The sequence below is a fragment of the Exiguobacterium sp. R-39 genome, assembly GCF_049942815.1.
Taxonomy (GTDB): Bacteria; Bacillota; Bacilli; order Exiguobacteriales; family Exiguobacteriaceae; genus Exiguobacterium_A.
In genome coordinates, this window is the sequence record NZ_CP187965.1 from 37,501 (window position 1) to 95,171 (window position 57,671).

Here is a 57,671-nt window from a genome sequence, read left to right on the forward strand (position 1 = left end):
TTGTAGGACACTCTATACGGAGTCAAAAAGGAAGACAGTAGGTGAACGACCTGGAAAGGCCGGCCGAAGAAGGTGACAGCCCTGTAGCTGAAACTGTTTTCCCTCCAGAGTGGATCCTGAGTACGGCGGGACACGTGAAACCCCGTCGGAATCCGGGAGGACCATCTCCCAAGGCTAAATACTCCCTAGTGACCGATAGTGAACCAGTACCGTGAGGGAAAGGTGAAAAGCACCCCGGAAGGGGAGTGAAATAGATCCTGAAACCGTATGCCTACAAGTAGTCAGAGCCCGTTAATGGGTGATGGCGTGCCTTTTGTAGAATGAACCGGCGAGTTACGATAGCGCGCGAGGTTAAGCTGATGAGGCGGAGCCGTAGCGAAAGCGAGTCTGAATAGGGCGCCATAGTGCGTTGTCGTAGACCCGAAACCAGGTGATCTACCCATGTCCAGGATGAAGGTCAGGTAACACTGACTGGAGGTCCGAACCCACGCACGTTGAAAAGTGCGGGGATGAGGTGTGGGTAGCGGTGAAATGCCAATCGAACCTGGAGATAGCTGGTTCTCCCCGAAATAGCTTTAGGGCTAGCCTCGAGGTTGAGAGTTCCGGAGGTAGAGCACTGATTGGACTAGGGGCCCCCACAGGGTTACCGAATTCAGTTAAACTCCGAATGCCGGCAACTTATACTCGGGAGTCAGACTGCGAGTGATAAGATCCGTAGTCAAGAGGGAAACAGCCCAGACCGCCAGCTAAGGTCCCAAAGTGTATGTTAAGTGGAAAAGGATGTGGCGCTGCCTAGACAGCTAGGATGTTGGCTTAGAAGCAGCCACCATTCAAAGAGTGCGTAATAGCTCACTAGTCGAGTGGCGCCGCGCCGAAAATGTAACGGGGCTAAACATACCACCGAAGCTGCGGATTCCGTAAGGAATGGTAGGGGAGCGTTCCAAACCGCTGTGAAGCTGTACCGGAAGGAGCAGTGGAGCGTTTGGAAGTGAGAATGCCGGTGTGAGTAGCGAAAAGAGGGGTGAGAATCCCCTCCGTCGAAAGCCCAAGGTTTCCTGAGGAAGGCTCGTCCGCTCAGGGTTAGTCTGGACCTAAGCCGAGGCCGAAAGGCGTAGGCGATGGATAACAGGTTGATATTCCTGTACCACCGATCCACCGTTTGAACAATGGGGGGACGCAGGAGGATAGTGACGCATGCGGATGGAAGTGCATGTGTAAGTTTCGAGACCGTCTGATTGGCAAATCCGTCAGGCACCAAAGTCGAGGAACGATGCGGAGTCCCGTAGGGACGAAGGTCACGATTTCACACTGCCAAGAAAAGCCTCTAGTGAGGTGGAAGGTGCCAGTACCGTAAACCGACACAGGTAGGCGGGATGAGAATTCTAAGACGCGCGGGATAACTCTCGTTAAGGAACTCGGCAAAATGGTCCCGTAACTTCGGGAGAAGGGACGCTCTACATGAGTAGAGCCGCAGTGAATAGGCCCAAACGACTGTTTAGCAAAAACACAGGTCTCTGCTAAATCGCAAGATGACGTATAGGGGCTGACGCCTGCCCGGTGCTGGAAGGTTAAGGGGATGGGTTAGCGCAAGCGAAGCTTTGAACCGAAGCCCCAGTAAACGGCGGCCGTAACTATAACGGTCCTAAGGTAGCGAAATTCCTTGTCGGGTAAGTTCCGACCCGCACGAAAGGCGTAACGATTTGGGCACTGTCTCAACGAGAGACCCGGTGAAATCATAGTACCTGTGAAGATGCAGGTTACCCGCGACAGGACGGAAAGACCCCATGGAGCTTTACTACAGCCTGATATTGAGGCTTTGTGCATGATGTACAGGATAGGCGGGAGACGTCGAGACCGGAGCGCCAGCTTCGGAGGAGTCACCCTTGGGATACCGCCCTTCATGCATAGAGTCTCTAACTCGCAGCCGTCATCCGGCTGGAGGACCGTGTCAGGCGGGTAGTTTGACTGGGGCGGTCGCCTCCTAAACAGTAACGGAGGCGCCCAAAGGTTCCCTCAGAATGGTTGGAAATCATTCGTAGAGCGCAAAGGCAGAAGGGAGCTTGACTGCGAGACCTACAAGTCGAGCAGGGACGAAAGTCGGGCTTAGTGATCCGGTGGTTCCGCATGGAAGGGCCATCGCTCAACGGATAAAAGCTACCCTGGGGATAACAGGCTGATCTCCCCCAAGAGTCCACATCGACGGGGAGGTTTGGCACCTCGATGTCGGCTCATCGCATCCTGGGGCTGGAGTAGGTCCCAAGGGTTGGGCTGTTCGCCCATTAAAGCGGTACGCGAGCTGGGTTCAGAACGTCGTGAGACAGTTCGGTCCCTATCCGTCGTGGGCGCAGGAAATTTGAGGAGAGCTGTCCTTAGTACGAGAGGACCGGGATGGACGCACCGCTGGTGTACCAGTTGTTCCGCCAGGAGCATCGCTGGGTAGCTACGTGCGGACGGGATAAATGCTGAAAGCATCTAAGCATGAAGCCCCCTCCAAGATGAGATTTCCCTTTGAGTAATCAAGAAAGACCCCTCAGAGACGATGAGGTAGATAGGTCACGGGTGGAAGCATGGCGACATGCGGAGCTGAGTGATACTAATCGGTCGAGGCCTTGTTCTAGCAGATGCATTGTTGATGACTTCAGTTTTGAGGGCGCGAGCCCGTCGTCTGGTGACGATAGCCAAGTGGTCACACCCGTTCCCATGCCGAACACGGAAGTTAAGCACTTGAACGCCGAAAGTAGTTGGGGGCTTCCCCCTGTGAGGATAGGACGTTGCCAGGCAAGTGAAGGACCGATCTGCATTTTGCAGGTCGGTCTTTTTGTAGTTTGGATTAAGAAAGGACTGGAAAATATGGAAGGTCGTATGCCAATTATTGAAGCACTTGGTGCTCATGTAGAGAGAAAAGCTACTTCCTGGCATGTTCCGGGGCATAAGAATGGAACATTAGTTGAGGGATTACCTTCTTTTTTTGAATGGGATAAAACGGAGTTGCGTGGTCTGGATGATTTTCATCATCCGGAAGAAGCCATTTATGAAGCCAAGCTTTTATTGCGCCGAATTTATGGGGCATCAGATAGTCATTTTTTGATCAACGGATCGACGGTCGGGAATTGGGCGATGTTGGCTGCTGTCTCACAAAGGGGAGACCGGATATATGTTCAGCGTAATTCACATAAATCGGTCTTTAATGCGATGGAATGGTTGGGCTTATCACCAATTTTACTCGAACCAGAAAGGGATCCGGTAACGGGTATCAGTGGGAATGTTTCACGTGAAACATTAAAGGAGTCCTTAACTGTTTTTCCTGGAGGTACAGCCGTATTTTTAACATCACCGACTTATTATGGTGAAACTGCTCGAATCGAAGAGTTGGTTCGGATCACAAAATCATCCAATATACCGTTACTGATTGATGAAGCCCATGGCGCTCATTTCGGTGAAGCGTTTGGTGTCCGTTCGGCATTTGAACTTGGTGCAACCGCCGTGGTTCAATCAGCACATAAGACATTACCTGCTCTGACAATGGGGGCGTGGATTCATGAACGATTTACGGAGGATGAACGAAGACGATTGATGCGGGCCCTTCAGGCATTTCAAACATCCAGTCCGTCTTATCTGTTGATGGCTTCACTGGACTTTGCCCGTGATTACCGCGAACGTTGGACGGTTTCCTACATGAAATCTGTTCGGACTAGTCACGAATTCCTTCATCAGCAAATCAACCAACGGACAGGTATGACGGCATTTACGTTTGATGATTGGTCACGGATGGTGCTTTCCTGTGAACCGTATTCCGGAAGTCAGTTGTTGGAGGCACTAGCAGATCAAGGACTTGATGCTGAATTTGCTCTGGGAGCAAACGTCGTGTGCATTTTACCGCTACGAATCATCGAACCATTTGAACGGGATGCCTGGATCCATCAGATCCAATTAACCGTCGAGTTCCTGAAAGCAGAAGGAATTCCAGATAAAAGGTATATGGAACAACCGATTATGGGTAAAATAAAGGTATCGTCCCTGGCTTATCCACTTGACCAATTGGAATACGCCCAGGCAGTCGAGCAGACTTTTGAAAAAGCAGTCGGATTGGTTTCACTTGAAACCATCATCCCCTATCCACCTGGTATACCTTTACTATTGCGGGGAGAACGGATTATAGCAGAACATATTAAAATGATTGAATACTATACAAACACATCGATTCATCTGCAAGGCGGTGAGTTTCTCCAACAGGGGAAATTGCGTGTGATACAGGAAGGAATTATAGAATGACAGGAACATTTATTACGGTCGAAGGACCAGATGGTGCCGGGAAAACGACCCAGTTGCAGTTACTTGCAGATCGTTTAACGGCTGAAGGATATGATATCGTGATAACACGTGAGCCCGGTGGTACACGAATCGGAAATGAGATTCGATCACTGATCTTAAATCCCGACTTTCAAGAGATGGATGAGATGACGGAAATTCTCCTGTATGCGGCGTCTCGGGCACAACATGTCAATGAACTGATTCGCCCCGCTCTTGCTGCCGGAAAAGTCGTTTTATGCGATCGATTCATCGATGCATCGATTGCGTATCAAGGATATGGACTCGGATATTCGATTGAACAGGTTCGTTCCATTAATCAACAGGCCACCAACCATCTCACACCGGATCGCACGTATCTGTTCAACTTGTCAGTCGCAGATTCAAAGCAACGGATGATGGACCGTGGGACACTGGATCGAATCGAACAACGTGATGACGCATTCCGCCAACGGGTGTATGGAGGGTTCCTGACGTTAGCGGAACAGGAACCAGAACGAATTCAGCTGGTTGATGCAACTCAATCGATTGAAGCATTACAAACGACATTATGTCAGGATGCTCTGGCGTATTTAAAAAAAAGGGAGAGATTATCATGAAAATGGTCATTACGATTGTTCAAGATAAAGATAGCCTACGTTTAGCAGAAGCATTGGTCGAACACGATTTTCGGGCAACGAAACTTGCGACGACAGGCGGTTTTCTCAAAGAAGGAAATACGACGTTCATGATTGGTGTCCAAAGCGAACGATTGGATGATTTAATGCGTTTGATTAAAAAGAATTGTTCGAGCCGGGAACAAATGGTCTCACCTATTTCACCGATGGGCGGTCATGCCGATTCATACATCCCATACCCAGTCGAAGTACAGGTAGGCGGGGCGACAGTATTCGTCTTACCAATCGAAGGGTTTTATCAATTCTAATGCAGACATTTCATGAACTAGAACAAACTCAATCGGTCATCGCGACGATTTTGCGTAACTCGTTACAGACGAATCGTATTAACCACGCTTATATCTTTACGGGGGACTATGAGCCGCTTCTTTTAGAGGCGGCTCAGTTGTTCGCCAAGAGCCTGTTTTGCGAACGGCGTAATCAAATTGAACCATGTCAAACTTGCCGGAGTTGCCGCCGTATGGATAGCGGCAACCTGGTCGACTACTATCAAATCGAACCGGACGGAGCCACCATTAAGAAAGAACAGATTCAGCAGTTGATGCATGATCTATCGTTACGGGGTCTTGAAGGCGACCGGCAAATCTATGTCGTGACACAGTCGCATAAAATGACACCCCAGGCAGCCAACAGTCTGTTGAAGTTCTTTGAAGAGCCGGGTGCCGGAAAAATAGCGATTTTAATTACGAATCAGCCGCAGTTATTGTTGCCGACGATTCGTTCACGGGGGCAATTATTAAGTTTTCGTCCGGCAGATCGTTTGTTAATCGGACAAGTCTTATCCGAAAAAACGGGACGGGATAACGAATTAACGCAACTGGCTGCCCGGGTCTATCCGAAAATAGAGGATGCGGAACAGGCATTAGTCGAAGACTGGTTTGTAAATGCGCGAGTGTCAGTGGTACAATTGATGGAGGAATTAGCGAATCGTCCGGCGGATTTACCGTTGTTTGTCCAGGAAAAATGGATGAGTCAATTTAAAAATCGGCAAGATGCACGAATTGGTCTGGAACTCGTGACCTGTTTCTTTGAAGATGTTCTTCATCTCAAATTGAATCCGTCATGGGAAACGATCACATATGCAAACAGCCGGCCATTACTGGAACAAATGGGTGGAAAAAGTCAGACGACGATCACGCGGTGGTTGCAGGCAGTACTCGCAGCCGTTAAGCGGATCGAAGCAAATGTTAATCCTCAATTAACAGTTGAGCGTCTCATGTTTGACTTACAGAAGGGGTAGAGCGATATGCTAGAAGTAGTAGGCGTTCGCTTTAAAGAAGCGGGCAAAATTTATTATTTTGCACCTGGACAAGAGTCATTATCACGAGGACAGTCCGTCATCGTTGAGACAGTACGGGGCATTGAATATGGCGAAGTGGTCATTGCCGATAAACAAATGGACGAAGAAGATGTGGTCTTGCCACTAAAATCCATTCTTCGGGTCGCAGATGATAAAGATGCGATGATCGTCCGTGAAAATAAAATGGCAGCGCTTGATGCGCATGCTGTTTGTGTGGAAAAAATTCGTGAGCACAAACTCGATATGAAATTAGTCGATGTCGAATATACATTTGATCGCAATAAAGTCATTTTCTACTTCACGGCAGAAGGTCGTGTCGATTTCCGGGAACTCGTCAAAGATTTGGCAGCTGTTTTCCGGACACGCATTGAGTTACGACAAATCGGTGTTCGTGATGAAGCGAAGTTACTCGGGGGAATCGGTCCGTGTGGTCGTGTTCTTTGTTGCTCTTCGTTTTTAGGTGAATTTGAACCGGTCTCAATCAAGATGGCGAAAGATCAAAATCTGTCCTTGAATCCGACGAAGATTTCTGGTGTCTGCGGTCGTTTGATGTGTTGTTTAAAATATGAAAATGACACATACGAAGAAATGCGACGGGATTTACCGGATTACGGAAAACGATTGACTGTTCCGGAAGGTGAAGGACGCGTGGTGGGTCTGAACATTCTCGATCAAATCGTCCAAATTGAGTTGAAAGACCGTTCGCGGGTTCTGACATACTCGATGGAGGAACTACTGTCTGTCGGTGCCGTAAAACAAAAACGACCAAAAGAATGACGGGGTGCATACGCGTGGAGAGAGTCGATAAAAAAGAAATCATTACGCGTGTTGATGCGATCGAGCAACAGATTCACTTGCTGACTGAGCATCTGAGCGTTTTGAAAGATCAGCTTGCTTACATGATGGAGGAGAATCAACATCTGTATCTTGAGAATCATCACCTCCGTGAGAAGGTAGAGCGCGATGAGCAACAACCGATTACAGAAGAAGCGCAGGCGGAAGCCGGTACAGGTGCTGGCTATGATAATCTAGGACGACTATATCAAGAAGGATTCCATATTTGTAACCTGCATTATGGTCAAGTCCGTAAAGACGGAGATTGTCTGTTCTGCTTGTCCATGTTAACGAAACATTGAGAGGCTGACTTCCTAGGAGTCAGTCTTTTTTTCAGAAAGGAAGAACGATATGCCTGAACTATTATCAGATGAGCGACTGGATCATCTGCTTGGAAAAGAAGGACGAATCATTCAAAGCCCCACCGTATTTTCCTACTCCTTGGATGCCACCTTACTGGCGCAGTTCGCCTGGGTACCGATCCAACAAGGGAAGTTGGTCGATTTATGTGCCGGTAATGGAGCGATTCCATTATTTTTGTCTTATCGGACGAAAGGGATGATCACAGGGCTTGAAATTCAACCCCGTCTTGTCGATATGGCCGAGCGCAGTATTCAACTGAATGAAAAACAGGACCAACTGCAGATGATCGAAGGTGACGTCAAGGAAGCCGGTAAACGACTGGGGTATGGTCTGTATGATGCCGTCACGTGTAATCCCCCTTACTTCCTGGCAAATGAGTCATCGAACCGGAACATAAGTGAACATTATACAATCGCCCGGCATGAAGTATTATGTACACTTGAAGATTGTATCCGGTCAGCGGCAGATCTTTTGAAACAAGGCGGAAAAACAGCATTCGTCCATCGACCGGAGCGTCTTCTCGATATCGTCACCTTGATGCGTCAGTACCGGCTTGAACCGAAGCGGATGCAACTCGTTTACCCAAAAGAAGGAAAAGAAGCCAACATGCTGTTGATTGAAGGGATCAAAGATGCCAAACCGGGTCTGAAAGTATTGCCTCCCTTCATCGTCTACGAACCGGACGATACGTACACATTGCAGATGCGGACTCAGTTTGATGTCTGAACATGCCATCTACATCGTCCGTTGCCGGGACGGCAGTCTCTACACAGGATATGCAGTTGATGTCGAAAAGCGGATTGCGATACACAACAATGGACAAGGTGCAAAGTATACCCGGGCCCGGTTGCCGGTCGTACTCGAATATACAGAAACATTTTCGACAAAGTCGGAAGCCTTAAAGCGTGAGTATGCCATTAAACAATTGACACGTCTTAAAAAAGAACGACTTATTCAAGGAGGGAGGTCATCTCATGAAAGCAACCAGTAGTTTTAAAGGACAAACAACCGGTTTGTACATCGTACCGACACCAATCGGTAATCTCGAAGACATGACTTATCGCGCGGTTCGTATCTTACAAGAGTCCGATCTCGTCGCGGCTGAGGATACACGGCAAACGATGAAATTATTTAATCATTTTAAAATCGACACGAAACTCGTCAGCTATCATGAACATAACAAACAGGTCAGCGGGGCACGGCTGTTGGGCGACCTGCATGCGGGAAAACAGGTTGCTCTGGTATCGGATGCCGGGATGCCGGGAATCTCAGATCCGGGCGGTGATTTGATTCGGGAAGCGATTGCCGAGGACATTCCGGTCGTCGTCTTACCGGGAGCTAATGCCGCGTTAACGGCACTCGTCGCCTCAGGTCTTGCGACAGAACGATTTTTATACTATGGTTTTTTACCGCGTAAGAAAAAAGAGCGTCGTGAGGCGCTTGAGACCGTCCGTTATGAAAAAGGCAGCCTCATCTTCTACGAAGCACCGCATCGCCTTAAAGAGATGTTAGGCGCCTTACGGGATGTACTTGGGGATCGTCAACTGACGTTAGCCCGCGAACTGACAAAACGGTATGAAGAGTATATACGGGGTTCTGTGACAGAAGCTCTTGAATGGGCCGGAGAAGAAGTCCGGGGAGAGTTCGTTGTCATCGTCGAAGGTTCGACGGAGGAGCGGCCGGCGGAAGAGGAACAGGAAGCGGATCCGTTGCAACAAATTGAGCGGTATATCGAACAAGGTGAAAAGCCGAATGCTGCCTTAAAACGTGTGGCGAAGGAACGGGGACTCGATCGTCAGGAATTGTATTTGCGTTATCATGAATCCTAAAAAAAGAAGCGACTCCATTTGGAATCGCTTCTTTTTACTTATTCGTTTCCAGCGTAATGACGGTCGAGGAAATCTTTTAACTCAACGAGGACACGTTGTGCGCCATCTGGAGAGAGAATCAATTTACCATCTGCTAATTTGAAGTTATCGTCTGATACTTCGCCTGTTACTTGGCAAGTCATGTTTGGTTTGTATTTTTTAAGGATGATTTGCTCGTTGTCGACATAAATCTCAAGAGCATCCTTCTCTGCAATTTGAAGAGTACGACGAAGTTCGATTGGAATAACGACCCGTCCGAGTTCATCTACTTTACGTACAATACCTGTTGATTTCATTTTGTTGTTCCTCCTCTGATGTCTAGGTTCTCTTTATTTTTGGAAAATCGTCAAAATTCGACATCACTTCTATAGAATGTAGAATACTAAACTTTCCAAAAGTAGTCAACCAATCTGAATAGCTTGAAATCAAAATGTCATTTTTTTCTCAAAAAAGCCACAAATGAAACGATTTACTAATAGATTTTCCCTTTTTAAAGGAAATCAAACTATTTAGTGTGTTTTTTTGGTATTCGATGTCTGATGTCAAAAAATGTTTGGATTCGACAAAAAACGAGTTTCGACACAGACGGCAGAACAGCGTATAATAATGAAATGAAATACAGAACGGAGGAATATCATGGCAAAAACATTTTATATCACTACACCGATTTACTATCCTAGCGCTAAGCTACATATCGGTCACGCCTATACGACAGTCGCAGGGGACGCGATGGCGCGTTACAAACGACTTCAGGGATTTGATGTCCGTTACTTAACCGGAACGGATGAGCACGGACAAAAAATTCAAGAAAAAGCGAAGGAAGCCGGCGTTTCCGAGCAGGAGTTCGTCGATGGTGTCGTTGAACAAATCAAAGTCTTATGGGACCGTCTTGATATTTCCTATGATGATTATATCCGGACGACAGAACCACGTCATAAAGAAGTCGTTGAACGCGTTTTCGAGACATTACTCGAAAAAGGTGATATTTATCTTGGAGAATACGAAGGCTGGTATTCTGTTCCGGATGAGACGTATTATACGGAATCACAGCTCGTCGACGGTAAAAGTCCGGACAGCGGTCATCCGGTCGAACTTGTCCGGGAAGAGTGTTACTTCTTCCGAATCAGTCAATATGCGGATCGTTTAGTAGAGTATTATGAAGCAAATCCATCGTTCATTTTACCGGAATCACGGAAACATGAGATGATTAATAACTTCATCAAACCGGGTTTACAAGATCTTGCTGTTTCCCGGACGACATTCGATTGGGGTGTCAAAGTCCCGTCCAATCCGAAACACGTCGTGTACGTATGGGTTGATGCGTTAACGAACTACATCTCGTCACTTGGATACGGAACAGACGACCAAGGAAACTTTGATAAGTACTGGCCGGCTGATGTCCACCTCGTCGGAAAAGAAATCGTTCGTTTCCACACAATCGTCTGGCCTGCTCTCTTGATGGCACTCGACTTACCACTTCCAAAACAAGTGTTTGCACATGGTTGGTTGTTGATGAAAGACGGCAAGATGTCGAAATCAAAAGGAAATGTCGTTGATCCGGTTCCGATGATTGATCGGTACGGACTCGATGCGTTACGTTATTACCTGCTTCGGGAAGTACCGTTCGGTTCAGACGGGATGTTCACACCGGAAGCATTCGTCGAACGGATGAACTTTGATTTAGCGAATGACCTGGGGAACTTACTCAACCGGACGATTGCGATGATCACGAAGTATTTCGACGGCGTCATTCCGACGTATGCCGGAAACGTGACACCGTTTGACGAAACGTTGTCGACACTGGCCAAAGAAACGGTCGAGAAGGTCGAAGCTTCGATGGAACACATGGAGTTCTCGGTTGCTTTATCGCACATTTGGCAATTGATCAGCCGTGCCAATAAATACATCGATGAGACACAACCGTGGGTACTCGCAAAAGATGAAACGAAAACAAAAGAACTCGCTTCATCGATGGTCCACCTGGTTGGTGCGTTGCGCCACGTCGCAATCATGTTACAACCGTTTATGACACGTTCGCCAAAAGAAATCTTCCGTCAACTCGGTCTTGAAGGACAACCGATGGACTGGACAGCACTTGAACAGTTCGCAACTGTTGAAGAGGGGACGAAGGTCGGTACGGCAGAACCAATCTTCCCGCGTCGCGATATGAAAGAAGAGGTCGAAGCCATCGTTGAGATGATGAAACAAGCTTCTGCTGCGCGCGTCGAAGAAGAGACGGAAGTCGAAGAGGCAGACACGGATGTTCGTCCGGAAACGACGATTGATGTGTTTGACCAAATCGAGTTACGCGTCGGAGAAGTCGTTACAGCTGAAAAAATCAAAAAAGCAAAAAAATTGCTGAAGCTGACGGTCGACATGGGGAAAGAAACACGACAAATCGTTTCAGGAATCGCTGAATGGTATGAGCCGGAAGATTTAGTCGGTCGGAAAGTCATCGTCGTCGCCAATTTAAAACCGGTCACATTACGGGGAGAATTGTCGCAAGGAATGGTGCTCGCTGCCGAGAAATCAGGTAAACTTGAATTAGCTACCGTACCATCAACGATGGCGAACGGGGCAAGCGTAAAATAATCCAGATGCCTGTGGACTCGATGTCACAGGCATTTTTTTGAAAGAAGGAGTCGAATAGTATGTTGATTGACACACACACACATTTAAACTCGGATCAGTTTGACGGAGATGTCGATGAGACGATTGAGCGGGCACGCGCAAACGGTGTATCTCCGATGATCGTCGTTGGTTTTGATCATAAGACGATTGACCGGGCAATGGAACTCGTTGAACAGTATGATGATCTCTACGCCGTCATCGGATGGCATCCGGTCGATTCGATTGATTTCGACGATGCTGCCTATGAAAAGGTGGAACGTTTAATGGACCATCCGAAAGTCGTTGCCCTTGGAGAAATCGGACTGGATTACCACTGGGATACTTCTCCGAAGGATATTCAGGACGCAACGTTTCGAAAGCAGATTCGCTTGGCGAAACAAAAAAATAAACCGATCGTCATCCATAACCGGGAGGCGACAGAAGATACGCTCCGCATCTTGGAAGAAGAAAACGCAAAAGAAGTCGGTGGCATTTTACACAGCTATAGCATGAGTGCAGAACTGTTACCACGTTGCCTGGCAATGAATTTCTACATTTCCCTCGGAGGACCGGTGACGTTCAAAAATGCGAAGATGCCTAAACGCGTCGCACAAGAAGTGCCGCTTGACCGGTTATTGGTCGAGACCGACTGTCCGTATCTGACACCAACGCCATATCGCGGAAAACGAAATGAACCGGCGTATGTCCGATTCGTTGCGGAAGAAATCGCACAGTTGCGCGGGATGATGTACGCTGATGTCGAACAGGCGACGACTGAGAACGCGAAACGCGTCTTCCGCCTTCCATGATTCGATCGATTACGTATATGACAATCGGCTGTACCCTATTGTTGGTTGCGAGCCTGCTTTATGTAATGATGGACCATCCGCGTGATGTCACGATCATGGTGGATGGTCGACAAACAAAAGTCGAGACGCTTGAGACATCCGTTTTCGGTGTCTTGCAGGAAGCCGGTATTTCAGTTCGACCACAAGATGTCATCGAACCGGCACTGAGTGCTGATCTTCCGAAAAACGATTTGATCGTCATTCAACCGGCCAAAGAAATTACACTAATCATGGGGTATGGTGAAGCGCGGACGATCCGGACGCAAGCCCGCCGCGTCGACGATCTGTTAAAAGAACAGGGAATCAGTCAAATGTTAGAGACAGATGACGTGTATCCTTCAAAAGAAGCCGTTTTGACAAGCGGAATGACCGTCCGGTACCGGGAGGCATTCCCGGTCGAGCTGATTGTCGAAGGAAAAGCCCGCGAAGTCTATACGTACCAAACGACGGTGCGGGAACTGCTGTCGATGCAGGGGGTTAAGCTCCAGACGGAAGATAAGGTCATGCCTGGTCTAGAGACAGTCGTCGCAAAGGATATGCTGGTCACGGTCAATACGACGCGTCGTGCCGTGCTGACGGAACAACAGCTGTTACCATTTGAAGTCGAGACCATCGAAGACGACACGTTGCCGGCGGGTGAACAGTTGGTGACGAAATCCGGCCGGCCGGGCATCCGGACACAAAAATATCAATTGACCCTCGCGGACGGTTTAAGCAAGGAAAAGAAACTGATTGCTAATGAAGTTACGAGTGAACCGGTCAAACAAGTCGTCAAGGTCGGAACAAAACCGGTCGAACCGGTTGAGGCCGTGACGACACCGACACCAACACCGGCGTTTGATACGGAAAAAGCGACGGTACCGTTAGCAGAAGTGCCTAAAGCGGCAGCCGATTTGGATTTTAGCAAAGCGAAAACGCTGATGGTCGAAGCAACAGCTTATACGAATAATCCCGCTTCCAATGGCAGCCAGCTGTATGACGGACGGGCTTTGACAGCAACCGGCTATGATGTAACGGATACGATCACGTATCAAGGACTGCCGATTATCGCCGTTGATCCGAAAGTCATTCCGCTCGGAACCAAGGTGTACGTCGAAGGGGTCGGACTGGCGATCGCCCTCGACACAGGCGGTGCCATCAAAGGCAATAAAATCGATGTACTCGTTGAAGGGGAGTCGACCGCCAAACAGTTTGGCCGGAAGACGATCCAAGTCTGGGTCATCCCGAACGATACGACGGAAGCGGGTACTTGACGCTTCCTTGTTTTTTTTGCGGAAACAGGTACAATTACGGAAGTGTTTGAAAAAGGTGGAGAAGATATGATGCGGAAACGCTTAAAAGAAGTCATCGTCGTTGAAGGACGCGATGATACGACACGCTTACAGGAAGTATTCGATGTCGATACAATTGAAACAAACGGTTCGGCCGTCAACGAACAGACATTACAACGCATTGCCAAAGCGCTTGAACGCCGTGGTGTCATCGTGTTTACCGATCCCGACTTCCCGGGTGACCGGATTCGGGCACGGATCAATGAACGGGTACCGGGATGTAAACAAGCCTACCTGCCACGGGCAGACGCAAAAGATAAACGCGGGAAAATCGGTGTCGAACATGCATCACCGGAAGCAATCGAACGGGCACTTGGTGCGGTATATGAGACAGAAGAGCAGCATGATGCCGAAGTGACACGGGATATGATTCTCGCCGCCGATCTGATCGGGGGACCGGCAGCCTCGAAACGTCGGAAACGGTTGGGGCAAGTGCTTGCCATTGGTGAACCGAATGCCAAACAACTCGTCAAACGTGTCGCGTCGATCCGAATCACGAAACAGGAATGGGAAGACGCTTTGAAACAGATAGAGGAGGAACAGGATTGAAAGACATCGCTACATTGCACCGGACGAAGGAAATCTTGGCCAAACACGGATTTTCATTTAAAAAGTCCTTGGGACAAAACTTTTTAATCGATTTAAATGTACTCGGAAACATCGTCGGTGCCGCTAATCTGACACCGGAAAGCGGTGTGCTTGAGATTGGTCCCGGTATCGGCTCATTAACGGAACAATCAGCAAAACAGGCGAAAAAAGTTGTGGCGCTCGAAATCGATCAACGGCTCTTACCGATTCTTGAAGACTCACTTGCTCCGTACCCCCACGTGAAAGTCATTCATGGGGATGCACTGGAACTGGATCTTGAAACGATCGTTGACGAAGAATTCACGCAACAAGGGATTACGGATCTCGCCGTCGTGGCGAACCTTCCTTACTACGTGACAACACCAATCATTATGCGTATTTTAGAAGCCCGTACTCCGTTCCGGACACTCATCATGATGATTCAAAAAGAAGTGGCGGAACGAATCGGGGCAAAACCGGGAACGAAGGCGTACGGTTCATTGTCGATCGCCATTCAGTATTATGCGGAGGCAGAAGTCTGTTTCACGGTACCGAAACACGTCTTCATTCCGGCACCGAACGTCGATTCAGCAGTCATCCGTTTAAATATTCGCAAGGAGCCGGCAGTCAAGACGCTGGATGAGAAACTCTTCTTCGAAGTGACACGTGCCAGTTTCGCCCAACGCCGGAAAACGATTTTGAATAACTTATCCAGCCATTTCGGTAAAGCGGAAAAAGAGGCGGTCGAAGCGGCCTTACATGAAGCGGGTATTGATCCACGCCGCCGTGGCGAGACGCTCAGCCTGCAGGAATTTGCACAGCTGGCCGATGCACTTTTGCCGATTAAAAAACGTTGACGGTAGACAAAAGAACGGATATAATATTTCCCCTTTCTAATATTTAGTTCATATGCTATAATAAATATTAGTGAGGTGAAGCGTATGCCAAAGACGTTGAACGAAATCAGACATGTATTTGAAACACATGTAGGTGAAAGACTGACGCTAAAAGCAAGCGGCGGTCGTAAAAAGGTCGTAACCCGAATCGGAACGCTCGTTGAGACGTATCCATCGGTGTTTGTAGTCAAGCTAGACGCAGAGCGCCATAATGTCGAGCGAGTTTCTTATAGCTACGCCGACGTGTTAACCGACTCCGTACAAATCGAATTCGCGAATTCGTAAACTTACCTTCCGAAGCGGACAGAAATGTTCGCTTCTTTTTTTGTGCAAAGGTTGATACAATTCGTACAGGAAACGTACTAGAGGAGGAACGGCAGGATGACGATTATTGTAAAAGCTCCAGCGAAAATCAATTTAGTATTGGATGCGACGGCGAAACGTCCGGATGGTTATCATGATGTACATATGGTAATGACGACGGTGGATTTGGCAGATCGTCTCGAGTTGACGGAACTAGCGTCCGGCGAGATTCGGATGAATGCCCAACATGCATATGTGCCGAATGATGAACGCAACTTAGCGTATAAAGCAGCAGCGGTTTTAAAGGAACGGTTCGACATCAAGAGCGGGGTTGAAATCTACTTAGAAAAACAAATCCCGGTCGCAGCAGGTCTTGCGGGCGGCTCGAGTGACGCGGCAGCCACGTTGCGCGGGCTGAACGAATTGTGGAAGCTCGATTTGACACTTGAACAGTTGGCGGAAATCGGAGCAGAAGTGGGATCGGATGTCCCGTTTTGTGTCATGGGCGGAACCGCGATTGCAACGGGACGCGGAGAGAAGCTCGAGAAACTAGTATCCCCTCCACCTTGTTGGGTCGTACTGGCGAAACCGACGATCGGTGTCTCAACAGCCGATGTTTACGGAGCACTGGATTTAGAAACAGCGGAACGTCCGGATGTCGAAGCGATGATTGATGCGGTCAAGAACCAAGATTTCACGGCAATTTGTGATGCCCTTGGCAATGTCCTTGAATCAGTGACGTTACCGATGCATCCGGAGGTCGAACAAATCAAGGCTTTCATGACGAGTTGCGGGGCGGAAGGTGTCCTGATGAGCGGTAGCGGTCCGACTGTATTTGCCTTGACGGAACATGAAAACCGGGCTCAACGTCTCTATAACGGATTACGAGGATTTTGTAATGAAGTCTACGTCGTTCGTCTTTTAGGGGAAAACCATTGATAGTTTCCGTATGAAAATGATATATTCACTATTGAATATTCGGAATTACGGAGAGGTGGAACGATTTAGATGAAAATTCGGAGAAGTGGTCGGTTGGTAGACATGACACGTTACCTGCTGGATCATCCGCATCATCTAGTCTCATTGACGATCTTCGCAGAACGGTACAGCTCTGCGAAATCTTCGATCAGTGAAGATTTAGATATTGTCAGCGAAATGTTGGAGCATGAAGGAACAGGACGACTCGTCACGGTTCCGGGAGCCGCGGGAGGCGTCATGTTCATCCCTACATGGAGCAGCGCAAAGGCGTTGCCGTTTATCGATGAGTTATGTGAACGTGTCGCACGACCGGATCGTCTGTTACCGGGAGGCTACTTGTATTTGACGGACTTGCTCGGAGATCCGCGGATGGTGAAACAGATGGGACAAGTGTTTGCTTCTGTCTTCAGCCAGAAAAAAGTCGACGTCGTCATGACGATTGCGACAAAAGGAATCCCGCTTGCTTATGCCGTCGCCGAACAGTTGGGTGTACCGTTCGTCATCGTCCGCTCGGACAGCCGGGTGACGGAAGGTTCGACCGTCAGCATCAACTATGTTTCCGGCTCATCGAAAGCAATCCGGACGATGGCTCTTGCGAGACGCAGTTTACCGCGCGGTGCGAACGTCCTGCTGATTGACGATTTCATGAAAGCCGGCGGAACGATCCGGGGGATGATGAGTCTGCTGAGTGAGTTTGAAGCGAACGTAGCAGGTGTCGGTGTGTTGATCGAAGCAGAGGGTGCCGAGAAGAAGATGGTCAGTGAGTACGTCAGTCTGATGAAGCTTTCGGATGTTGATGTGGATCTTGGACAGATTCAAGTGAAACGGGGAAACGTCGACCAGTATTTCACAGACGTAGAAAATACCTGAATTTGACACACGATTTTTTTGTAACTATACTGTAATTATCAAACTTTTGGAAATTATGCGTGAAATGATTGGCAAAAGCTAAACCTTTGAATGTTTTAAGCCGTAAGTAGAAGTAGACAACGAAGAGTTGTGACAACGGTTATAAAAAGGGGTGCGGACAAAATGAATGTCACCGACGTCAAGATTCGTCGCGTCGTAGCAGAGGGTCGAATGAAAGCACTGGCTTCGATTACGCTTGACCACGAATTTGTGGTACATGATTTACGCGTGATTGAAGGGAACAGCGGTCTTTTCGTCGCGATGCCAAGCAAGCGGACACAGGAAGGCATCTTTCGTGATGTCGCCCATCCAATCAATGCATTAATGCGAAAAAAAGTCGAAGATTCAGTACTAGAAGCATACGCGATTCGTGAAGAAAACGGTGAGGCGTCAGAATTTGAACTGACGGCGCTCGAAGCAACCGATCCTTCCTAACGCGATTGACAGGTCTCCATCAATGGGAGAACCTGTCTTTTTTTGCGTGTTTTGTTGATTTCCGGTCTGTCCTGTCATTGATTCGTTGCGCCATTTTCGTTATAGTGGGAACGAGTGGACTATTTCAGAACGAAATCAACACTAATTTACATGGAGGAGCGACAAGGATGAATCATTTCGCGGTAATTCTAGCAGCGGGTAAAGGCACTCGGATGAAATCAAAGCTATATAAAGTACTTCACCCAGTAGCTGGGAAACCTATGGTACAACATGTCGTTGATCAATTGACGACACTCGGTGTCACGCGTCAAGTCGTCATCGTCGGTCACGGTGCAGAGTCTGTTAAAGAAGTGCTCGGCACATCGGTGGAATATGCACTTCAAAGCGAGCAGCTTGGCACGGGTCATGCTGTTCAAATGGCAGAACCTGTCCTTGGACAGGAGAAAGGCTCGACACTCGTCGTCTGCGGAGACACTCCCCTTTTGACAAGTGAGACGTTACAATCTCTCTTGCAACATCATGCAGAAACAGGCGCGAAAGTAACTGTTTTAACAGCGCATGCGGATGATGCGACGGGGTATGGACGAATCGTTCGTGGGGAAGACGGCAACGTCTCGAAAATCGTCGAGCACAAAGATGCGAACGCAGAAGAACTTCTCATTAAAGAAATCAATACCGGAACGTACGTATTTGACAATGAGATGTTATTCGCGGCTTTAAAAGAAGTTAAGAATGATAATGTCCAAGGTGAGTACTACTTACCGGATGTCATCGAAATCGCAAAAGCAGACGGTGAAACGATTGCGGCCTATGCGGCAGCGACGTTTGAAGAAACGATTGGTGTCAATGACCGGGTTGCCCTGGCGCAGGCGGAAACGTCAATGCGGAAGCGGACGAATGAGCATTGGATGCGTCAAGGCGTTACGTTCATCGATCCGGCGTCTACGTATATCGGACCGGATGTCGTGATTGGTTCGGATACGGTCCTGTACCCGGGAACACAATTGCTTGGTAAAACGACGATTGGCTCAGAATGTATCATCGGACCAAATTCGGATATCCGTGACAGTGAAGTGGCTGATCAAGCCGTGGTGCGTCAATCAGTCGTAACCGACAGCCAAATTGGAGCAGCTGCACAAGTCGGTCCATTTGCGCACTTACGCCAACAGGCAGTTCTCGGAGCGAACACGCGCATCGGTAACTTCGTCGAAGTGAAGAAATCCACTTTTGGTGAAGGCAGCAAATCTGCTCACTTAAGTTACGTCGGTGATGCAACAATCGGCACGAACGTTAACTTAGGTTGCGGATCGATCACAGTGAATTATGATGGAACAAATAAATTCCAAACTGTCATTGAAGACGATGCGTTCATCGGTTGTAATGTCAATTTGATTGCACCGGTCACGGTCGGTAAAAATGCGCTTGTCGCAGCAGGATCAACCGTTACGGATGATGTTCCGGAAAACGGTCTTGCCATCGCACGGGAACGTCAAACAACTAAACCAGATTACCGTTAATTTTATTCGTTCATTATCTGTCGCTCTACTCGTCTAAACCCAAACAAATGGAGGCCACCTAACCATGTCTACTGTCTTAGAACATGAAATTCGTATTTTCGCACTTAACTCGAACAAACCACTGGCAGAGGAAATCGCTAAAGTCATCGGAATCCCTGTCAGCGAAAGTTCAGTCAAACACTTCAGTGACGGCGAAATTTCAATGAACATCGAAGAAAGCGTCCGTGGGGATGATATCTACATCATTCAATCGACAAGCCAACCGGTCAACGAAAACCTGATGGAGTTGCTCATCATGATCGATGCGTTAAAACGAGCTTCCGCACGGACGATCAACGTCGTTATTCCGTATTACGGCTATGCACGTCAAGACCGTAAAGCACGTTCACGTGAGCCGATCACAGCGAAGCTTGTTGCGAACTTGCTTGAAGTTGCCGGTGCGACACGCGTCGTGACGATGGATCTCCATGCAGCTCAAATCCAAGGTTTCTTCGATATTCCAGTAGATCAATTAATGGGTGTTCCCCTGCTTGCTTCTTACTTCGAGAAGAAGAACATCGACCCGAACGAACTTGTCATCGTTTCTCCAGACCATGGCGGTGTGACACGGGCACGTAAATTAGCGGAACAATTAAAAGCACCAATCGCGATCATCGATAAGCGTCGTCCAAAACCAAACGTGGCGGAAGTCATGAACATCGTTGGCCAAGTCGACGGAAAAATCGCGATCATCATCGATGACATCATCGATACAGCAGGAACGATCACACTCGCTGCCAACGCTTTGATTGAAAACGGGGCGAAGCAAGTGTATGCCTGCTGTACACACCCGGTTCTGTCGGGTCCTGCGATGGAACGGATCGAAAACTCGGCGATTGAAGAACTCGTCGTCTTGAACACAATTGATTTGACGAAACGTGAATGTGCAAGCAAAATCAAACAAATCTCTGTCGCACGTTTGCTTGCAGAAGCAATCATCCGTGTCCATGAGCAAAAATCAATCAGCCCGCTCTTCAGCTGATTTCAAACAGATATGAACGCCAAGGTCCGGTTTTTAGAAATCGGACCCTTGTGCGTTCCATTTTTCGTCAACGGGATATAAATCAAAAAAAGCAGATAAGTAGAGGAGGTGACGATATGAAATGTATCGTCGGTTTAGGAAATCCAGGCACGAAATATACGAATACGCGTCACAATATCGGTTTTTTAGCGATCGATGCCCTCGCCAAGGAACATGGCATAAAATTAGCGGAGTCGAAGTTTAAAGCCGTCTTCGGAACGGGAATGATTAAAGGGGAACGGGTCGTTCTCGTTAAGCCATTGACGTATATGAATTTATCGGGAGAAGCTGTCCGTCCGTTGCTCGATTTCTATAAAATTGCGGTCGAGGACGTCCTTGTCATTTATGATGACCTTGATTTGCCGCTTGAAAAGATGCGCCTGCGTTCAAAAGGAAGTGCCGGTGGTCACAACGGAGTCAAATCGTTGATTCAACATTTAGGTACACAAGACATCAAACGATTGAAACTTGGAGTCGGTCGTCCGCCAGCACCGATTCAAGTCATCGACTGGGTCTTGATGCCGTTCGCCAAGTCGGAACAGACGACGTTGCAACATGTGTTGTCTGATTCCGTCGAGATCGCAACTGATTTTATCGATACACCGTTTTTAGCTTTGATGAATCGTTATAACTGAACAAAACGCTTTGGGTGACCAAAGCGTTTTTGCTGTCGTCCTAGGAGGGAAAGAACGTATGAAACAACTACAAAATCTGTTACTCGGCATTCCGGAGATTAAAACCGTCCGGGAACGGTTCCGCGACGGAGTCAATGCCCAACTGATCACAGGGCTGATGAACAGCGGAAAAGCGTTATTCGTCGCCGGTATTTACCAAGAGACGAAAAAACGGTTCGTCATCGTGACCCACAACATGTTCCAGGCTCAAAAATTATATGATGATTTAATTGAACTTATACCCGAGCAGGACGTGATGTTGTATCCGGTCGATGAAACACTTGCGGCGGAGCTGTCATACGGTGCAAGTCCGGAATTGCGCGCGACGCGGATTGAAACCCGTCACCGTCTGCTGACGACGGATGACGGAATCCTCATCATTCCGCTTGTCGGACTGAGACGTTACGTCCCGACGGCGCCCGACTTTTTAGGACATACGAAACGAATCAAACCTGGCGATGTCCTGTCGATCCCAGACTTTATTCAGGAATTGGTCGACGCGGGATACGAACGGACGGCAACGGTGACGACGCCGGGCGAGTTCGCAGTCCGAGGAAGCATCATCGACTTATACCCGTTAACCGTCGAACGTCCGTATCGTCTTGATTTATTTGACGAAGAAGTCGATTCCATCTATACGTTTGATGCGGAAACCCAACGTTCGCTTGGTGTCATCGCGGAAGCTCTGGTACCTCCGGCAACGGAACATTTTGCATCACGTGACGGATTGAAATCAGCCGGTGAACAATTACGCCGTCTGTATGAAGCAACGAAGGAACGGGTCCAAAGTACGGAAGTATTGGCTGCCCTGGAAGAAGGAATTGCTTACGACGTCGAAGTCCTCGAAAGCGGTGATCGTCCGAAGCAACTTGCAAAATATGCACCGCTTCTATATGAAACGACGTTACTCGACGATATCAAAGATGCTGTTTTGATTGTCGACGAGGTGGCACGGATTGAAGAAGCCGCCGAGGTCCAGGATACCGAAGAAGCGGAATGGATGGCTTCGTTGATTGAACGGGGACAAAGCATCAGTGACTATACGTTATCGGTTCCGATGCTGCAGGTGTTCAAGCAACGCCAATTGCTGTATTTATCGTTGCTCCCGACACGCCGCAGCGGTGTGCCGGAAAGTGCGGCGATTCATTTCAGCATCAAGCCGATAGCACCTTTCCACGGACAGATGGAACGGTTGAAACAGGAAGTCGATCGTTACGGCCGGGCCGATATGTGGATGGTCTTCCTGGCAAGTAACCGGGAACGGGCAGAACGGATGCGACAGACGTTATCGGATTACGGAGTCGAAGCTTCCCTGCACACGACGGAAGACGAGATTCGCCGCGGTCATCCGTCGATTTTAATCGGTGGCATTCACGGCGGATTCGAGATGACCAATGCCCGTCTCGTCGTCATTACGGAAGAAGAAGTCTTTAAACAGCCGGCACGGCGCCGGAAGCAAACGACGAAACTGACGAACGCCGAACGGATCAAAAGTTACCAGGAATTGAAGACGGGCGATTACGTCGTCCACATTCATCACGGAATCGGTCGTTACCATGGTATTAAAACGATTGATGTTGCCGGCAATCACCAGGATTACCTGCATTTGATTTATGCCGGTGAGGATTCACTGTATGTCCCGGTCGACCAGATTGACTTGATTCAGAAGTATGTCGGGGCAGAAGGAAAAGAGCCGAAGATTTATAAACTGGGCGGCATGGAGTGGAAGAAGGTCAAGGCGAAGGTTCAAAAATCCGTTGAGGATATCGCGGATGAACTGATTAAGCTCTATGCGGCACGCGAAGCAGCAGTCGGCTTTGCCTTCCCGGAAGATGATGACAGTACACAGGCCTTTGAAGCGTCATTCCCTTATGAAGAAACCGTTGACCAACTCCGGTCGATCGAAGAAATCAAAAAAGACATGGAACGTCCGCGCCCGATGGATCGGCTGTTGTGCGGCGATGTCGGTTACGGGAAAACGGAAGTTGCCATCCGGGCAGCCTTTAAAGCTGTCATGGCAGGAAAACAGGTCGCTTTACTCGTTCCGACGACGGTGCTTGCACAACAGCATTATGAAACGATGCTCGAACGATTCAGTGAGTGGCCGATCAACGTCTCCGTCATGAGTCGTTTCCGCTCGGCAACAGAACTGAAAGCGACGAAAAAAGGATTGAAGGAAGGGACGATTGATGTCGTCGTCGGCACCCATCGTGTCCTGTCGAAAGATGTCCAGTTCGCGGACGTCGGCTTATTGATCATCGATGAAGAACAACGCTTTGGCGTCAAACATAAAGAACGACTGAAACAGCTGAAGACAAATGTCGATGTTCTGACATTGACGGCGACACCGATTCCCCGGACGTTGCATATGTCGATGATCGGAATTCGTGATTTATCCGTACTCGAGACACCACCGGAAAACCGTTATCCGGTTCAAACATATGTCATGGAGTATGACGGAATCGTCATGCGCGAAGCACTCGAACGTGAACTGGGACGGGGCGGACAAGCGTTCTTCCTGTATAACCGCGTCGAAGGGATTGAACGCAAGGCAGAGGAAATCCGGGCTCTTGTACCGGAAGCGCGTGTCGTCACTGCCCATGGTCGGATGACAGAAACAGAACTTGAGAGCCAATTAATCGCCTTCTTCGAAGGCGATGCGGACGTCCTGGTCAGTACGACGATCATTGAAACAGGCATCGATATTCCGAATGTCAATACGTTGATTGTCAACGATGCCGATCAGATGGGTCTTTCGCAGTTGTATCAATTACGCGGCCGTGTCGGCCGATCGAGCCGTGTCGCGTATTCCTACTTCACGTACCGTCCGCAAAAACGATTGACGGAAGTTGCGGAAAGCCGTCTGCAAGCGATCAAGGAATTTACGGAACTCGGGAGCGGTTTTAAGATTGCGATGCGTGATTTATCGATTCGCGGAGCCGGGAACTTGCTCGGATCGCAACAATCCGGTTTCATCGACTCTGTAGGATTCGATCTGTATTCACAAATGCTTTCGGAAGCAGTTGAAGAACGGAAGGAACGGATGAAAGGTAGAAAAAAAGTTCAGAAATTCGTTCCGGATTTCACGTTCAGTCTGGATGCCTATATTCCAAGTCACTACATGGCAGATTCGGAACTCAAAATCGAGTTCTACAAACGTATGAAGTATGTCGATACACCGGAAAGTCTCGAATCGCTGGAAACAGAGATGTTGGAACGTTTCGGAGAATTCCCGACCGAAGTCGCACGGTTGATCCAATTGACTCGGATGAGAATCTTTGCCGAACGGGCACGGGTCGAACGGGTCAAACAAACGGATCTGAAAATTGAAATCGTCTTGTCTGAACAGACGACACAAACGCTGGATGTAGCGGATTTTGTCAAATGGACGGTTCCGATTGGACGTGGTCTTGGTATGGGGCAGGAAGAAGGTAAACTTGTTCTGACGCTCAACCGCGGGAAACAAAACTTACAACAGATGACAGAGCAGGCTGAACGGTTACTGGCTGAGATTGACCGCCGGATCGTACAATGAGTCAACGAAGGACGATTGCGCAAGGGGCAGCTTTGCTTGCTATTTCGAGCTATGTGTCAAAACTGTTGAGTTTCTTTTACCGGATTCCATATCAAAATATGGCGGGAGACTTCGGGTTATATGTCTACCAAACTGTCTATCCGGTGTTTGCGATTGCAGCGGCGCTTGGTATTTACGCCTTACCGGTCGTCGTTGCGAAGTTAACATTGCATCATCCGCAAGAGAAACGTGAAGTACTGTGGTCGATTTTCTTTGTCCTACTTGCGATGTCGATTATATTAGGAACGATTGGTTGGTGGGTCGCTCCTGAAGTCGCATTCTTGTTCGGTGACGAACAGCTCGCCCAACCGCTTCGAGCCGTTACCTTTACCTTCTACCTGTTGCCGGTCATTGCTGTTTTGCGCGGGATGTTTCAGGCGGATCTTGAAATGCGTCCGACGGCTTTCTCACAAATCACGGAAAATGCCGTTCGGGTCTGTTTATTGTTGATTGTGACGTATTACGGGGTTCAGATAGGTGCGAATCCGTATCAAGTCGGAGCAAATGCGCACATGACGGCACTCGGTGGAAGCATCGCGTCGCTGATCTTGCTGTTACGCTTTGCGAAAGGAAGGATTGGTCGTCCCGTCATCTCGAAACGACACATTCGCCGTGTCGGACGGGTCTTGTTGACGAGTGGTCTGGCAGTCAGTATCGCGTCTTTGGCCTTGTTACTGATGCAATTGATTGATGGATTGACGTTCGTCAATTTACTCGGGAATTCGATGGAAACGAAAGTCGAAAAAGGAATTTTTGATCGAGGGTATCCGCTCTTACAGTTTGCGATCTTGTTCGCGACATCCATCAGTTTGGCCAGTGTTCCGACGTTGTTGATGGAATACCGGAAGCGGAATGATGCAGCAACAAAACTGCATCTTGAAACGCTCTTACGATCCGGGTTACTGATTGCGGCGGCAGCGACCGTCGGATTGGTTGGTGTCATGCGTCCGTTGAATATTGCCTTGTATCAGGACGATAACGGAACAGCAGCACTCAGCTGGTTGGCTGCGACGGCGTTCACCGCCTCCTTGTCAATGATCATCGTATCGTGTCTGCAATCCGTCGATGCGGAAAAATATGCGTTTGTCGGTGTAGTTGCAGGTCTGTTGATCAAGCTGGGTCTCAATATCTACTTAATTCCCTTATATGGCATGATCGGTGCCGGAATGGCGACTTTTGGTGGTTTTGCGGTCATGGCAGCAGCTCAGTTACTTTTACTCAATCGAAAGTTCGGTCGGGTGACGGCAGGACGTCCTTTTTATGTTCGTCTCTTGAAGGCGGTCATTCCGATGGCCCTGTTTTTATACATCGTCGAACAACTTTTCCGGCTGTCGGGCTGGGAAAACCGGGTTGGAGCGACACTTGAGGTTGCCCTACTCGTTCTGGGTGGAGCCGGTATATTTTGTCTCTTTGCCTTACGGATGGGGGTCTTGACGGAACGGGAATGGGCCGTATTGCCGTTCGGGGAAAAACTATATCGAATGCATCAGCATAGGAGGATTATATGACACATCAGATTACAGTCGTCGGCTTAGGAGTCGGAGAACTCGAACAATTGCCGTACGGCATCTATAAACGCCTAAAGGAAACGAAACAACCGATTTATCTGCGGACTGCGGATCATCCTGTCGTTTCGGAATTGATGGCAGAGGGAATGAAATTTACATCGTTTGATTCGATTTATGAAAAACATGATCAGTTTGAAGGCGTCTACCGTGAGATTGTTGCAACGCTGCTTGAACAGTCCGAGAAGGAGCCGATCATCTATGCTGTTCCGGGTCATCCGCTTGTCGCGGAGAGTACGGTCCAACAGTTGCTCGCTCAGACGGAGAACCTCGACATCATTGGTGGTCAAAGCTTCCTCGATCCGATGTTTGCCGCGGTCGGTGTTGATCCGATCGAAGGCTTTCAATTATTGGATGCGACAGCGTTTGATATCGATGAAGCGCAGATTCGTCAGCATTTGTTGATCGGACAAGTTTATGATCAACTGGTTGCAGGTGATTTAAAGGTCATGTTGATGGAGCGTTATCCTGACGAACATGACGTGACGCTTGTGACGGCGGCGGGAACGAGTCGCCAACATGTCAAGACGGTTCCGCTCTATGAACTGGATCACATCACGACACTCAGTAACTTGACGACGGTTTATGTACCGCCTGTCACGGATCAAACGATCTTGAATCGTGATTTCACGACACTCAAGCAAATCATCGCGCGCTTGCGTGGAGAAGGCGGTTGTCCGTGGGATCAAGAACAGACACATGAATCGCTCAAAAAACATTTAATCGAAGAATCCTACGAATTACTGGAAGCAATCGACCTTCAGGACGATAACTTAATGATAGAAGAATTAGGCGATGTGTTGTTGCAAGTCATGCTACATGCCCAAATCGGTCTGGATGAAGGGTATTTCGATGTCCGTGACGTCATCGGAAGTGTCAGCGACAAGATGATTCGCAGGCATCCGCATGTCTTTGGAGATGTAAAAGTCGACTCGGCCGCGGACGTCGTCACGAACTGGCAGGAAATTAAAGCGCAGGAAAAATCGGAACGGACGTATCTGTTGGACGGTGTCACTAAGGGAGCTCCTGCCTTGTTGCGTGCCGAACAGATTCAGAAGAAAGTCGCCCGAGTCGGATTCGAATGGGAGACGGTTGCCGGTGCCCTCGATAAAGTCCGGGAAGAGATTCAAGAATTAAAAGAGGCTCCGGCAGAAGAACGATTGGGTGAATTCGGTGATATCCTGTTTTCACTCGCACTTGTCGGCAAATACCTGGAGTTATCTGCAGAGGATGCTTTACAGCAAACCAATGACAAATTCATCCGTCGTTTTACACGCATGGAACAATTGACGGACCGCCCGTTGACAGACTTGTCGCTCGCCGAACAAGATGCATTATGGAATCAATCAAAGCAGGAGGAACAGTCATGAGACTCGATAAATTTTTAAAGGTATCTCGTTTAATCAAACGCCGGACACTGGCAAAAGAAGTTGCCGATCAAGGCCGGATCACCATCAACGGACTTGTCGCAAAAGCAAGCAGTACGGTTTCGGTGGGGGACGAGATGACAATCCGGTTCGGAAATAAGATTGTCACCGTTCAAATCGACAGTATTAAAGAGCATGCGAAAAAAGAAGAAGCATCAGACATGTATCAAATCATTCGTGAAGAAAAAGTGAATTCCGAAGAATCGATGTAATTTGGTTGAAAAAGGAAGTATACTAGAGAGTGTCAGAGATGACCACTCGGATAAGGAGGGATGATATGCCAGCACCGTTGGAATCAGGGCGTGATACACCGCCCAAGATCAAACCGCTTAATGACCGGAAAAAACAGTTGAGTCAAAATGCAATCGAAAACCGTTTACGTCTGAAGAGGCGCTTCTTAGTCTGTATGTCGATTTTTCTTATTGTCCTGTCCCTGATGGGGTGGTCATATATCGAAAAACAACAACTGATCGCTGAACAGAAGCAGTCGTTTCAGGTTGCGAACCAAGAACAGGCGAAAGCAGAAAAAGAAACAGTTCGTCTGAAAGAAGAGATTGAACGATTGAATGATAAGAAATATGTTGCGAACTTAGCGAGAAGTGAACTGCTGTACTCGAAAAAAGGCGAAACGATTTTCTATTTTTCACCGGAAGATTAAACGAAGGTTGTCGATTGATTGAAAAAATGTAGAATCACTCGTATAATAAGAAAGAATCAACTAAAAAGGAGCAATACAATTTATGTCGATTGAAGTAGGCAGCAAAGTACAAGGAAAAGTTACAGGCATCACCAATTTCGGCGCGTTCGTAGAATTACCGACGGGTAAGACAGGTCTTGTTCACATCAGTGAAGTAGCAGATTCTTACGTCAAAGATATCAATGATGTCTTGACAGTCGGACAAGAAATCACGGTTAAAGTGTTGAGTGTAGAGAACGACGGGAAGATTGGTCTTTCGATTAAGAAAGCAGTCGATCGTCCAGAAGGCGAACGTCCTCGTCCTCCAGCTCGTCAATTTGATCGCGGACCACGTCCGGCAGGTCAAGACCGTGGACCACGTCCGTTCGATAACAAAGGACCGCGTGGTGGAAGCGGCGGCGGTGGAAACCGTGGCGGCTTTAACAAAGGTGGCCGTGGCGCACCAGCTCCACGTAAAGAGCAAACGTTCGATACGTTGATGACTAGTTTCCTCAAAGATAGTGAAGATCGTCTTGCGACATTGAAACGACAAACCGATTCAAAACGTGGCGGACGCGGTGCTAAACGTCAATAACTTGCTGACCTGTTCTTTATAAGAATAGAGATGGAATGACGCTGTTCATTCCATCTTTTATTTTTTTGAAATTATTTTTATGAAAAGCGTTGACAATTATTTGACTCCACCGTATTATAGAAAATGTGCTTAAGACGCACGCGTTCAAAATATGGCGGTGTAGCTCAGCTGGCTAGAGCGTACGGTTCATACCCGTGAGGTCGTGGGTTCGACTCCCTCCGCCGCTACCATATTTTTTTGGCCCGTTGGTCAAGCGGTTAAGACACCGCCCTTTCACGGCGGTAACACGGGTTCGATTCCCGTACGGGTCATTCTGTAAAAAAGCTATCTCTATTATATAGAGGTAGCTTTTTTCGTTTAAGTCATTTATGGATCAAGGGGGACCAGGCATGGGATTCGAGATTAATCTTCCAAAGGAACCGTTGTTGGTTGCTGTTTCTGGCGGCTGTGATTCAATGGTACTGGCACATCTTTTGTATGAAGCGAATCATGATCTAATGATTGTTCATGTTCATCATGGTCTGCGCGAAGAATCGGACGAAGAAGCAGAAGCGGTCCGCGCTTGGGCGGATGCGAGACAAGTGGCTGTTCGGATGACACGACTCGCATGGGATGATCAAACACCGAGCCAGGCGGCTTGCCGGGCGAGGCGTTATGCCTTTTTTCAAGACGTCATGGCTGAGACCGGACGGCGGCATCTTGTGCTCGCACACCACCGGGACGATCAATTGGAGACGTTGTTGATCCAGTTGATCCGAGGGGAAGCAGGCGTCGACGGCATTCCCCGGATCCGTTCTTTTACGACGGGACAGATTCATCGTCCGTTGTTGACGTACTCCAAACAACAACTGTATGACTATGCAAGAACCCATTACGTGACATGGTATGAAGACGAGACGAATGCCGGAACGAAATATCTCCGGAATCAGATGCGGCACCGGATCCTGCCATTGCTTGCGGAACTTCGCCCGGGTTATGAAGAAGCAACGGTTCAGGCGGCGATATCTCGTCATGAACAAAAACGGGAACATTTCACGTACGTCACGTCCTTTGTCAAAGAACGGATGACGGACCGCGGGCTTCCTCTTGAAGCGATTCAAACACTCCCTTCAGACTTCAAGCGGCTTGTCCTGCGTGCCTTATTACCGGACCGTGACTTTACTTCCGAGGAATACAATCAATTTTTGGCATTGTTACGAGTAGATATGCCGTCCGGCGAAGTGTATTATGGAAACTGGAGGATACAGCGTACATATGGCTACGTGACATGTGTCCGTTGTCCGAGAAAGCACCTGCTCCCGGAAGCATTGGAAGTGGGAATTGATTTGGGCACTTATCATTATGGTGAACAAACGATTGTGTTCTCACGTTCGGCGACCGGTATTCCATTTTCAGCCATCCGTTTTCCACTGACGATTCGACAGCCCTTACCCGGTGACCGGATCCGGTTAGCGGTCGGTACGAAAAAAGTGAGCCGGATTCTTGTGGATGCGAAGGTTCCACGGGGGTTACGGACGGAAATTCCGGTTGTCGTCGATGCGACAGGGCAAGTTCTGGCGGTCATCGGACATCGAATTGCAATATTCGGGTCATTTGAACTCCTCGCAGAATCGTGTTTAATGATAGAATGGTAATGTAGTGTTTAAAATGGAGGAGGAATACCTAGTATGACCTTAATGAATGATATGGAAAAAGTACTGATTTCAGAAGAAGAGATCCAACATAAAGTCGGTGAACTCGCGGGTGAACTGACAGCGGATTACGGAGATCGTTTCCCGCTCCTCGTTTGTGTCCTGAAAGGCGCAATGCCGTTCATGTCAGATCTCGTCAAAAAGATGGACATGCATCTTGAAATGGACTTCATGGATGTCTCGACGTATCACGGCGGTACGACATCGACAGGTGAAGTGAAGATTGAGAAGGATTTAAACACATCCGTAGAAGGTCGTGACATCCTGATTGTCGAAGATATCATCGACAGCGGATTAACATTAGGCTACCTCGTGGACCTGTTTAAATACCGGAAAGCGAAGTCGGTAAAAATCGTAACATTGCTGGATAAGCCAAGTGGTCGTAAAAACGATTTACATGCGGATTACAGCGGTTTTGTCATTCCACATGAGTTCGTTGTTGGTTATGGTCTTGACTATGAAGAAAAATATCGTAACCTTCCTTATGTTGGTGTCTTGAAACCAGCAGTCTACGGCGGCTAATTATTTTTAATCTTGACTGTCACATGATAAGATAAAACCAATTACAAAGCGCGCTTTGCCGCGTTAGGATTCGTATCGATTGAAGAAAATCAATCAGTTGATGCGGAGAGGAGGCCTACGATGAACCGAGCAGTGAAGAATACCCTTGTGTTTGGGGTCATTTTTCTAGCTTTGATCTTGTTTCTGCAATACTTGCAGAGTCCAGTGAACAAAAGCAAAGAAATCAATTACACACAGTTTGTCGAGTCTGTTGAAAAAGGTGATGTGAAGACGGCGACGTTCCAGTATGAGGGACAGACGTACAATGTCACAGGTGAATTACGTGAAAAAGATACGACATATGAAACGGTCGTACCGGCTGTTGATACAGAACTGACGGATTTGTATACGCAATTGCGTAGCCAAAACGTCAAGATGGCCTTCAAAGCAGCAGAAACAAACGGTGGTTGGATTGCGCTGTTGACGACAATCGTGCCATTCATCATCATCTTCATCCTATTCTTCTTCCTGATTAATCAAGCACAAGGTGGCGGCGGCGGTGGCCGTGTCATGAACTTCGGTAAATCGAAGGCGCGCCTGTATGATACAGAAAAGAAAAAGATTACGTTTGACGACGTGGCAGGAGCGGATGAGGAGAAACAAGAACTCGTTGAGGTTGTTGAATTCTTGAAAGATCCACGCAAGTTTGCCCGTCTAGGTGCCCGTATTCCTAAAGGTGTCCTCCTTGTAGGTCCTCCAGGTACAGGTAAAACATTGCTTGCCCGTGCAGCAGCTGGCGAAGCCGGCGTCCCGTTCTTCTCGATTTCAGGTTCTGACTTCGTTGAGATGTTTGTCGGGGTCGGGGCATCACGTGTCCGTGACTTGTTTGAAAACGCGAAGAAAAATGCACCATGTATCATCTTCATCGATGAAATCGATGCCGTTGGTCGCCAACGTGGTGCCGGTCTTGGCGGCGGACATGATGAGCGCGAACAAACATTGAACCAACTTCTTGTTGAGATGGATGGATTCAGTGAAAACGAAGGCATCATCATGATCGCAGCTACTAACCGTGCGGACATTTTGGACCCCGCTTTACTCCGTCCAGGTCGTTTTGACCGTCAAATCACGGTTGAGCGTCCAGATGTCGTCGGACGTGAAGCAGTTCTTAAAGTACACGCACGCAACAAGCCACTCGATACGACAGTTGATTTGAAAGCCATCGCGCAACGTACACCAGGTTTCTCAGGTGCAGATCTTGAAAACCTGTTGAACGAAGCGGCGCTTATCGCAGCTCGTACAGACCGTGATAAGATTTCAATCGTTGATTTGGAAGAAGCGATCGACCGCGTCATCGCAGGTCCTGCGAAGAAGAGTCGGATCATTTCACCGAAAGAGAAAAAAATTGTGGCATGGCACGAAGCGGGTCATACCATCATCGGTGTTACACTCGATGATGCGGATGAAGTGCATAAGGTAACGATCGTTCCTCGTGGTAATGCAGGCGGTTACGTCATCATGCTTCCAAAAGAGGATCGTTACTTCATGACGAAACCGGAACTTGAAGACAAGATCACCGGATTACTTGGTGGTCGTGTCGCGGAAGATGTCGTCTTTGGTGAAGCTTCCACTGGCGCAAGCAATGACTTCCAACGTGCGACAGGACTTGCCCGTAAGATGGTCATGGAGTTTGGGATGAGTGAAAAACTCGGACCGCTTCAGTTTGGTTCCGGTCAAGGTGGAAATGTCTTCTTAGGACGTGACTTCCAAAACGAACAGAACTATTCAGATGCGATTGCCCATGAAATCGACATGGAAATTCAAGCGATCATCAACCGTTGTTACCAAAAGGCGAAGACGATCTTGACGGAGAAACGCGATCAGCTTGATTTGATTGCGACGACGTTACTTGAAGTCGAAACACTGGATCAAAAACAAATTCACCATCTCTTAGAGACAGGCGAATATAAAAAACATGAGCCTGCGGCCATTACAGAACCGAAAGCAGACGAGAAAACGCCGGAATCGACGACACCTGTCATCGATCAACCGACAGAATCTCCAACGCAACGCGGCTCTGTCATCGACGAAGGACAAAATGTCGATACGGAAAAACCAGATCAACCACGTCGGGATGATCAAATCTGATTTTCTATCTTCCCGGTCTAATCGACCGGGGTGACGATAGGAATAAGACGGATGATTCGTTCGAGCGAGAGGTCAGCATTCCCAACCGGGGGTGCTGACCTTTTTTTGTGGAAGTACCAAGCCGCAGTGCGCACTTCGATAGGTGATGCCTAAACTGCGTGGTATAATCACAACGTATAGAATCAGTTATCGTCAGAGAAAAGTGGGGAAGCAGATGATTTTAGTAATTGATGTGGGAAATACGAATATCGTACTTGGAGTATATGACGAACAAACACTTGTTGAGCATTGGCGGATTGCGACGGACCGGACGCGGACGACCGATGAATATGGGATGTTGGTGAAAGCCCTGTTTCGAGATGCAGAGTTAAACGTGGAAGATATTGAGGGAATCGTGTTATCATCTGTCGTACCCCCTGTCGTGTTTCCGCTTGAAAACATGTGCGTCCGTTATTTCAACCGGCGCCCATTCGTAATCGGGCCTGGAATCAAGACAGGACTTGACCTGAAAGTCGACAATCCAAGAGAAGTGGGAGCCGACCGGATCGTCAATGCCGTCGCAGCGACGGTCAAATATGATGGTCCTTTGATCATCGTTGATTTTGGAACGGCAACGACCTATTGTTATATCGATGCAAAAAAACGCTATTACGGGGGAATCATTTCACCGGGTGTCATGGTGTCGACAGAAGCACTTTATAATAAGGCGGCTAAATTACCGCGGATTGAAATTGCCAAACCGCAGTCAACGATTGGCCGCAATACCGTACATGCGATGCAGTCCGGAACGTATTTCGGCTACGTCGCGCAAGTCGATGGACTCGTCCATCGGATGAAAGAAGAAATGGGAGAGGCAACTGTCATTGCGACAGGTGGACTCGCCCGACTAATCAGTGAGGAATCTGCAACGATTAAAATCGTCGATCCATTTTTGACGCTTGACGGGTTGCGGATTATCTACGAACGAAATAAGTGAGGGAAAACGAATGAAACGTGAAAAATTATTAGCACAATTAAAAGATGATTATTTGGTAAGAGCATTAGGGTTTAACGGAGAAGTCCGTGCCTTTGCAATCCGTTCAACAAAAACGGTGTACGAAGCACAACTCCGTCATCAGACGACACCGGTCGTCACGGCAGCACTCGGTCGGACATTGACGATCGGTGCCATGATGGGAACGATGCAAAAAGGCGATACCCGTGTCACATTAAAAGTCGAAGGTGATGGTCCAATCGGAAAAATCATCGTCGATGCCGATGCAAAAGGACAAGTGCGGGGATATGTCAGCCACCCGCGTATCGAGATGGATACGTACGTCAACAGTGATGGTTTGACAAAATTAAAGGTTGGCGATGCGGTCGGCCGCGGAAATATTTCCGTCATCAAAGATTTAGGTCTACGTGATTTCGTCGGTGGTCAGTCTCCGATTCAGACAGGTGAAATCAGTGAGGACTTTACGTATTACTTCGCCGTGTCGGAGCAAAGTCCGTCTGTCGTTGGAGCAGGTGTTCTTGTTTATCCGGAAGATGAGTCGGTCATCGCAGCGGGCGGCTTGATTGTTCAATTGATGCCGGGTGCATCGGAAGAAACGATTGCGGCACTTGAACAACGTGTTGCGGCGTTAAAACCGATCTCGATTCTTGTCGGTGAAGAAAAAACACCGGAAGAGATGTTGAGTCTTGTACTGGGTGAAACGTTTGAAGTGCTGGATACGATTCCGGTTGCGTTCAACTGTACGTGCGAACGTGAAAAGTTAGCAACTGCAATCGTTGCACTAGGACCTGATGAGATTCAAGCGATGATTGACGAAGATGGTGGCGCGGAAGCCGTTTGCCACTTCTGTTCGGAACATTATCAATACGATGTCGAAGAATTACAATCACTTCGCGAAAAATCACTCGAAAGAGCATAAGAGGGTCTGAAAATGGGAACTGTAAACTCTAAGTACTTGTGGATGTTGATTTTCATTTTGTTGCTGACGAATTTTATGACGGGTGCGTATGCATTCATGGGTGAATTGCCGAAAGTCGATTCACCGAAGATTGTCCAGGACAGTATCGGCGGACCGCTTGAGGATGTCGTCGCGTCGGTCGGAGATGAAGAGATTACGCGTGCCGACCTGTATCAAGAGATGCGTAAGGGGCATGAAAAAGAAACCCTCGACCGTCTGATTCAGGAAGCAGTCGAAAAACAGTCGGAAAACGGATCGAAGCCGACAGTAAAGCGCTTTGATTGACAATTTTCATCCAGTCCGTGGATAATTGATCTATCGGATTACTTGGAATTAAAGCTTTTCATTATGAGGAGGAATGGTCATGCGCATTGCGAATTCAGTATTAGATTTAGTCGGCCGCACGCCGATTGTTAAATTAAATCATTTAACAGGACTGGAAGATGCGGACGTGTACCTGAAATTGGAATATATGAATCCGGGGTCAAGCGTCAAAGACCGGATCGCTCTAGCGATGATCGAATCAGCAGAGTCAGCGGGTCACTTAAAAGCAGGCGATACGATCATTGAACCGACAAGTGGCAACACGGGAATCGGACTGGCAATGGTCGCTGCTGCTAAAGGATACCGTTCGATTCTCGTCATGCCGGAAACGATGAGCATGGAACGTCGAACTCTTCTTCGTGCGTACGGTGCGGAGTTGATTTTAACACCTGGTCCAGAAGGAATGAAGGGTGCGATTGCTCGGGCAACGGCAGAGGCGGAAGAGCATGGTTATTTCATGCCGCAACAATTCAACAATGAATCGAATCCTGTTGTTCACGAGAAGACGACCGGACCGGAAATCGTTGAAGCGTTCGAAGGATTGACGCTCGATGCTTTCATCGCCGGAATCGGAACGGGCGGTACGATCACAGGAGCCGGGAAAGTTTTACGGCAGGCATTCCCGGGTATCGAAATCATTGCTGTCGAACCGACGGATTCTCCTGTTCTTTCAGGCGGAAAACCGGGTCCCCATAAATTGCAGGGAATCGGAGCCGGATTCGTTCCGTCGATTCTAGATACGCAGATTTATGACAGTGTCGAGCAGGTGACGACGGAAGAAGCGTTTGATCATGCCCGTCGTGCAGCGAAGTCGAACGGCGTTCTGGGTGGTATTTCTTCCGGTGCTGCGATTGCGGCTGCCTTAAAAACAGCGAAGCGTCTAGGCAAAGGGAAAACGGTTCTTGCCATCATCCCGTCGAACGGAGAACGTTACCTCAGCACACCACTGTATCAAGTGGAAGAAGAGGCGGACAGTTCAAAACTGTAATTTTTTTAACCGAGAGGTTCATTCCGATGTAAAGGAATGGACCTCTTTTTATTTGGGCGGGGCAAGCGACTTATGTTTGAGTCCTCCGCCTGTCCGATTTTTTGCGTATAATGAGAGCAGAATAGTTCGGAAGTGGGGGAACGCTCGTGCGACAGACAGTATACGAATCATTTACATGGACAAAGGAACAATTTTATAACCGGTATGTGGAATTGACGGCAGGACAGACAGGACATGTCTGGCTCGAAAGTGGCCGTATCGGATCTTATACGATGGCGGGAGTCCGACCTGTCGGACATATCCGTACGAAAAACGGAGTGACAACGATTCAAGAAGCCGGGGAGCAAAAGCAACGAACAGAGGCGCCGTTTATACTGTTGGAAGAAATACGCGCTCGTTACGCATCGGCTCGTCCGGCAGGAATGCCGCCGTTTTTCGGAGGATTGGCCGGATATGTCAGTTACGATGCCGTCCGCTATCTCGAACGGTTGCAGGAACAGGCGGAGGATGATTTGACAACAGCCGATCTCTCGCTTTACTGGTATGATGAGGTCGCCGTTTTCGATCATCAGGCGGAACGGTTATTTGTAGCCGTCACACGGGATACGGAAGCGGAAGCAACACTTGCTTTGGCAACGGAAGTCGTGTCATGGCGTCAGCCGTGTCCGGTCCCGGTGTTCGCGGCACCGTACGAAAATCAGCTAGACCGTGGACGTTCGTTTGAACGGTCCGCTTTTATAGAGGCGGCAGACCGGATCAAACGTTACATCGAAGCGGGCGATGTCTTTCAGGTGAACCTTGCTGTCCGTCAGCAGGAACCATTGCGGACGACAGCGGCGCATATCTATGATGTGTTACGAATGGTCAATCCGTCGCCCTACATGGGTTACTTTGCGGACGAAGAGTTGGTACTCGTTTCAGCGTCTCCGGAATTATTGGTCGAAAAGATCGGTTCATCGCTCGCGACCCGCCCGATTGCCGGAACACGGCCGCGCGGGAAAGACGAGGTAGAAGATTTTGCACTAGCCAAAACGTTACTCGACAACGAGAAGGAACGGGCGGAACACGTGATGCTCGTCGATCTCGAGCGGAATGATTTAGGGCGCGTCAGCGAGTACGGTTCCGTTCATGTTGATGAATTGATGGTCATCGAAAAATATTCCCACGTCCAGCATATCGTCTCAAACGTTCGGGGAGAGATTGCGGAAGGCGAAACCGGAAGCAGTGTCCTTGCTGCGATGTTTCCAGGGGGAACGATCACGGGAGCGCCTAAAATCCGGACGATGGAAATCATTGAAGAGCTTGAACCGGTCCGCCGGGGAATTTATACCGGCTCACTCGGTTTTATCAGCTGGGCGGATGATGCGATTTTCAACATCTTGATTCGGACGCTTGTCGCAAAAGACGGGATGGCGTATATTCAGGCGGGAGCCGGAATCGTGACAGATTCCGACTCGGAAAGCGAATATGAAGAATCACTCAGTAAGGCGAAGGCGCTTTGGGTCGCCAAAGAATTAGCGGAGGGAACGACATGATTGTACTGATCGATAATTATGATTCATTTACGTATAACTTAGTACAGTACTTTGGAGAGCTTGGACAAGAGATCCGTGTTTTTCGAAATGACGCAATTACGATTGAAGAAATTGAAGCACTCGCTCCGGATCATTTGGTTATTTCCCCAGGACCATGCACTCCGAACGAAGCCGGAATCAGTTTGGAAGCCATCCGTTACTTTGCCGGTCGTCTGCCGATCCTCGGTGTCTGCCTTGGGCATCAGGCAATCGGTCAAGTGTTTGGTGGAAAGGTGGTCCGGGCAAAGACATTGATGCACGGGAAAGTGTCTTTGCTTACCCATGACGGTTCCGGCATGTTTGCCGGAATTGAACAGGAGACACCGGTGACGCGCTATCATTCGCTTGTCGTCGAACGCGAAAGTTTCCCGGACGCCTTGACGATGACGGCAGAAGCAGACGGAGAAATCATGGCCCTTCGTCATAAGGAGTTGCCGATCGTCGGCGTCCAGTTCCATCCGGAAGCGATTTTGACACGTGACGGGAAACAGATGTTAAAAAACTTTTTGGAGTTGACACACTATGTATCTTTGGCATGATGGACAGATAAAACAAGAAGAAGACGTACGCATCTCGCCGCTCGATCATGGGTATTTGTACGGGATGGGGGTCTTCGAGACATTTCGGACGTACGCGGGTCACCCGTTTCTCTTTGATGATCACATCGAGCGTCTCCAGATGAGTTGCGCGGCAATCGGTATCAAATTACCTTACGGACGTGATGAACTATTGGCGGCTGTTGAAGCGTTGTGTCGTGTGCATGGAACGGGAGATCTGTACTTCCGCTTAAACGTCTCTGCCGGTGCCCGTGAAATCGGTCTTTCGATTGAACCGTATGAGCAGCCGACCGTTCTGTTGTATGCGAAATCGATCGGTTCCAGACAGATGGCGGAACGGGCGCTTGAAACCGTTCGTTTGCCCCGGAGTACACCGGAAACAAGTTATCGGTTGAAATCACATCACTACATGAACAATCTGGTCGCCAAACGTCAGTTGTTTAATCAAGAGGCGGAAGGCCTCTTTTTGACAAAAGACGGTTTCATCTGTGAAGGCATCACGTCCAATATCTTTTGGCGTTACGGAGAAAGATGGTATACGCCACCACTTGAGACAGGTGCCCTCAATGGTATCACCCGTCAATTCCTGATGGAAGAGTTGCCTGTCGAGGAACGACTGGCATTGTTGCCGCAATTGACGGAAGCGGATGAAATTCTTTATACGAACTCGGTTCAAGAATCGGTCGCGGTCTCTTCCTTGGATGGTCGAACATTCCCGGGTCTCGAAGGACACGGATATCAAGCAGTCCGGAGATTGTTTGATGATGCCGTCCAGTCGAAGTGGTCAAGGAGGGAAAAAGGATGACTAAAATCATGGGGATTCTCAACGTGACACCGGATTCCTTTTCTGATGGTGGAAACTATGTGGATATCGAACAAGCAGTCCGGCATGCGAAACAACTCGTCGCGGATGGAGCGGACGCGATTGATGTCGGCGGTGAATCGACGAGACCGGGCGCTTCATTTGTCTCGGCTGAAGACGAAATCGACCGTGTTGTCCCGGTTATTCGACGCTTGAAACGTGAACTGGATATATTGGTGTCGATTGATACGTATAAACCGGAAGTCGCCGAAGCCGCTGTTCGTGCCGGGGCAGACATCATCAACGACGTCTGGGGATCGAAGTGGGGGGACGGCTCGATGGTCGAGGTGGCAGCCCGGCATGACGTCCCGATTATTTTAATGCACAACCGCTTAGAACCTCATGGACCGGATATGCTGGCTGAAGTACGGGCCGATTTGGAAGATTCGATTCGATTGGCGAAACAAGCCGGAGTGTCAGAAAACCACATCTGGTTGGATCCCGGGATCGGCTTCATGAAGACGCATCAAGAAAACCTATTTTTAATGCGTCATCTGTCGATTACTACGGACTTTGGTTATCCGGTCCTGCTTGGGACATCCCGGAAGTCAATGATTGGTCTGACGCTTGGCTTGCCAGCGGATCAGCGTGTCGAAGGGACGATTGCGACAGTCTGCTACGGTATTCAACAAGGATGTGAATGGATGCGGGTGCATGATGTGCAGGCGGTCAAACGGGCAGCCGTTATGATGGATACGATGTTGGCTGCGGAATTACCGGGAGGAGAATGATGATGGATCGGATACAGGTGACCGGTATGCGTTTTTACGGATACCATGGTGTGTTTGCAGAAGAAACGAAGTTGGGTCAACGCTTTAACGTCGACCTGACGATTGGTCTTGATTTATCAATTGCCGGTAAGACGGATGATTTACGCGAAAGTGTCAATTATGCGGAGTTGTACGAAGTCACGAAGCAGGTCGTCGAGGGGAAGCCGTTGCAACTCGTCGAAGCGCTCGCAGACCGGATTGCAGAGCAGGTGCTGTTACTCGATTCCCGAATTCTTGAGACGACGATCAAGGTCATTAAACCGGATCCGCCGATTGCGGGACATTATGAACATGTTGCCGTTGAAATCCACCGGAAGCGGGGCGATTATGCATGAATCGTGCCTACGTCGCACTGGGATCGAATATCGGTGATAAAGCGGGACATTTGGCAGCTGCGATTGACGCTCTGCGTCATCTTCCGACGACACGGGCAATCCGTCCTTCATCCGTTTATGAGACGGCTCCTGTCGGCTATACTGATCAAGATCTGTTTTATAATATGGTGATTGAACTGGAGACAGATTTGCCGGCGGAACAACTGTTGGACGTTCTCCAACAGATTGAACAGCAGGAAGGAAGAAAACGTCTGTTTAAAAATGGGCCGCGGACACTAGATCTCGATATCCTTTTATATAACAGTGAGATGATTCATATGGATGGACTGACAGTACCGCATCCACGTATGCAGGATCGGGCATTCGTATTGGCTCCGCTGGACGAACTCGTATCCTCTTATATTGTTCCCGGTTTAAATCGGACGGTTGCTGAACTCTATCAGGATTTACCGGAAACAGAACGAACAGATGTCAGACGGATTGAGTCGGGATCGATTGAAGGAAGAAGGGAAAAAAAGAATGACAGGATTTAAAATTGGAGAAGTCGAATTGAATAACCGTGTCATTTTAGCACCGATGGCAGGTGTCTGTAATCCTGCGTTTCGTTTGATCGCAAAAGAATTCGGGGCAGGCCTCGTCTGTGCAGAAATGGTCAGTGATAAAGGAATCCTTTATGAAAATGAACGGACGATGCAGATGTTATACGTGGACGATCGGGAAAAACCGCTCAGTTTACAGATTTACGGCGGATCGAAGGAAACGTTGGTCCAAGCGGCTCAGTATGTCGATGCCAATACGAATGCGGACATCATTGACATCAACATGGGATGTCCTGTACCAAAAGTGACGAAGTGTGACGCTGGTGCCAAGTGGCTGCTTGATCCGGATAAAGTCTACGAGATGGTTCATGCCGTCTCCCAAGCGGTTGATAAACCTGTCACGGTTAAGATGCGGACGGGATGGGACAGCCATCATATTTATTGTGTCGACAATGTCCGGGCTGCGGAAGCCGGAGGGGCGAAAGCGGTCGCGATCCATGGCCGGACCCGTTCACAAAAATATGAAGGTGTCGCCGACTGGAATATCATCGGTGAAGCGAAGCGGGCAGTCAACATTCCGATTATCGGTAACGGAGATGTCCAGACGCCGCAAGACGCCCAACGGATGATTGATGAGATCGGAGTAGACGGTGTCATGATCGGTCGGGCTGCACTCGGGAATCCGTGGATGCTGTATCAGACGATCCAGTATCTTGAATCCGGAACGTTACCGGCGGAGCCGACACCACGTGAGAAGATTGATATTTGTCTGTTGCATGCCGCGCGTCTTGTCGCACTTAAAGGAGAGGCGCTTGCGGTGCGGGAAATGAGAACCCATGTCGCCTGGTACTTAAAAGGGTTAAGCGGCAACGGGCATGTTCGTAAAGCATTATTCGATACAGAGACCCATGCCGGACTGCAAAAGTTGCTGCATGCGTATGTCGAAACATTGGAAACGAATGCAGTACATGTGTAACAGGTAAAGTATAGTCGGGCTAACCCGTTTTATGGTACGCTAATGCCATTGAAGATGAGCGAATCGGTTTTGCTAAGAGCTGTCGGTCATACCGGCAGCTTTTTCATCGAAGAAGTAAAAACCATCGTGAACCATTATAAAAGGAGTGAAGACAGTGAGTCAGGACATGGAAATGAACGATCAAATGCAGGTGCGTCTCGGTAAGATGAACGCCATGCGTGAACAAGGACTCGATCCGTTTGGTGCCCGTTTTGAACGTACGACAGATACGACAAGTATTCGTGCCGCTTACGGCGAACACGAAAAAGAAGAATTGGCAGAACTGAAGCCGGACGTCTCGATCGCGGGTCGCGTCATGACGACACGCCGTAAAGGGAAAGTCGGTTTTACGAACGTCCAGGACGTAAACGGTCAAATCCAATTGTATGTACGTAAGGACGATGTTGGCGAAGAAGCGTACGAAATCTATAAAACATGTGATTTAGGTGACATCGTTGGAATCAGCGGATACGTGTTCAAAACGAATGTCGGCGAACTATCGGTTCACGTCACGTCGTTTACGTTACTGACAAAAGCACTACGTCCGCTTCCGGATAAATATCACGGACTAAAAGATGTTGAACAGCGTTATCGTCAGCGTTACCTCGATTTAATCACGAATACAGAATCGCGTGAGACGTTCATCGCACGCAGTAAAGTCATTCGCGGGATTCGTCAGTATCTCGACAGCCTCGGATACTTGGAAGTTGAAACACCGATGTTGCATACGATTGCGGGTGGTGCGTCAGCTCGTCCGTTCATTACGCATCACAATGCACTTGATATGACACTATACATGCGGATTGCGATTGAGTTGCATCTCAAGCGTTTGATTGTCGGCGGACTTGAAAAAGTCTATGAAATCGGTCGCGTCTTCCGGAATGAAGGAATCTCGACACGCCATAACCCTGAGTTTACGATGATTGAGTTATATGAAGCCTACGCGGATTACAACGACATCATGAATTTGACGGAAAACCTGATTGCCCATGTGGCACAGGAAGTCCTTGGAACAACACAAGTGACTTACGGTGAAGATGTAATCGACTTGTCTGTCGGATGGAAACGTGCCCATATGGCGGATCTTGTCAAAGAAGCCACAGGTGTTGATTTCTTTGAAGAGATTTCAAAAGAGCGTGCCCATGAACTCGCACACGAGCATGGTGTGGAAGTCCAAGCCCATATGACGACAGGACACATCCTTAATGAATTCTTCGAACAGAAAATTGAAGAATCATTGGTTCAGCCGACATTCGTCTACGGTCATCCGGTTGAAATTTCACCACTTGCGAAGAAAAATCCGGAAGACCCTCGTTTCACGGATCGTTTCGAATTGTTCATCGTTCGTCGGGAACATGCCAATGCCTTTACGGAATTGAATGATCCAATCGATCAACGTGAACGTTTTGAAGCACAGCTTGTTGAAAAAGAAGCCGGGAACGACGAAGCGCATGAAATGGATAATGACTTCATTGAAGCCCTTGAGTACGGTATGCCACCAACAGGAGGACTTGGTATCGGGATCGATCGACTCGTCATGTTGTTGACAAACGCTCCTTCGATTCGTGATGTCTTGCTCTTCCCGACAATGCGTCACCAACAAAACTAACCAAAATCGGACTCTCCGCTTCTTTATAGAAGAAAGTGGGGGGTTTTCTTATTTGTTAATACGGAACATTTCAAAGTAAAAGTAAGCATATTCTGATGTCGAAACGGGAATAATAATTTTTTGAATGTTTTTCTAATAAAACACTTGTACAAATAAAAACCCCATGGTATATTACTTCTTGTGCCGCAAATGGTTGTGACACACCGAAAAAAATATCAGAAAAGTTATTGACAATCGTGTCGATGACTTGGTAAGATAATAAAGTCGCTGAAAACGACACGACGAACTTTGAAAACTGAACGATGAGGCAAAAAACGTATCTTCGGATACAAACAATGAATGAAGCGCAAGCTTCGTCAACGTGACTTCGGTCACACAACGAGCAAGTCAAACACTTTATGGAGAGTTTGATCCTGGCTCAGGACGAACGCTGGCGGCGTGCCTAATACATGCAAGTCGAGCGCAGGAAGCTCACGGAACTCTTCGGAGGGAAGTGAAGGGAATGAGCGGCGGACGGGTGAGTAACACGTAAGGAACCTGCCCCAAGGATTGGGATAACTCCGAGAAATCGGAGCTAATACCGAATAGTTCTTCAGACCGCATGGTCTGATGATGAAAGGCGCTCCGGCGTCACCTTGGGATGGCCTTGCGGTGCATTAGCTAGTTGGTGGGGTAATGGCCCACCAAGGCGACGATGCATAGCCGACCTGAGAGGGTGATCGGCCACACTGGGACTGAGACACGGCCCAGACTCCTACGGGAGGCAGCAGTAGGGAATCTTCCACAATGGACGAAAGTCTGATGGAGCAACGCCGCGTGAGTGATGAAGGTTTTCGGATCGTAAAACTCTGTTGTAAGGGAAGAACAAGTACGAGAGGTAATGCTCGTACCTTGACGGTACCTTGCGAGAAAGCCACGGCTAACTACGTGCCAGCAGCCGCGGTAATACGTAGGTGGCAAGCGTTGTCCGGAATTATTGGGCGTAAAGCGCGCGCAGGCGGCCTTTTAAGTCTGATGTGAAAGCCCCCGGCTCAACCGGGGAGGGTCATTGGAAACTGGAAGGCTTGAGTACAGAAGAGAAGAGTGGAATTCCATGTGTAGCGGTGAAATGCGTAGAGATGTGGAGGAACACCAGTGGCGAAGGCGACTCTTTGGTCTGTAACTGACGCTGAGGCGCGAAAGCGTGGGGAGCAAACAGGATTAGATACCCTGGTAGTCCACGCCGTAAACGATGAGTGCTAGGTGTTGGGGGGTTTCCGCCCCTCAGTGCTGAAGCTAACGCATTAAGCACTCCGCCTGGGGAGTACGGCCGCAAGGCTGAAACTCAAAGGAATTGACGGGGACCCGCACAAGCGGTGGAGCATGTGGTTTAATTCGAAGCAACGCGAAGAACCTTACCAACTCTTGACATCCCCTTGACCGCTTGAGAGATCAAGTTTTCCCTTCGGGGACAAGGGTGACAGGTGGTGCATGGTTGTCGTCAGCTCGTGTCGTGAGATGTTGGGTTAAGTCCCGCAACGAGCGCAACCCCTATCCTTAGTTGCCAGCATTTAGTTGGGCACTCTAGGGAGACTGCCGGTGACAAACCGGAGGAAGGTGGGGATGACGTCAAATCATCATGCCCCTTATGAGTTGGGCTACACACGTGCTACAATGGACGGTACAAAGGGCAGCGAGACCGCGAGGTGGAGCCAATCCCAGAAAGCCGTTCCCAGTTCGGATTGCAGGCTGCAACTCGCCTGCATGAAGTCGGAATCGCTAGTAATCGCAGGTCAGCATACTGCGGTGAATACGTTCCCGGGTCTTGTACACACCGCCCGTCACACCACGAGAGTTTGCAACACCCGAAGCCGGTGAGGTAACCGCAAGGAGCCAGCCGTCGAAGGTGGGGTAGATGATTGGGGTGAAGTCGTAACAAGGTAGCCGTATCGGAAGGTGCGGCTGGATCACCTCCTTTCTAAGGAAAACGTCCCTTACGGGACATGCCCATCGTTCAGTTTTGAGAGCTCGTCTCTCCGTCTCGCAAGAGACACTCGCACCTTGAAAACTGAAGACATCAACAAGACATCAAATTTTTATAACCATGTCATTAGACGTGTGTTCTTAGAATACCAAAATGCTAGATCAAGGTATGAAGGGCGTACGGTGGATGCCTTGGCACTAGGAGCCGATGAAGGACGCGACGAACAGCGATATGCTTCGGGGAGCAGTAAGTATGCTTTGATCCGAGGATTTCCGAATGGGGGAACCCACCATCCGTAATGGGATGGGACATGTTACATGAATACATAGTGTAGCGTGAGGCAGACCCGGGGAACTGAAACATCTAAGTACCCGGAGGAAGAGAAAGCAAATGCGATTCCCTGAGTAGCGGCGAGCGAAACGGGAACAGCCCAAACCGGAGAGCATGCTCTCCGGGGTTGTAGGACACTCTATACGGAGTCAAAAAGGAAGACAGTAGGCGAACGACCTGGAAAGGCCGGCCGAAGAAGGTGACAGCCCTGTAGCTGAAACTGTTTTCCCTCCAGAGTGGATCCTGAGTACGGCGGGACACGTGAAACCCCGTCGGAATCCGGGAGGACCATCTCCCAAGGCTAAATACTCCCTAGTGACCGATAGTGAACCAGTACCGTGAGGGAAAGGTGAAAAGCACCCCGGAAGGGGAGTGAAATAGATCCTGAAACCGTATGCCTACAAGTAGTCAGAGCCCGTTAATGGGTGATGGCGTGCCTTTTGTAGAATGAACCGGCGAGTTACGATAGCGCGCGAGGTTAAGCTGATGAGGCGGAGCCGTAGCGAAAGCGAGTCTGAATAGGGCGCCATAGTGCGTTGTCGTAGACCCGAAACCAGGTGATCTACCCATGTCCAGGATGAAGGTCAGGTAACACTGACTGGAGGTCCGAACCCACGCACGTTGAAAAGTGCGGGGATGAGGTGTGGGTAGCGGTGAAATGCCAATCGAACCTGGAGATAGCTGGTTCTCCCCGAAATAGCTTTAGGGCTAGCCTCGAGGTTGAGAGTTCCGGAGGTAGAGCACTGATTGGACTAGGGGCCCCCACAGGGTTACCGAATTCAGTTAAACTCCGAATGCCGGCAACTTATACTCGGGAGTCAGACTGCGAGTGATAAGATCCGTAGTCAAGAGGGAAACAGCCCAGACCGCCAGCTAAGGTCCCAAAGTGTATGTTAAGTGGAAAAGGATGTGGCGCTGCCTAGACAGCTAGGATGTTGGCTTAGAAGCAGCCACCATTCAAAGAGTGCGTAATAGCTCACTAGTCGAGTGGCGCCGCGCCGAAAATGTAATGGGGCTAAACATACCACCGAAGCTGCGGATTCCGTAAGGAATGGTAGGGGAGCGTTCCAAACCGCTGTGAAGCTGTACCGTAAGGAGCAGTGGAGCGTTTGGAAGTGAGAATGCCGGTGTGAGTAGCGAAAAGAGGGGTGAGAATCCCCTCCGTCGAAAGCCCAAGGTTTCCTGAGGAAGGCTCGTCCGCTCAGGGTTAGTCTGGACCTAAGCCGAGGCCGAAAGGCGTAGGCGATGGATAACAGGTTGATATTCCTGTACCACCGATCCACCGTTTGAACAATGGGGGGACGCAGGAGGATAGTGACGCATGCGGATGGAAGTGCATGTGTAAGTTTCGAGACCGTCTGATTGGCAAATCCGTCAGGCACCAAAGTCGAGGAACGATGCGGAGTCCCGTAGGGACGAAGGTCACGATTTCACACTGCCAAGAAAAGCCTCTAGTGAGGTGGAAGGTGCCAGTACCGTAAACCGACACAGGTAGGCGGGATGAGAATTCTAAGACGCGCGGGATAACTCTCGTTAAGGAACTCGGCAAAATGGTCCCGTAACTTCGGGAGAAGGGACGCTCTACATGAGTAGAGCCGCAGTGAATAGGCCCAAACGACTGTTTAGCAAAAACACAGGTCTCTGCTAAATCGCAAGATGACGTATAGGGGCTGACGCCTGCCCGGTGCTGGAAGGTTAAGGGGATGGGTTAGCGCAAGCGAAGCTTTGAACCGAAGCCCCAGTAAACGGCGGCCGTAACTATAACGGTCCTAAGGTAGCGAAATTCCTTGTCGGGTAAGTTCCGACCCGCACGAAAGGCGTAACGATTTGGGCACTGTCTCAACGAGAGACCCGGTGAAATCATAGTACCTGTGAAGATGCAGGTTACCCGCGACAGGACGGAAAGACCCCATGGAGCTTTACTACAGCCTGATATTGAGGCTTTGTGCATGATGTACAGGATAGGCGGGAGACGTCGAGACCGGAGCGCCAGCTTCGGAGGAGTCACCCTTGGGATACCGCCCTTCATGCATAGAGTCTCTAACTCGCAGCCGTCATCCGGCTGGAGGACCGTGTCAGGCGGGTAGTTTGACTGGGGCGGTCGCCTCCTAAACAGTAACGGAGGCGCCCAAAGGTTCCCTCAGAATGGTTGGAAATCATTCGTAGAGCGCAAAGGCAGAAGGGAGCTTGACTGCGAGACCTACAAGTCGAGCAGGGACGAAAGTCGGGCTTAGTGATCCGGTGGTTCCGCATGGAAGGGCCATCGCTCAACGGATAAAAGCTACCCTGGGGATAACAGGCTGATCTCCCCCAAGAGTCCACATCGACGGGGAGGTTTGGCACCTCGATGTCGGCTCATCGCATCCTGGGGCTGGAGTAGGTCCCAAGGGTTGGGCTGTTCGCCCATTAAAGCGGTACGCGAGCTGGGTTCAGAACGTCGTGAGACAGTTCGGTCCCTATCCGTCGTGGGCGCAGGAAATTTGAGGAGAGCTGTCCTTAGTACGAGAGGACCGGGATGGACGCACCGCTGGTGTACCAGTTGTTCCGCCAGGAGCATCGCTGGGTAGCTACGTGCGGACGGGATAAATGCTGAAAGCATCTAAGCATGAAGCCCCCTCCAAGATGAGATTTCCCTTTGAGTAATCAAGAAAGACCCCTCAGAGACGATGAGGTAGATAGGTCACGGGTGGAAGCATGGCGACATGCGGAGCTGAGTGATACTAATCGGTCGAGGCCTTGTTCTAGCAGATGATTTGTTGATGACTTCAGTTTTGAGGGCACGAGCCTTTCAAAAAAGTGCTTGACGTTATGGAAACATAATGTTAAGATCATAGATGTCTGGTGGCGATAGCCAAGTGGTCACACCCGTTCCCATGCCGAACACGGAAGTTAAGCACTTGAACGCCGAAAGTAGTTGGGGGCTTCCCCCTGTGAGGATAGGACGCTGCCAGGCGATACATATGGAGGATTAGCTCAGCTGGGAGAGCATCTGCCTTACAAGCAGAGGGTCGGCGGTTCGATCCCGTCATCCTCCACCATTTTTTATTACACTTGCCGGTGTAGCTCAGCTGGTAGAGCAACTGACTTGTAATCAGTAGGTCGCGGGTTCGACTCCTGTTGCCGGCACCATTTTCACCTTAAATATCATCATCGACCTTGAAAAAGTGTAGATGCTACCTTTTAACACCCTGCCGGGGTGGCGGAACTGGTAGACGCACAGGACTTAAAATCCTGCGGGGGTTTCCCCGTGCCGGTTCGATTCCGGCCCTCGGTACCATTTAAATTTCACTGTTTGATTAATTACCCCGCACCCTTAGCTCAGCTGGATAGAGTACTTGACTACGAATCAAGGGGTCGGGAGTTCGAATCTCTCAGGGTGCACTTTTCGGGAAGTAGCTCAGCTTGGTAGAGCACTTGGTTTGGGACCAAGGGGTCGCAGGTTCGAATCCTGTCTTCCCGACCATCTTCAATTTAATCCCTTAATGGGGCCTTAGCTCAGCTGGGAGAGCGCCTGCCTTGCACGCAGGAGGTCAGCGGTTCGATCCCGCTAGGCTCCACCATTTTTATGACGAACTTTGAAAACTGAACGATGAGGCAAAAAACGTATCTTCGGATACAAACAATGAATGAAGCGCAAGCTTCGTCAACGTGACTTCGGTCACACAACGAGCAAGTCAAACACTTTATGGAGAGTTTGATCCTGGCTCAGGACGAACGCTGGCGGCGTGCCTAATACATGCAAGTCGAGCGCAGGAAGCTCACGGAACTCTTCGGAGGGAAGTGAAGGGAATGAGCGGCGGACGGGTGAGTAACACGTAAGGAACCTGCCCCAAGGATTGGGATAACTCCGAGAAATCGGAGCTAATACCGAATAGTTCTTCAGACCGCATGGTCTGATGATGAAAGGCGCTCCGGCGTCACCTTGGGATGGCCTTGCGGTGCATTAGCTAGTTGGTGGGGTAATGGCCCACCAAGGCGACGATGCATAGCCGACCTGAGAGGGTGATCGGCCACACTGGGACTGAGACACGGCCCAGACTCCTACGGGAGGCAGCAGTAGGGAATCTTCCACAATGGACGAAAGTCTGATGGAGCAACGCCGCGTGAGTGATGAAGGTTTTCGGATCGTAAAACTCTGTTGTAAGGGAAGAACAAGTACGAGAGGTAATGCTCGTACCTTGACGGTACCTTGCGAGAAAGCCACGGCTAACTACGTGCCAGCAGCCGCGGTAATACGTAGGTGGCAAGCGTTGTCCGGAATTATTGGGCGTAAAGCGCGCGCAGGCGGCCTTTTAAGTCTGATGTGAAAGCCCCCGGCTCAACCGGGGAGGGTCATTGGAAACTGGAAGGCTTGAGTACAGAAGAGAAGAGTGGAATTCCATGTGTAGCGGTGAAATGCGTAGAGATGTGGAGGAACACCAGTGGCGAAGGCGACTCTTTGGTCTGTAACTGACGCTGAGGCGCGAAAGCGTGGGGAGCAAACAGGATTAGATACCCTGGTAGTCCACGCCGTAAACGATGAGTGCTAGGTGTTGGGGGGTTTCCGCCCCTCAGTGCTGAAGCTAACGCATTAAGCACTCCGCCTGGGGAGTACGGCCGCAAGGCTGAAACTCAAAGGAATTGACGGGGACCCGCACAAGCGGTGGAGCATGTGGTTTAATTCGAAGCAACGCGAAGAACCTTACCAACTCTTGACATCCCCTTGACCGCTTGAGAGATCAAGTTTTCCCTTCGGGGACAAGGGTGACAGGTGGTGCATGGTTGTCGTCAGCTCGTGTCGTGAGATGTTGGGTTAAGTCCCGCAACGAGCGCAACCCCTATCCTTAGTTGCCAGCATTTAGTTGGGCACTCTAGGGAGACTGCCGGTGACAAACCGGAGGAAGGTGGGGATGACGTCAAATCATCATGCCCCTTATGAGTTGGGCTACACACGTGCTACAATGGACGGTACAAAGGGCAGCGAGACCGCGAGGTGGAGCCAATCCCAGAAAGCCGTTCCCAGTTCGGATTGCAGGCTGCAACTCGCCTGCATGAAGTCGGAATCGCTAGTAATCGCAGGTCAGCATACTGCGGTGAATACGTTCCCGGGTCTTGTACACACCGCCCGTCACACCACGAGAGTTTGCAACACCCGAAGCCGGTGAGGTAACCGCAAGGAGCCAGCCGTCGAAGGTGGGGTAGATGATTGGGGTGAAGTCGTAACAAGGTAGCCGTATCGGAAGGTGCGGCTGGATCACCTCCTTTCTAAGGAAAACGTCCCTTACGGGACATGCCCATCGTTCAGTTTTGAGAGCTCGTCTCTCCGTCTCGCAAGAGACACTCGCACCTTGAAAACTGAAGACATCAACAAGACATCAAATTTTTATAACCATGTCATTAGACGTGTGTTCTTAGAATACCAAAATGCTAGATCAAGGTATGAAGGGCGTACGGTGGATGCCTTGGCACTAGGAGCCGATGAAGGACGCGACGAACAGCGATATGCTTCGGGGAGCAGTAAGTATGCTTTGATCCGAGGATTTCCGAATGGGGGAACCCACCATCCGTAATGGGATGGGACATGTTACATGAATACATAGTGTAGCGTGAGGCAGACCCGGGGAACTGAAACATCTAAGTACCCGGAGGAAGAGAAAGCAAATGCGATTCCCTGAGTAGCGGCGAGCGAAACGGGAACAGCCCAAACCGGAGAGCATGCTCTCCGGGGTTGTAGGACACTCTATACGGAGTCAAAAAGGAAGACAGTAGGCGAACGACCTGGAAAGGCCGGCCGAAGAAGGTGACAGCCCTGTAGCTGAAACTGTTTTCCCTCCAGAGTGGATCCTGAGTACGGCGGGACACGTGAAACCCCGTCGGAATCCGGGAGGACCATCTCCCAAGGCTAAATACTCCCTAGTGACCGATAGTGAACCAGTACCGTGAGGGAAAGGTGAAAAGCACCCCGGAAGGGGAGTGAAATAGATCCTGAAACCGTATGCCTACAAGTAGTCAGAGCCCGTTAATGGGTGATGGCGTGCCTTTTGTAGAATGAACCGGCGAGTTACGATAGCGCGCGAGGTTAAGCTGATGAGGCGGAGCCGTAGCGAAAGCGAGTCTGAATAGGGCGCCATAGTGCGTTGTCGTAGACCCGAAACCAGGTGATCTACCCATGTCCAGGATGAAGGTCAGGTAACACTGACTGGAGGTCCGAACCCACGCACGTTGAAAAGTGCGGGGATGAGGTGTGGGTAGCGGTGAAATGCCAATCGAACCTGGAGATAGCTGGTTCTCCCCGAAATAGCTTTAGGGCTAGCCTCGAGGTTGAGAGTTCCGGAGGTAGAGCACTGATTGGACTAGGGGCCCCCACAGGGTTACCGAATTCAGTTAAACTCCGAATGCCGGCAACTTATACTCGGGAGTCAGACTGCGAGTGATAAGATCCGTAGTCAAGAGGGAAACAGCCCAGACCGCCAGCTAAGGTCCCAAAGTGTATGTTAAGTGGAAAAGGATGTGGCGCTGCCTAGACAGCTAGGATGTTGGCTTAGAAGCAGCCACCATTCAAAGAGTGCGTAATAGCTCACTAGTCGAGTGGCGCCGCGCCGAAAATGTAACGGGGCTAAACATACCACCGAAGCTGCGGATTCCGTAAGGAATGGTAGGGGAGCGTTCCAAACCGCTGTGAAGCTGTACCGTAAGGAGCAGTGGAGCGTTTGGAAGTGAGAATGCCGGTGTGAGTAGCGAAAAGAGGGGTGAGAATCCCCTCCGTCGAAAGCCCAAGGTTTCCTGAGGAAGGCTCGTCCGCTCAGGGTTAGTCTGGACCTAAGCCGAGGCCGAAAGGCGTAGGCGATGGATAACAGGTTGATATTCCTGTACCACCGATCCACCGTTTGAACAATGGGGGGACGCAGGAGGATAGTGACGCATGCGGATGGAAGTGCATGTGTAAGTTTCGAGACCGTCTGATTGGCAAATCCGTCAGGCACCAAAGTCGAGGAACGATGCGGAGTCCCGTAGGGACGAAGGTCACGATTTCACACTGCCAAGAAAAGCCTCTAGTGAGGTGGAAGGTGCCAGTACCGTAAACCGACACAGGTAGGCGGGATGAGAATTCTAAGACGCGCGGGATAACTCTCGTTAAGGAACTCGGCAAAATGGTCCCGTAACTTCGGGAGAAGGGACGCTCTACATGAGTAGAGCCGCAGTGAATAGGCCCAAACGACTGTTTAGCAAAAACACAGGTCTCTGCTAAATCGCAAGATGACGTATAGGGGCTGACGCCTGCCCGGTGCTGGAAGGTTAAGGGGATGGGTTAGCGCAAGCGAAGCTTTGAACCGAAGCCCCAGTAAACGGCGGCCGTAACTATAACGGTCCTAAGGTAGCGAAATTCCTTGTCGGGTAAGTTCCGACCCGCACGAAAGGCGTAACGATTTGGGCACTGTCTCAACGAGAGACCCGGTGAAATCATAGTACCTGTGAAGATGCAGGTTACCCGCGACAGGACGGAAAGACCCCATGGAGCTTTACTACAGCCTGATATTGAGGCTTTGTGCATGATGTACAGGATAGGCGGGAGACGTCGAGACCGGAGCGCCAGCTTCGGAGGAGTCACCCTTGGGATACCGCCCTTCATGCATAGAGTCTCTAACTCGCAGCCGTCATCCGGCTGGAGGACCGTGTCAGGCGGGTAGTTTGACTGGGGCGGTCGCCTCCTAAACAGTAACGGAGGCGCCCAAAGGTTCCCTCAGAATGGTTGGAAATCATTCGTAGAGCGCAAAGGCAGAAGGGAGCTTGACTGCGAGACCTACAAGTCGAGCAGGGACGAAAGTCGGGCTTAGTGATCCGGTGGTTCCGCATGGAAGGGCCATCGCTCAACGGATAAAAGCTACCCTGGGGATAACAGGCTGATCTCCCCCAAGAGTCCACATCGACGGGGAGGTTTGGCACCTCGATGTCGGCTCATCGCATCCTGGGGCTGGAGTAGGTCCCAAGGGTTGGGCTGTTCGCCCATTAAAGCGGTACGCGAGCTGGGTTCAGAACGTCGTGAGACAGTTCGGTCCCTATCCGTCGTGGGCGCAGGAAATTTGAGGAGAGCTGTCCTTAGTACGAGAGGACCGGGATGGACGCACCGCTGGTGTACCAGTTGTTCCGCCAGGAGCATCGCTGGGTAGCTACGTGCGGACGGGATAAATGCTGAAAGCATCTAAGCATGAAGCCCCCTCCAAGATGAGATTTCCCTTTGAGTAATCAAGAAAGACCCCTCAGAGACGATGAGGTAGATAGGTCACGGGTGGAAGCATGGCGACATGCGGAGCTGAGTGATACTAATCGGTCGAGGCCTTGTTCTAGCAGATGATTGTTGATGACTTCAGTTTTGAGGGCGCGAGCCCGTCGTCTGGTGACGATAGCCAAGTGGTCACACCCGTTCCCATGCCGAACACGGAAGTTAAGCACTTGAACGCCGAAAGTAGTTGGGGGCTTCCCCCTGTGAGGATAGGACGTTGCCAGGCAAGTGAAGGACCGATCTGCATTTTGCAGGTCGGTCTTTTTGTGTATGCCAAATGAAAAGCCTAAATGGTTGCATTTCACTTTTAAGATGATTACTATTAAATCAAACAATAGTCAAAGATGGTCAGAGAGGTGGTGCCCATGCAAAACATCACAGATATCATCGAAGCCTATTTAAAGCAGATTTTACATGATGAGAAAAAAATTGAAATCAAACGCCAGGAAATTGCAGAACGTTTTGATTGTGTACCCTCACAAATCAATTATGTCATCAACACCCGTTTTACGGTTGAAAAGGGTTATTTTGTTGAAAGTAAACGTGGTGGCGGTGGGTATATCCGCATTCAAAAGATTGTCATTTTAGATAGTCATGATCTGTTAGATGAAGTCAGCCAATGGGTTGGAAACGATTTAACCGAACAAGCTGCAGAAGATTATCTGATTCGTTTAGTAAACGAGCAGCTGTTGACACGGCGAGAAGCGATTTTGATTCAATCGTTGTTGCAAAAGGAAAGTCTACCAATGGCACTTGAGGATCAACGCCGGATGCGGGCTCATTTGATGCAGACCGTCCTGCAAACCATTAAGCGACTGTGACACGGGAGGAATGTGTATGCGTTGTCAGCGGTGTGGTGAACGAGAAGCTGTCGTCCGTGTCAAACTCCCACAAGATCAAGAGGGAACAGAACAAGTTCTTTGTTCAGTTTGTGTAAAAGAACTGGCAAAAGCCTATCAAGAAACCGCTTGTCCTTCATGTGGGATGACACGCCAACAACTTTTACATTTGCGAAAAGTTGGTTGTGCAACATGCTATTCGTTTTTCAAAGAAGAAGTAGATGGGATGATTCGTCAGTTTCAACACGGTCATACGAAACATTATGGTTCACGTCCTGAAGAAGAGTCGGTCGAAAAAAGATTGGCACAACAGTTGAGTCGACTCAAAGAACAGTTGAACCGTAAGATTTTATCGGAAGACTATGAAGAAGCAGAACTCATTAAACAGCAGATTGTAAATGTGGAGGAGGATTTGCGCCATGTTTGAAGAACTATTGACGCAACCTCTTAGTCAAAAGATGGATCAACAGGCACCTTACGATGATATCGTCGTTTCGACACGAATTCGCTTAGCGCGTAATGTAGCCCATTATCCTTTTTCGACAAGAATGACAGAAGAACAGGCAAATGCGTTAATCAACGAAACAGAACGTCAATTATCCGGACTAAAAGGATTTCAATTCGGGCGGGTCGATCAAGTTGATGCCTTAACGCGAACTGCTTTAGTAGAAAAACATTTGATCAGTCCTGCCCTTGCGACACACCCACGAACCGGACTTTTTATCAGTGAAGATGAACAGATCAGTGTCATGGTGAATGAAGAAGATCATTTTCGTATTCAAACCCTGTTACCGGGTTTGCAGTTAGAAGAAGCTTTTCGGGTGGCAAAGCAGGTCGATCGTTTAATCAGTGAACGCTTCAAGATAGCTTTTGATGATACGCTCGGTTATTTGACGACTTGTCCGAGTAACGTCGGCACAGGCCTACGGGCCTCGGTGATGTTGCATTTACCGGGACTCGTCCTGACCAATCAAATCCAAGGGTATATTAAACACCTGCGGCAGCTCGGTTTTGCGATTCGCGGGCGTTACGGCGAAGGAAGCGATGCTTCCGGTCGAATGTTCCAATTATCGAATCAACGGACACTTGGTGCGAGTGAGGATATGCTGATTACGGATTATCAATTTGCTGTTGAAGCATTAATTGAGGCAGAACAAGCGGCAAGAAAAGGATTATTGGAGACGTATCAAGAAGAACTAGAAGACCGGCTTTACCGGTCATCCGGAATTTTGCAATCGGCCCGATTAATTACGGCACGGGAAGCAACGGAGCGTTTATCCGATGTCCGGTTAGCCGATAGCCTCGGTTTGGCCGTGGAACTTCCGCCAAACTTATTCCATCATTTACTTGTATCGCTACAAACAGGTTTTCTACAAAAGCATTTCGGGAAACAATTAACATCAAGAGAACGGGACATCGAACGAGCGAGTATCATTCGTCAGATGTTAACCGAACAGACAAACAGGGATCACACACAAGGAGGTTTTGCGTAATGATGTTTGGACGATTCACAGAACGTGCTCAACGCGTACTCGCACTTGCTCAAGAAGAAGCGGTACGTCTTGGTCACCATAATATCGGGACAGAACACATTTTACTCGGACTTGTACGTGAAGGAGACGGGATTGCGGCGAAAGCCTTAACAGCACTCGGACTCAGTTCAGATAAGATTCAAATGGAAGTTGAAGCTTTAATCGGTCGCGGCCAAGACGGTGCGACGACGATTCACTATACACCACGCGCGAAAAAAGTCATCGAGCTGTCGATGGATGAGGCCCGTAAACTCGGTCATTCGTATGTCGGTACAGAGCATCTCTTACTCGGTCTGATCCGTGAAGGAGAAGGCGTCGCAGCACGTGTCTTAAACAACCTTGGCATCAGCCTCTCTAAAGCCCGTCAGCAGGTGCTTCAACTGCTTGGTAACAGTGAAACGACAGCCAATGCGTCGCAAGCAGGATCTGGTGTCGCAACACCGACGCTTGACGGTCTCGCACGCGACTTGACACAACAGGCACGGGAAACACGTCTTGATCCAGTGATCGGCCGTGCGAAAGAAATCCAACGTGTCATTGAAGTCTTAAGCCGTCGGACAAAAAACA

General features: G+C 49.3%; 47 protein-coding genes, 8 tRNA genes and 8 rRNA genes (2 of these 63 only partly in view). 62 read left to right on the forward strand and 1 reads right to left on the reverse strand.

Annotated features, from left to right (window positions below):
* From ACP26N_RS00225 to rsmI, 11 genes are all read left to right on the forward strand, one after another.
* A 23S ribosomal RNA gene (locus tag ACP26N_RS00225) occupies positions 1-2,617 on the forward strand (it extends 298 nt beyond the left edge of the window).
* A gap of 47 nt (positions 2,618-2,664) precedes the next feature.
* Positions 2,665-2,780: ribosomal RNA gene (rrf, locus tag ACP26N_RS00230) — 5S ribosomal RNA — on the forward strand.
* Between the two features lie 82 nt (positions 2,781-2,862).
* Complete coding sequence (locus tag ACP26N_RS00235; protein WP_426354393.1) at positions 2,863-4,272, forward strand: aminotransferase class I/II-fold pyridoxal phosphate-dependent enzyme; 1,410 nt, start codon at positions 2,863-2,865, stop codon at positions 4,270-4,272.
* The gene (gene tmk, locus ACP26N_RS00240) at positions 4,269-4,907 is read left to right on the forward strand and encodes a dTMP kinase (RefSeq protein ID WP_426354395.1); all 639 of its coding nucleotides are present in this window, start codon (positions 4,269-4,271) and stop codon (positions 4,905-4,907) included. Before ACP26N_RS00235 ends, tmk begins: the two co-directional genes overlap by 4 nt.
* Positions 4,904-5,233: a cyclic-di-AMP receptor gene (locus tag ACP26N_RS00245; protein WP_114597425.1), complete on the forward strand. Its 330-nt coding sequence runs from the start codon at positions 4,904-4,906 to the stop codon at positions 5,231-5,233. Before tmk ends, ACP26N_RS00245 begins: the two co-directional genes overlap by 4 nt.
* The gene (locus ACP26N_RS00250) at positions 5,233-6,225 is read left to right on the forward strand and encodes a DNA polymerase III subunit delta' (RefSeq protein ID WP_426354397.1); all 993 of its coding nucleotides are present in this window, start codon (positions 5,233-5,235) and stop codon (positions 6,223-6,225) included. Before ACP26N_RS00245 ends, ACP26N_RS00250 begins: the two co-directional genes overlap by 1 nt.
* A gap of 6 nt (positions 6,226-6,231) precedes the next feature.
* Positions 6,232-7,062 (forward strand): PSP1 domain-containing protein, encoded by an 831-nt coding sequence (locus ACP26N_RS00255; RefSeq protein WP_131504498.1) that lies wholly within the window; start codon positions 6,232-6,234, stop codon positions 7,060-7,062.
* The gene (yabA, locus tag ACP26N_RS00260; protein ID WP_026827008.1) at positions 7,059-7,421 is read left to right on the forward strand and encodes a DNA replication initiation control protein YabA; all 363 of its coding nucleotides are present in this window, start codon (positions 7,059-7,061) and stop codon (positions 7,419-7,421) included. The genes ACP26N_RS00255 and yabA overlap by 4 nt, the downstream gene beginning before the upstream one ends.
* Positions 7,422-7,470: 49 nt before the next feature.
* Positions 7,471-8,208 carry a tRNA1(Val) (adenine(37)-N6)-methyltransferase gene (locus ACP26N_RS00265; protein ID WP_426354400.1) on the forward strand — a complete coding sequence of 246 codons (738 nt, stop codon included), beginning with the start codon at positions 7,471-7,473 and terminating at the stop codon, positions 8,206-8,208.
* Positions 8,201-8,473 (forward strand): GIY-YIG nuclease family protein, encoded by a 273-nt coding sequence (locus ACP26N_RS00270; protein WP_131973698.1) that lies wholly within the window; start codon positions 8,201-8,203, stop codon positions 8,471-8,473. Before ACP26N_RS00265 ends, ACP26N_RS00270 begins: the two co-directional genes overlap by 8 nt.
* A complete protein-coding gene (gene rsmI / locus ACP26N_RS00275; RefSeq protein WP_131973697.1) occupies positions 8,457-9,311 on the forward strand; it encodes a 16S rRNA (cytidine(1402)-2'-O)-methyltransferase in 855 nt (284 codons plus the stop codon). Before ACP26N_RS00270 ends, rsmI begins: the two co-directional genes overlap by 17 nt.
* A gap of 38 nt (positions 9,312-9,349) precedes the next feature.
* On the opposite strand, the gene ACP26N_RS00280 is transcribed toward rsmI, so the two are convergent.
* Complete coding sequence (locus tag ACP26N_RS00280) at positions 9,350-9,646, reverse strand: AbrB/MazE/SpoVT family DNA-binding domain-containing protein (protein ID WP_014969089.1); 297 nt, start codon at positions 9,644-9,646, stop codon at positions 9,350-9,352.
* 340 nt (positions 9,647-9,986) lie between these two features.
* On the opposite strand from ACP26N_RS00280, the gene metG reads away from it, so the two are divergent.
* The 51 genes from metG to clpC all read left to right on the forward strand — a co-directional run.
* On the forward strand, positions 9,987-11,942 hold the full coding sequence (gene metG / locus ACP26N_RS00285) for a methionine--tRNA ligase (RefSeq protein WP_131504494.1): 1,956 nt from the start codon (positions 9,987-9,989) through the stop codon (positions 11,940-11,942).
* A gap of 59 nt (positions 11,943-12,001) precedes the next feature.
* Positions 12,002-12,769: a TatD family hydrolase gene (locus tag ACP26N_RS00290; protein ID WP_426354404.1), complete on the forward strand. Its 768-nt coding sequence runs from the start codon at positions 12,002-12,004 to the stop codon at positions 12,767-12,769.
* Entirely contained in the window at positions 12,766-14,061 is a 1,296-nt protein-coding gene (locus ACP26N_RS00295) for a 3D domain-containing protein (RefSeq protein ID WP_131973695.1), read from the forward strand. The genes ACP26N_RS00290 and ACP26N_RS00295 overlap by 4 nt, the downstream gene beginning before the upstream one ends.
* 66 nt (positions 14,062-14,127) lie before the next feature.
* A complete protein-coding gene (gene rnmV / locus ACP26N_RS00300) occupies positions 14,128-14,688 on the forward strand; it encodes a ribonuclease M5 (RefSeq protein WP_081776591.1) in 561 nt (186 codons plus the stop codon).
* On the forward strand, positions 14,685-15,563 hold the full coding sequence (rsmA, locus tag ACP26N_RS00305; RefSeq protein ID WP_026827000.1) for a 16S rRNA (adenine(1518)-N(6)/adenine(1519)-N(6))-dimethyltransferase RsmA: 879 nt from the start codon (positions 14,685-14,687) through the stop codon (positions 15,561-15,563). The genes rnmV and rsmA overlap by 4 nt, the downstream gene beginning before the upstream one ends.
* Positions 15,564-15,647: 84 nt before the next feature.
* Positions 15,648-15,887 carry a Veg family protein gene (locus ACP26N_RS00310; RefSeq protein WP_012368950.1) on the forward strand — a complete coding sequence of 80 codons (240 nt, stop codon included), beginning with the start codon at positions 15,648-15,650 and terminating at the stop codon, positions 15,885-15,887.
* A gap of 96 nt (positions 15,888-15,983) precedes the next feature.
* On the forward strand, positions 15,984-16,844 hold the full coding sequence (gene ispE, locus ACP26N_RS00315; protein ID WP_114597434.1) for a 4-(cytidine 5'-diphospho)-2-C-methyl-D-erythritol kinase: 861 nt from the start codon (positions 15,984-15,986) through the stop codon (positions 16,842-16,844).
* Between the two features lie 69 nt (positions 16,845-16,913).
* Positions 16,914-17,753 carry a pur operon repressor gene (gene purR, locus ACP26N_RS00320; RefSeq protein WP_114597435.1) on the forward strand — a complete coding sequence of 280 codons (840 nt, stop codon included), beginning with the start codon at positions 16,914-16,916 and terminating at the stop codon, positions 17,751-17,753.
* 162 nt (positions 17,754-17,915) lie between these two features.
* Complete coding sequence (gene spoVG / locus ACP26N_RS00325) at positions 17,916-18,227, forward strand: septation regulator SpoVG (RefSeq protein WP_131504491.1); 312 nt, start codon at positions 17,916-17,918, stop codon at positions 18,225-18,227.
* A gap of 167 nt (positions 18,228-18,394) precedes the next feature.
* Positions 18,395-19,744: a bifunctional UDP-N-acetylglucosamine diphosphorylase/glucosamine-1-phosphate N-acetyltransferase GlmU gene (glmU, locus tag ACP26N_RS00330; RefSeq protein WP_131504490.1), complete on the forward strand. Its 1,350-nt coding sequence runs from the start codon at positions 18,395-18,397 to the stop codon at positions 19,742-19,744.
* Between the two features lie 64 nt (positions 19,745-19,808).
* Entirely contained in the window at positions 19,809-20,765 is a 957-nt protein-coding gene (locus ACP26N_RS00335; protein WP_014969100.1) for a ribose-phosphate diphosphokinase, read from the forward strand.
* A 116-nt stretch (positions 20,766-20,881) separates the two neighbouring features.
* On the forward strand, positions 20,882-21,439 hold the full coding sequence (gene pth, locus ACP26N_RS00340) for an aminoacyl-tRNA hydrolase (protein WP_214856001.1): 558 nt from the start codon (positions 20,882-20,884) through the stop codon (positions 21,437-21,439).
* A gap of 58 nt (positions 21,440-21,497) precedes the next feature.
* Positions 21,498-25,013: a transcription-repair coupling factor gene (gene mfd, locus ACP26N_RS00345; RefSeq protein ID WP_426354407.1), complete on the forward strand. Its 3,516-nt coding sequence runs from the start codon at positions 21,498-21,500 to the stop codon at positions 25,011-25,013.
* Positions 25,010-26,560 (forward strand): polysaccharide biosynthesis protein, encoded by a 1,551-nt coding sequence (locus tag ACP26N_RS00350; RefSeq protein WP_214855997.1) that lies wholly within the window; start codon positions 25,010-25,012, stop codon positions 26,558-26,560. The genes mfd and ACP26N_RS00350 overlap by 4 nt, the downstream gene beginning before the upstream one ends.
* On the forward strand, positions 26,557-27,987 hold the full coding sequence (gene mazG, locus ACP26N_RS00355) for a nucleoside triphosphate pyrophosphohydrolase (RefSeq protein WP_426354408.1): 1,431 nt from the start codon (positions 26,557-26,559) through the stop codon (positions 27,985-27,987). Before ACP26N_RS00350 ends, mazG begins: the two co-directional genes overlap by 4 nt.
* Positions 27,984-28,256 (forward strand): RNA-binding S4 domain-containing protein, encoded by a 273-nt coding sequence (locus ACP26N_RS00360; protein ID WP_014969105.1) that lies wholly within the window; start codon positions 27,984-27,986, stop codon positions 28,254-28,256. The genes mazG and ACP26N_RS00360 overlap by 4 nt, the downstream gene beginning before the upstream one ends.
* A 65-nt stretch (positions 28,257-28,321) precedes the next feature.
* Complete coding sequence (locus ACP26N_RS00365; protein WP_114597442.1) at positions 28,322-28,702, forward strand: FtsB family cell division protein; 381 nt, start codon at positions 28,322-28,324, stop codon at positions 28,700-28,702.
* An 82-nt stretch (positions 28,703-28,784) separates the two neighbouring features.
* Entirely contained in the window at positions 28,785-29,315 is a 531-nt protein-coding gene (locus tag ACP26N_RS00370; protein ID WP_014969107.1) for a S1 domain-containing RNA-binding protein, read from the forward strand.
* A gap of 153 nt (positions 29,316-29,468) precedes the next feature.
* Positions 29,469-29,545, forward strand: a tRNA-Met gene (locus ACP26N_RS00375).
* A gap of 9 nt (positions 29,546-29,554) precedes the next feature.
* Positions 29,555-29,626 (forward strand) — tRNA-Glu (locus tag ACP26N_RS00380).
* 78 nt (positions 29,627-29,704) lie between these two features.
* On the forward strand, positions 29,705-30,949 hold the full coding sequence (gene tilS, locus ACP26N_RS00385; RefSeq protein ID WP_426354410.1) for a tRNA lysidine(34) synthetase TilS: 1,245 nt from the start codon (positions 29,705-29,707) through the stop codon (positions 30,947-30,949).
* 33 nt (positions 30,950-30,982) lie between these two features.
* Positions 30,983-31,528, forward strand: a complete 546-nt coding sequence (hpt, locus tag ACP26N_RS00390) for a hypoxanthine phosphoribosyltransferase (protein ID WP_012368964.1) — start codon at positions 30,983-30,985, stop codon at positions 31,526-31,528.
* Between the two features lie 120 nt (positions 31,529-31,648).
* Positions 31,649-33,655 carry an ATP-dependent zinc metalloprotease FtsH gene (ftsH, locus tag ACP26N_RS00395; protein ID WP_426354413.1) on the forward strand — a complete coding sequence of 669 codons (2,007 nt, stop codon included), beginning with the start codon at positions 31,649-31,651 and terminating at the stop codon, positions 33,653-33,655.
* Positions 33,656-33,869: 214 nt separating this feature from the next.
* Positions 33,870-34,631 carry a type III pantothenate kinase gene (locus ACP26N_RS00400; RefSeq protein WP_131504484.1) on the forward strand — a complete coding sequence of 254 codons (762 nt, stop codon included), beginning with the start codon at positions 33,870-33,872 and terminating at the stop codon, positions 34,629-34,631.
* Positions 34,632-34,641: 10 nt separating this feature from the next.
* Complete coding sequence (hslO, locus tag ACP26N_RS00405) at positions 34,642-35,568, forward strand: Hsp33 family molecular chaperone HslO (RefSeq protein WP_426354415.1); 927 nt, start codon at positions 34,642-34,644, stop codon at positions 35,566-35,568.
* A 12-nt stretch (positions 35,569-35,580) separates the two neighbouring features.
* Positions 35,581-35,892, forward strand: coding sequence for a hypothetical protein (locus ACP26N_RS00410; protein ID WP_131504483.1), 312 nt, complete (start codon positions 35,581-35,583; stop codon positions 35,890-35,892).
* A 79-nt stretch (positions 35,893-35,971) separates the two neighbouring features.
* Positions 35,972-36,919: a cysteine synthase A gene (gene cysK / locus ACP26N_RS00415; RefSeq protein WP_426354417.1), complete on the forward strand. Its 948-nt coding sequence runs from the start codon at positions 35,972-35,974 to the stop codon at positions 36,917-36,919.
* A gap of 146 nt (positions 36,920-37,065) precedes the next feature.
* On the forward strand, positions 37,066-38,454 hold the full coding sequence (locus tag ACP26N_RS00420; protein ID WP_426354419.1) for an anthranilate synthase component I family protein: 1,389 nt from the start codon (positions 37,066-37,068) through the stop codon (positions 38,452-38,454).
* Positions 38,451-39,032 (forward strand): anthranilate synthase component II, encoded by a 582-nt coding sequence (locus ACP26N_RS00425; RefSeq protein WP_131504480.1) that lies wholly within the window; start codon positions 38,451-38,453, stop codon positions 39,030-39,032. The genes ACP26N_RS00420 and ACP26N_RS00425 overlap by 4 nt, the downstream gene beginning before the upstream one ends.
* Positions 39,016-39,855 (forward strand): aminotransferase class IV, encoded by an 840-nt coding sequence (locus ACP26N_RS00430; RefSeq protein WP_426354421.1) that lies wholly within the window; start codon positions 39,016-39,018, stop codon positions 39,853-39,855. The genes ACP26N_RS00425 and ACP26N_RS00430 overlap by 17 nt, the downstream gene beginning before the upstream one ends.
* A complete protein-coding gene (gene folP / locus ACP26N_RS00435) occupies positions 39,852-40,643 on the forward strand; it encodes a dihydropteroate synthase (RefSeq protein WP_131504478.1) in 792 nt (263 codons plus the stop codon). The genes ACP26N_RS00430 and folP overlap by 4 nt, the downstream gene beginning before the upstream one ends.
* Before the next feature lie 2 nt (positions 40,644-40,645).
* Positions 40,646-41,017 carry a dihydroneopterin aldolase gene (gene folB, locus ACP26N_RS00440; RefSeq protein ID WP_131973702.1) on the forward strand — a complete coding sequence of 124 codons (372 nt, stop codon included), beginning with the start codon at positions 40,646-40,648 and terminating at the stop codon, positions 41,015-41,017.
* Positions 41,014-41,550 carry a 2-amino-4-hydroxy-6-hydroxymethyldihydropteridine diphosphokinase gene (gene folK, locus ACP26N_RS00445; protein WP_426354423.1) on the forward strand — a complete coding sequence of 179 codons (537 nt, stop codon included), beginning with the start codon at positions 41,014-41,016 and terminating at the stop codon, positions 41,548-41,550. Before folB ends, folK begins: the two co-directional genes overlap by 4 nt.
* A complete protein-coding gene (gene dusB / locus ACP26N_RS00450; RefSeq protein WP_426354424.1) occupies positions 41,537-42,532 on the forward strand; it encodes a tRNA dihydrouridine synthase DusB in 996 nt (331 codons plus the stop codon). The genes folK and dusB overlap by 14 nt, the downstream gene beginning before the upstream one ends.
* A gap of 166 nt (positions 42,533-42,698) precedes the next feature.
* Positions 42,699-44,180 (forward strand): lysine--tRNA ligase, encoded by a 1,482-nt coding sequence (lysS, locus tag ACP26N_RS00455; protein WP_147269823.1) that lies wholly within the window; start codon positions 42,699-42,701, stop codon positions 44,178-44,180.
* Positions 44,181-44,575: 395 nt separating this feature from the next.
* Positions 44,576-46,137: ribosomal RNA gene (locus tag ACP26N_RS00460) — 16S ribosomal RNA — on the forward strand.
* A gap of 165 nt (positions 46,138-46,302) precedes the next feature.
* A 23S ribosomal RNA gene (locus ACP26N_RS00465) occupies positions 46,303-49,217 on the forward strand.
* 93 nt (positions 49,218-49,310) lie between these two features.
* Positions 49,311-49,426 (forward strand): 5S ribosomal RNA (rrf, locus tag ACP26N_RS00470).
* Between the two features lie 9 nt (positions 49,427-49,435).
* A tRNA-Val gene (locus ACP26N_RS00475) sits at positions 49,436-49,511 on the forward strand.
* Positions 49,512-49,526: 15 nt separating this feature from the next.
* Positions 49,527-49,602: transfer RNA gene (locus tag ACP26N_RS00480), tRNA-Thr, on the forward strand.
* A 61-nt stretch (positions 49,603-49,663) separates the two neighbouring features.
* Positions 49,664-49,750, forward strand: a tRNA-Leu gene (locus ACP26N_RS00485).
* A gap of 30 nt (positions 49,751-49,780) precedes the next feature.
* Positions 49,781-49,854 (forward strand) — tRNA-Arg (locus ACP26N_RS00490).
* Between the two features lie 5 nt (positions 49,855-49,859).
* Positions 49,860-49,936 (forward strand) — tRNA-Pro (locus ACP26N_RS00495).
* A 21-nt stretch (positions 49,937-49,957) separates the two neighbouring features.
* A tRNA-Ala gene (locus ACP26N_RS00500) sits at positions 49,958-50,033 on the forward strand.
* 122 nt (positions 50,034-50,155) lie between these two features.
* A 16S ribosomal RNA gene (locus ACP26N_RS00505) occupies positions 50,156-51,717 on the forward strand.
* 165 nt (positions 51,718-51,882) lie between these two features.
* Positions 51,883-54,797, forward strand: a 23S ribosomal RNA gene (locus tag ACP26N_RS00510).
* Positions 54,798-54,843: 46 nt separating this feature from the next.
* Positions 54,844-54,959, forward strand: a 5S ribosomal RNA gene (rrf, locus tag ACP26N_RS00515).
* Together the 16S, 23S and 5S rRNA genes with 6 tRNA genes alongside form the textbook arrangement of a ribosomal RNA operon.
* Before the next feature lie 139 nt (positions 54,960-55,098).
* Entirely contained in the window at positions 55,099-55,554 is a 456-nt protein-coding gene (locus ACP26N_RS00520; RefSeq protein WP_114597352.1) for a CtsR family transcriptional regulator, read from the forward strand.
* Positions 55,555-55,570: 16 nt separating this feature from the next.
* Positions 55,571-55,999: a hypothetical protein gene (locus ACP26N_RS00525; RefSeq protein ID WP_114597353.1), complete on the forward strand. Its 429-nt coding sequence runs from the start codon at positions 55,571-55,573 to the stop codon at positions 55,997-55,999.
* Complete coding sequence (locus ACP26N_RS00530) at positions 55,992-57,065, forward strand: protein arginine kinase (protein ID WP_188004980.1); 1,074 nt, start codon at positions 55,992-55,994, stop codon at positions 57,063-57,065. The genes ACP26N_RS00525 and ACP26N_RS00530 overlap by 8 nt, the downstream gene beginning before the upstream one ends.
* Positions 57,065-57,671 carry the 5' end (the start) of an ATP-dependent protease ATP-binding subunit ClpC gene (gene clpC / locus ACP26N_RS00535; protein WP_131504426.1) on the forward strand. 1,841 nt of this gene lie beyond the right edge of the window, so only the first 607 of its 2,448 coding nucleotides appear in the window; its start codon is at positions 57,065-57,067; its stop codon lies beyond the right edge, outside the window. The genes ACP26N_RS00530 and clpC overlap by 1 nt, the downstream gene beginning before the upstream one ends.

What these genes read in the sequence shown, in the direction of transcription:
- cysK (WP_426354417.1), top strand. Translation starts at nt 35,972, where the DNA reads ATGCGCATTGCGAATTCAGTATTAGATTTAGTCGGCCGCACGCCGATT.
- ACP26N_RS00250 (WP_426354397.1), top strand. Translation starts at nt 5,233, where the DNA reads ATGCAGACATTTCATGAACTAGAACAAACTCAATCGGTCATCGCGACG.
- ACP26N_RS00235 (WP_426354393.1), top strand. Translation starts at nt 2,863, where the DNA reads ATGCCAATTATTGAAGCACTTGGTGCTCATGTAGAGAGAAAAGCTACT.
- ACP26N_RS00265 (WP_426354400.1), top strand. Translation starts at nt 7,471, where the DNA reads ATGCCTGAACTATTATCAGATGAGCGACTGGATCATCTGCTTGGAAAA.
- ACP26N_RS00400 (WP_131504484.1), top strand. Translation starts at nt 33,870, where the DNA reads ATGATTTTAGTAATTGATGTGGGAAATACGAATATCGTACTTGGAGTA.
- folP (WP_131504478.1), top strand. Translation starts at nt 39,852, where the DNA reads ATGACTAAAATCATGGGGATTCTCAACGTGACACCGGATTCCTTTTCT.
- mfd (WP_426354407.1), top strand. Translation starts at nt 21,498, where the DNA reads ATGAAACAACTACAAAATCTGTTACTCGGCATTCCGGAGATTAAAACC.
- rnmV (WP_081776591.1), top strand. Translation starts at nt 14,128, where the DNA reads ATGATGCGGAAACGCTTAAAAGAAGTCATCGTCGTTGAAGGACGCGAT.
- metG (WP_131504494.1), top strand. Translation starts at nt 9,987, where the DNA reads ATGGCAAAAACATTTTATATCACTACACCGATTTACTATCCTAGCGCT.
- glmU (WP_131504490.1), top strand. Translation starts at nt 18,395, where the DNA reads ATGAATCATTTCGCGGTAATTCTAGCAGCGGGTAAAGGCACTCGGATG.
- ispE (WP_114597434.1), top strand. Translation starts at nt 15,984, where the DNA reads ATGACGATTATTGTAAAAGCTCCAGCGAAAATCAATTTAGTATTGGAT.
- ftsH (WP_426354413.1), top strand. Translation starts at nt 31,649, where the DNA reads ATGAACCGAGCAGTGAAGAATACCCTTGTGTTTGGGGTCATTTTTCTA.
- ACP26N_RS00295 (WP_131973695.1), top strand. Translation starts at nt 12,766, where the DNA reads ATGATTCGATCGATTACGTATATGACAATCGGCTGTACCCTATTGTTG.
- purR (WP_114597435.1), top strand. Translation starts at nt 16,914, where the DNA reads ATGAAAATTCGGAGAAGTGGTCGGTTGGTAGACATGACACGTTACCTG.
- ACP26N_RS00410 (WP_131504483.1), top strand. Translation starts at nt 35,581, where the DNA reads ATGGGAACTGTAAACTCTAAGTACTTGTGGATGTTGATTTTCATTTTG.
- ACP26N_RS00280 (WP_014969089.1), bottom strand. Translation starts at nt 9,646, where the DNA reads ATGAAATCAACAGGTATTGTACGTAAAGTAGATGAACTCGGACGGGTC.
- dusB (WP_426354424.1), top strand. Translation starts at nt 41,537, where the DNA reads ATGACAGGATTTAAAATTGGAGAAGTCGAATTGAATAACCGTGTCATT.
- folB (WP_131973702.1), top strand. Translation starts at nt 40,646, where the DNA reads ATGGATCGGATACAGGTGACCGGTATGCGTTTTTACGGATACCATGGT.
- spoVG (WP_131504491.1), top strand. Translation starts at nt 17,916, where the DNA reads ATGAATGTCACCGACGTCAAGATTCGTCGCGTCGTAGCAGAGGGTCGA.
- ACP26N_RS00350 (WP_214855997.1), top strand. Translation starts at nt 25,010, where the DNA reads ATGAGTCAACGAAGGACGATTGCGCAAGGGGCAGCTTTGCTTGCTATT.
- tilS (WP_426354410.1), top strand. Translation starts at nt 29,705, where the DNA reads ATGGGATTCGAGATTAATCTTCCAAAGGAACCGTTGTTGGTTGCTGTT.
- ACP26N_RS00290 (WP_426354404.1), top strand. Translation starts at nt 12,002, where the DNA reads ATGTTGATTGACACACACACACATTTAAACTCGGATCAGTTTGACGGA.
- pth (WP_214856001.1), top strand. Translation starts at nt 20,882, where the DNA reads ATGAAATGTATCGTCGGTTTAGGAAATCCAGGCACGAAATATACGAAT.
- lysS (WP_147269823.1), top strand. Translation starts at nt 42,699, where the DNA reads ATGGAAATGAACGATCAAATGCAGGTGCGTCTCGGTAAGATGAACGCC.
- ACP26N_RS00430 (WP_426354421.1), top strand. Translation starts at nt 39,016, where the DNA reads ATGTATCTTTGGCATGATGGACAGATAAAACAAGAAGAAGACGTACGC.
- folK (WP_426354423.1), top strand. Translation starts at nt 41,014, where the DNA reads ATGAATCGTGCCTACGTCGCACTGGGATCGAATATCGGTGATAAAGCG.
- ACP26N_RS00525 (WP_114597353.1), top strand. Translation starts at nt 55,571, where the DNA reads ATGCGTTGTCAGCGGTGTGGTGAACGAGAAGCTGTCGTCCGTGTCAAA.
- tmk (WP_426354395.1), top strand. Translation starts at nt 4,269, where the DNA reads ATGACAGGAACATTTATTACGGTCGAAGGACCAGATGGTGCCGGGAAA.
- ACP26N_RS00365 (WP_114597442.1), top strand. Translation starts at nt 28,322, where the DNA reads ATGCCAGCACCGTTGGAATCAGGGCGTGATACACCGCCCAAGATCAAA.
- hslO (WP_426354415.1), top strand. Translation starts at nt 34,642, where the DNA reads ATGAAACGTGAAAAATTATTAGCACAATTAAAAGATGATTATTTGGTA.
- ACP26N_RS00310 (WP_012368950.1), top strand. Translation starts at nt 15,648, where the DNA reads ATGCCAAAGACGTTGAACGAAATCAGACATGTATTTGAAACACATGTA.
- ACP26N_RS00530 (WP_188004980.1), top strand. Translation starts at nt 55,992, where the DNA reads ATGTTTGAAGAACTATTGACGCAACCTCTTAGTCAAAAGATGGATCAA.
- ACP26N_RS00520 (WP_114597352.1), top strand. Translation starts at nt 55,099, where the DNA reads ATGCAAAACATCACAGATATCATCGAAGCCTATTTAAAGCAGATTTTA.
- yabA (WP_026827008.1), top strand. Translation starts at nt 7,059, where the DNA reads ATGACGGGGTGCATACGCGTGGAGAGAGTCGATAAAAAAGAAATCATT.
- ACP26N_RS00335 (WP_014969100.1), top strand. Translation starts at nt 19,809, where the DNA reads ATGTCTACTGTCTTAGAACATGAAATTCGTATTTTCGCACTTAACTCG.
- ACP26N_RS00270 (WP_131973698.1), top strand. Translation starts at nt 8,201, where the DNA reads ATGTCTGAACATGCCATCTACATCGTCCGTTGCCGGGACGGCAGTCTC.
- ACP26N_RS00370 (WP_014969107.1), top strand. Translation starts at nt 28,785, where the DNA reads ATGTCGATTGAAGTAGGCAGCAAAGTACAAGGAAAAGTTACAGGCATC.
- ACP26N_RS00360 (WP_014969105.1), top strand. Translation starts at nt 27,984, where the DNA reads ATGAGACTCGATAAATTTTTAAAGGTATCTCGTTTAATCAAACGCCGG.
- hpt (WP_012368964.1), top strand. Translation starts at nt 30,983, where the DNA reads ATGACCTTAATGAATGATATGGAAAAAGTACTGATTTCAGAAGAAGAG.
- mazG (WP_426354408.1), top strand. Translation starts at nt 26,557, where the DNA reads ATGACACATCAGATTACAGTCGTCGGCTTAGGAGTCGGAGAACTCGAA.
- ACP26N_RS00425 (WP_131504480.1), top strand. Translation starts at nt 38,451, where the DNA reads ATGATTGTACTGATCGATAATTATGATTCATTTACGTATAACTTAGTA.
- ACP26N_RS00245 (WP_114597425.1), top strand. Translation starts at nt 4,904, where the DNA reads ATGAAAATGGTCATTACGATTGTTCAAGATAAAGATAGCCTACGTTTA.
- ACP26N_RS00255 (WP_131504498.1), top strand. Translation starts at nt 6,232, where the DNA reads ATGCTAGAAGTAGTAGGCGTTCGCTTTAAAGAAGCGGGCAAAATTTAT.
- rsmI (WP_131973697.1), top strand. Translation starts at nt 8,457, where the DNA reads ATGAAAGCAACCAGTAGTTTTAAAGGACAAACAACCGGTTTGTACATC.